This is a genomic window from uncultured Bacteroides sp. (assembly GCF_958445495.1).
Lineage (GTDB): Bacteria > Bacteroidota > Bacteroidia > Bacteroidales > Bacteroidaceae > Bacteroides.
Genome location: NZ_CAUCSQ010000013.1, coordinates 1 through 57,671 on the forward strand (window position 1 = coordinate 1; position 57,671 = coordinate 57,671).

At 44.2% G+C, this 57,671-nt stretch carries 35 protein-coding genes (1 of these 35 running past the window's edge); 22 read left to right on the top strand and 13 right to left on the bottom strand.

Going from position 1 to position 57,671, the window contains the following annotated elements; all coding sequences use genetic code 11:
• Positions 1–111: 111 nt before the first annotated feature.
• On the bottom strand, positions 112–1,332 hold the full coding sequence (locus tag Q5076_RS06310) for a pitrilysin family protein (RefSeq protein ID WP_303011787.1): 1,221 nt from the start codon (positions 1,330–1,332) through the stop codon (positions 112–114).
• A gap of 105 nt (positions 1,333–1,437) precedes the next feature.
• On the opposite strand from Q5076_RS06310, the gene Q5076_RS06315 reads away from it, so the two are divergent.
• From Q5076_RS06315 to Q5076_RS06330, 4 genes are all read left to right on the top strand, one after another.
• Positions 1,438–1,971: a TIGR00730 family Rossman fold protein gene (locus tag Q5076_RS06315; RefSeq protein ID WP_303011788.1), complete on the top strand. Its 534-nt coding sequence runs from the start codon at positions 1,438–1,440 to the stop codon at positions 1,969–1,971.
• Between the two features lie 6 nt (positions 1,972–1,977).
• The gene (locus Q5076_RS06320) at positions 1,978–2,583 is read left to right on the top strand and encodes an SIS domain-containing protein (protein ID WP_303011789.1); all 606 of its coding nucleotides are present in this window, start codon (positions 1,978–1,980) and stop codon (positions 2,581–2,583) included.
• Positions 2,571–3,491, top strand: coding sequence for a carbohydrate kinase (locus Q5076_RS06325; RefSeq protein WP_303011790.1), 921 nt, complete (start codon positions 2,571–2,573; stop codon positions 3,489–3,491). The genes Q5076_RS06320 and Q5076_RS06325 overlap by 13 nt, the downstream gene beginning before the upstream one ends.
• Before the next feature lie 152 nt (positions 3,492–3,643).
• The gene (locus Q5076_RS06330; protein ID WP_303011791.1) at positions 3,644–5,248 is read left to right on the top strand and encodes a DUF6377 domain-containing protein; all 1,605 of its coding nucleotides are present in this window, start codon (positions 3,644–3,646) and stop codon (positions 5,246–5,248) included.
• 25 nt (positions 5,249–5,273) lie between these two features.
• Here the strand turns inward: Q5076_RS06330 and Q5076_RS06335 are convergent, their stop codons facing one another.
• Positions 5,274–5,420, bottom strand: a complete 147-nt coding sequence (locus tag Q5076_RS06335; RefSeq protein WP_303011792.1) for a hypothetical protein — start codon at positions 5,418–5,420, stop codon at positions 5,274–5,276.
• 1,021 nt (positions 5,421–6,441) lie between these two features.
• On the opposite strand from Q5076_RS06335, the gene Q5076_RS06340 reads away from it, so the two are divergent.
• The 15 genes from Q5076_RS06340 (at position 6,442) to Q5076_RS06410 (ending at position 34,896) form a co-directional block, all read left to right on the top strand.
• The gene (locus Q5076_RS06340) at positions 6,442–7,605 is read left to right on the top strand and encodes a glycoside hydrolase family 76 protein (RefSeq protein WP_303011793.1); all 1,164 of its coding nucleotides are present in this window, start codon (positions 6,442–6,444) and stop codon (positions 7,603–7,605) included.
• Between the two features lie 35 nt (positions 7,606–7,640).
• Positions 7,641–9,110 carry a glycoside hydrolase family 125 protein gene (locus Q5076_RS06345; RefSeq protein ID WP_303011794.1) on the top strand — a complete coding sequence of 490 codons (1,470 nt, stop codon included), beginning with the start codon at positions 7,641–7,643 and terminating at the stop codon, positions 9,108–9,110.
• 163 nt (positions 9,111–9,273) lie between these two features.
• Positions 9,274–9,663 carry a tyrosine-protein phosphatase gene (locus Q5076_RS06350; RefSeq protein WP_303011795.1) on the top strand — a complete coding sequence of 130 codons (390 nt, stop codon included), beginning with the start codon at positions 9,274–9,276 and terminating at the stop codon, positions 9,661–9,663.
• 74 nt (positions 9,664–9,737) lie between these two features.
• On the top strand, positions 9,738–11,657 hold the full coding sequence (locus Q5076_RS06355) for a DEAD/DEAH box helicase (RefSeq protein WP_303011797.1): 1,920 nt from the start codon (positions 9,738–9,740) through the stop codon (positions 11,655–11,657).
• Positions 11,658–12,050: 393 nt separating this feature from the next.
• On the top strand, positions 12,051–13,250 hold the full coding sequence (locus Q5076_RS06360) for a glycoside hydrolase family 76 protein (RefSeq protein WP_303011798.1): 1,200 nt from the start codon (positions 12,051–12,053) through the stop codon (positions 13,248–13,250).
• Between the two features lie 413 nt (positions 13,251–13,663).
• The gene (locus tag Q5076_RS06365; RefSeq protein WP_303011799.1) at positions 13,664–15,283 is read left to right on the top strand and encodes a family 43 glycosylhydrolase; all 1,620 of its coding nucleotides are present in this window, start codon (positions 13,664–13,666) and stop codon (positions 15,281–15,283) included.
• A gap of 179 nt (positions 15,284–15,462) precedes the next feature.
• Positions 15,463–17,673, top strand: a complete 2,211-nt coding sequence (bglX, locus tag Q5076_RS06370; RefSeq protein WP_303011800.1) for a beta-glucosidase BglX — start codon at positions 15,463–15,465, stop codon at positions 17,671–17,673.
• 18 nt (positions 17,674–17,691) lie between these two features.
• Entirely contained in the window at positions 17,692–20,862 is a 3,171-nt protein-coding gene (locus tag Q5076_RS06375) for a TonB-dependent receptor (protein WP_303011801.1), read from the top strand.
• Between the two features lie 18 nt (positions 20,863–20,880).
• Complete coding sequence (locus tag Q5076_RS06380; RefSeq protein WP_303011803.1) at positions 20,881–22,824, top strand: RagB/SusD family nutrient uptake outer membrane protein; 1,944 nt, start codon at positions 20,881–20,883, stop codon at positions 22,822–22,824.
• 21 nt (positions 22,825–22,845) lie between these two features.
• Entirely contained in the window at positions 22,846–24,195 is a 1,350-nt protein-coding gene (locus tag Q5076_RS06385; RefSeq protein WP_303011805.1) for a DUF1735 domain-containing protein, read from the top strand.
• 82 nt (positions 24,196–24,277) lie between these two features.
• Positions 24,278–25,507, top strand: coding sequence for a glycoside hydrolase family 76 protein (locus tag Q5076_RS06390; RefSeq protein WP_303011807.1), 1,230 nt, complete (start codon positions 24,278–24,280; stop codon positions 25,505–25,507).
• 13 nt (positions 25,508–25,520) lie between these two features.
• The gene (locus Q5076_RS06395) at positions 25,521–27,053 is read left to right on the top strand and encodes a GDSL-type esterase/lipase family protein (protein WP_303011808.1); all 1,533 of its coding nucleotides are present in this window, start codon (positions 25,521–25,523) and stop codon (positions 27,051–27,053) included.
• A gap of 5 nt (positions 27,054–27,058) precedes the next feature.
• Positions 27,059–28,519, top strand: a complete 1,461-nt coding sequence (locus tag Q5076_RS06400; protein WP_303011809.1) for a glycoside hydrolase family 28 protein — start codon at positions 27,059–27,061, stop codon at positions 28,517–28,519.
• Between the two features lie 146 nt (positions 28,520–28,665).
• Positions 28,666–30,615, top strand: coding sequence for a glycoside hydrolase family 97 protein (locus Q5076_RS06405; RefSeq protein ID WP_303011810.1), 1,950 nt, complete (start codon positions 28,666–28,668; stop codon positions 30,613–30,615).
• A gap of 21 nt (positions 30,616–30,636) precedes the next feature.
• Positions 30,637–34,896 carry a glycoside hydrolase family 2 TIM barrel-domain containing protein gene (locus tag Q5076_RS06410; RefSeq protein ID WP_303011811.1) on the top strand — a complete coding sequence of 1,420 codons (4,260 nt, stop codon included), beginning with the start codon at positions 30,637–30,639 and terminating at the stop codon, positions 34,894–34,896.
• Positions 34,897–34,963: 67 nt separating this feature from the next.
• On the opposite strand, the gene Q5076_RS06415 is transcribed toward Q5076_RS06410, so the two are convergent.
• On the bottom strand, positions 34,964–35,221 hold the full coding sequence (locus tag Q5076_RS06415) for a hypothetical protein (RefSeq protein WP_303011813.1): 258 nt from the start codon (positions 35,219–35,221) through the stop codon (positions 34,964–34,966).
• A 54-nt stretch (positions 35,222–35,275) separates the two neighbouring features.
• Between Q5076_RS06415 and Q5076_RS06420 the strand changes: the two genes are divergently transcribed.
• Entirely contained in the window at positions 35,276–39,328 is a 4,053-nt protein-coding gene (locus tag Q5076_RS06420) for a two-component regulator propeller domain-containing protein (protein WP_303011814.1), read from the top strand.
• A 53-nt stretch (positions 39,329–39,381) separates the two neighbouring features.
• Here Q5076_RS06420 and Q5076_RS06425 read toward each other — a convergent pair whose 3' ends face one another.
• The 4 genes from Q5076_RS06425 to ruvB form a co-directional block, all read right to left on the bottom strand.
• On the bottom strand, positions 39,382–41,523 hold the full coding sequence (locus tag Q5076_RS06425; protein ID WP_303011815.1) for a S46 family peptidase: 2,142 nt from the start codon (positions 41,521–41,523) through the stop codon (positions 39,382–39,384).
• A gap of 18 nt (positions 41,524–41,541) precedes the next feature.
• Positions 41,542–42,897, bottom strand: coding sequence for a TIGR00341 family protein (locus Q5076_RS06430; RefSeq protein ID WP_303011816.1), 1,356 nt, complete (start codon positions 42,895–42,897; stop codon positions 41,542–41,544).
• A 2-nt stretch (positions 42,898–42,899) separates the two neighbouring features.
• Positions 42,900–44,396: a lipopolysaccharide biosynthesis protein gene (locus Q5076_RS06435; protein WP_303011817.1), complete on the bottom strand. Its 1,497-nt coding sequence runs from the start codon at positions 44,394–44,396 to the stop codon at positions 42,900–42,902.
• 152 nt (positions 44,397–44,548) lie between these two features.
• The gene (gene ruvB, locus Q5076_RS06440; protein ID WP_303011818.1) at positions 44,549–45,580 is read right to left on the bottom strand and encodes a Holliday junction branch migration DNA helicase RuvB; all 1,032 of its coding nucleotides are present in this window, start codon (positions 45,578–45,580) and stop codon (positions 44,549–44,551) included.
• 258 nt (positions 45,581–45,838) lie between these two features.
• Here ruvB and Q5076_RS06445 point away from each other — a divergent pair, with 258 nt between their 5' ends.
• Together Q5076_RS06445 and ybeY are read left to right on the top strand one after the other, a co-directional pair.
• On the top strand, positions 45,839–47,071 hold the full coding sequence (locus Q5076_RS06445) for a nucleoside recognition domain-containing protein (RefSeq protein WP_303011819.1): 1,233 nt from the start codon (positions 45,839–45,841) through the stop codon (positions 47,069–47,071).
• 16 nt (positions 47,072–47,087) lie between these two features.
• Positions 47,088–47,510 carry an rRNA maturation RNase YbeY gene (ybeY, locus tag Q5076_RS06450; RefSeq protein ID WP_303011821.1) on the top strand — a complete coding sequence of 141 codons (423 nt, stop codon included), beginning with the start codon at positions 47,088–47,090 and terminating at the stop codon, positions 47,508–47,510.
• 337 nt (positions 47,511–47,847) lie between these two features.
• Here ybeY and Q5076_RS06455 read toward each other — a convergent pair whose 3' ends face one another.
• The 6 genes in view from Q5076_RS06455 to Q5076_RS06480 are tightly spaced (at most 31 nt apart) and all read right to left on the bottom strand, a layout consistent with a single transcriptional unit that may run on beyond the window.
• Positions 47,848–50,454, bottom strand: coding sequence for a zinc-dependent metalloprotease (locus tag Q5076_RS06455; RefSeq protein ID WP_303011823.1), 2,607 nt, complete (start codon positions 50,452–50,454; stop codon positions 47,848–47,850).
• Positions 50,455–50,462: 8 nt separating this feature from the next.
• A complete protein-coding gene (locus tag Q5076_RS06460; RefSeq protein ID WP_303011825.1) occupies positions 50,463–53,096 on the bottom strand; it encodes a zinc-dependent metalloprotease in 2,634 nt (877 codons plus the stop codon).
• A 16-nt stretch (positions 53,097–53,112) separates the two neighbouring features.
• Complete coding sequence (locus tag Q5076_RS06465) at positions 53,113–54,771, bottom strand: PKD-like family lipoprotein (protein ID WP_303011827.1); 1,659 nt, start codon at positions 54,769–54,771, stop codon at positions 53,113–53,115.
• 24 nt (positions 54,772–54,795) lie between these two features.
• A complete protein-coding gene (locus tag Q5076_RS06470) occupies positions 54,796–55,479 on the bottom strand; it encodes a DUF4843 domain-containing protein (protein WP_303011829.1) in 684 nt (227 codons plus the stop codon).
• 23 nt (positions 55,480–55,502) lie between these two features.
• The gene (locus tag Q5076_RS06475) at positions 55,503–56,942 is read right to left on the bottom strand and encodes a RagB/SusD family nutrient uptake outer membrane protein (RefSeq protein WP_303011830.1); all 1,440 of its coding nucleotides are present in this window, start codon (positions 56,940–56,942) and stop codon (positions 55,503–55,505) included.
• Positions 56,943–56,973: 31 nt separating this feature from the next.
• Positions 56,974–57,671 carry the end of a SusC/RagA family TonB-linked outer membrane protein gene (locus Q5076_RS06480; RefSeq protein WP_303011831.1) on the bottom strand. It continues 2,662 nt past the right edge of the window, so only the last 698 of its 3,360 coding nucleotides appear in the window; the start codon falls outside the window, past its right edge; it ends in the stop codon at positions 56,974–56,976.

Sequence of the window (57,671 nt, forward strand, 5' to 3'; positions counted from 1 at the left end):
GGGAGTTTTCTGCCCGTCACCAACATACAATTTCTACTATTAGATTGTTATCACACACGTATCTGCTACAAAAATACGAATTCCGGCAATGAAAGCAAACCTGTCAATCAATTATTTGTAAATCAACGTAGATAAGTATTCCTCTGCAAACATCTCATTGGCAACCTCCAACAGTTGCTCTGCAGTCAGTGCTTCTATACGTTTAAAGACAAGCTCGGATGATTCATATTTATGATAATGTAGAAACGTTTTCGCCATTCCCAATGCATTATTCTCAAAATTATCAGATGCCACTCCAATTTGTCCGATTAATTGTTTCTTAGCTGCCGCTAACTGCGAAGAAGACATCTTCACATCCCGCATTCGTTTCAGTTCCTTGTAAGTCAGCCTCAAACAGGTATCCATATCTTCAGTATCCGTTCCGAAATAGATACAGAAGGCACCCGTGTCCGTGTAAGAAGTCAAATTGGATTCGACATTATAAACCAATCCTCTGCGCTCACGAAGGGCGACATTCAATTTGCTGTTCATCCCAGGTCCCCCAAGTATATTATTCAACAGATAAAGTGCGGTGCGTTTGTCGTCGTATGCATTATACCCGCGACTGCCAATCATTATATGCGCCTGATGCGTATCCTTAATGACAATCAGATGTTCGGGGACATAAAGAGGCGGTGGAGTACGGTGTCCCTCCACCTTCACAGCCGGAACATCCGACAGATACTTCTCCGCCAAACGGACAACCTTTTTGAAATCATATTGCCCTTGGACAAAGAAGACCATATTCTCCGGCTGGTAAAACCGACGGGTAAATGAAAGGACGTCCTCCGTACGAAAACCCCGAAGGAGCTCCGGCTTACCCAAGATGTTTCTTCCCAACGGATGATTGCGGAATATCATATCTTCAAAATCATCGAAAATCAGTTCGGAAGGATTGTCCTCATAAGATTGAATTTCGTCGATAATCACTTCCGTCTCCTTCTCAATTTCGTGTTGCGGAAAAGTAGAATGAAATACAATATCCCCCAAAAGTTCGAGCGCACGTTCTAAGTGCTCCCTCAGAAAAGCGGAATAGACAACAGTCTCTTCCTTATTGGTATAAGCATTTAAATCTCCGCCGACATTCTCCATCCGGTTGAGGATATGCCAAGCCTTCCGCTTTTCTGTTCCTTTAAAAATCAAATGTTCCACAAAATGCGCCATTCCCTGCTCATTCTCCTTTTCGTCACGTGTGCCGGCATCAATCGCAAACCCGCAATAAGCTACCTTTGAAAGAGTCGGCTCATGGATTATACGCAAACCATTTGATAATGTATATTCGTTACAATGCATTGTTTTCTACTTCCTTATTGAATTAATGCCGCAAAAATACAATAAAACTTATTGCTGTTTATAGAAAATTGCAGATATTTGTAGGGTATAACAGTTACAACGTATATGGAAAAGATAGGAATATTCTGTTCTGCCTCCGAAAACATTGACAAAATGTACTTCGAAAGTGCCCGCCGAATAGGAACATGGCTGGGGCAGACAGGCAAAACCCTGATATATGGAGGAGCCAGCCTAGGACTTATGGAATGTGTAGCACATGCCGTAAAAGAAAACGGGGGGAGAGTCATAGGAATCGTACCGGCTAAACTGGAAGAAAACGGCAAAGCAAGTACCTCGCTGGATGAAATAATCCATACCCGTAACTTAAGTGACCGTAAAGACATCATGACGGAAAAATCGGATATACTGGTGGCGTTGCCCGGTGGCATAGGTACGCTTGACGAAATTTTCCATGTAATAGCAGCCGCCTCCATCGGATACCATCATAAAAAAGTCATTTTCTATAACGAATACGGTTTTTACGACGGATTATTGGAAACACTCCGGACTCTGGAAGATAAAGGTTTTGCCAGACAGCCTTTCTCTACTTACTACGAAATAGCCGATACATTGGATGAACTAAAAGAAAAAATAAACTAATCATATATGACAGACTCCATCAAACAACTATTGCAACAGGAAGCACAAGCCGTACTCAACATCCCCGTAACGGATGCCTATGAAAAAGCCGTAAGTCTGATTGTAGAACAAGTACACCAGAAAAAAGGGAAACTGGTAACCTCCGGTATGGGAAAAGCCGGACAAATCGCCATGAATATCGCTACGACTTTCTGTTCCACCGGCATTCCGTCCGTTTTCTTGCATCCCAGTGAAGCGCAACACGGAGATTTGGGAATCCTGCAAAAGAATGATTTGCTGTTACTCATTTCCAACTCCGGTAAAACCAGGGAAATTGTCGAGTTGACCCGACTGGCCCATAATCTGGACCCGGAACTGAAATTTATTGTTATCACAGGAAATCCGGACAGCCCGCTGGCACATGAATCCGATGTCTGCCTGAGCACCGGCAAACCGGCGGAAGTCTGTGTGTTGGGCATGACTCCCACCACATCAACTACCGTAATGACTGTTATCGGAGATATCCTGGTAGTACAGACCATGAAACAGACCGGATTTACTATCGAAGAATACTCAAAACGCCATCACGGCGGTTATCTGGGTGAAAAATCAAGATCACTATGCGAAAAGTAATCGGAATCGGAGAAACCATCCTCGACATTATTTTTCGAGGTGACCAGCCTTCCGCAGCCGTACCGGGTGGCTCCGTATTCAACGGTATCGTATCCTTGGGGCGGATGGGGGTAAACGTCGGCTTCATCAGCGAGACAGGTAATGACCGCGTAGGTAGCATCATTTTGCAATTCATGCGTGAGAATAATATCCCGACCGACCACATCAACGTATTTCCCGATGGAAAATCGCCGGTATCACTTGCTTTCCTTGACGAGAAAAGCGACGCCGAATATATCTTTTATAAAGATTACCCCAAACAACGTCTGGACGTCCTGTTTCCGAAACTGGAAGAAGACGATATCGTCATGATAGGCTCATACTACGCTTTGAATCCGGTATTACGGGAGAAAATAACAGAACTTCTCGACTTGGCACGCGAAAAAAAAGCCATCATCTATTATGACCCCAATTTTCGTTCCTCACATAAAGACGAAGCGATGAAACTCGCCCCGATAATCATCGAGAATCTGGAATATGCAGATATTGTACGCGGCTCACAGGAAGACTTCCTATATATGTACGGCATCCAGGACGTAGACAAGATATACAAAGACAAAATCAAATTCTATTGTCCCCGTTTTATCTGTACGGCAGGAAGAGGCCAAATAGCGCTCCGCACGAACCAAATCAGCAAAGAATATCCGGTAGAGCCGTTGGAAGCAACCAGCACCATCGGAGCAGGCGACAACTTCAATGCAGGACTAATCTACGGATTACTTAAATACGATGTCAGGTATCGCGATTTAAATAATCTGGACGAGACAAACTGGGATAAAGTCATTCAATGCGGAAAAGACTTTGCAGCCGAGGTCTGCCGCAGTTTCAGCAATTCGGTTTCGGTGGAATTTGCACAAAAATACAAGTGATATTACAAATAAGGATTTGGATATAAGCAGTTCGTCCAGCGAAATCCCTATTCTCACAAAATCCATATTAAGTTAACCCGTCAACCTTAACTTAATATGGATTTCCTTATCTTTGCAAACAACCATATTCAATAAGCAATCTTACTTAAGATATGAAAAGATTTATTTTACCTCTATTGATAATCTTTATCTTCATCAGTTTACCTGCAAAAGCAAACGATGAAGTGAAAACATTATTAAAAGTATTAGATAAATCTCTGCAAAACAAAGCCAGTTATACCCAACAGAAGCAAAGACAGATAGACAGCCTGAAAATACGATTAAGGCAATCCAGGGATATTCGAAAGAAAGTCGGGATAGCGCAGTCTCTTTGTTTTGAATATTCATCTTTCCAAAAAGATTCCGCCTTAGCCTATGCCATTCACATGAACAGGTTCGCTCAAGAAAGCAATGACAAAGAACTTTTAATTGAAGCCAAACTGGATTATTCAAGAATATTATCTTCGATGGGCTTTTTCAAAGAAGCACTGGCGATTACCAATTCGATGCAACAAGAGCAACTATCTCCTAGGCTCAAAGCCGAATATCTTCTCGGACAAGTCACAATCTACAATCACCAGAAAGCTTTCGCCTCCAACGAGGACGATTCACAAGAAAATGATCTGATAGCGCAAATCTATCGCGATTCGCTGCTCCAGTGCAAAGAAATCCTGTCGAATGTACGAGCTTTTATGACCGCACCGACTCTTCTTTTCCATAAAAAGTATGATGATGCGATTCATATACTGGACAGCACTTATCAAAGTTATGTACCCTATTCAAGAAATGCCGGAATCATAGCATATTCTCTGGCATCTGCCTATCAAGGTAAAAATGACCGTGAGAATACAATTAAATATTTCGCAATATCCGCCATTTCTGATGTATTAAATGGAGCCAGGGAAAATCTCTCTTTAAAAATATTAGCCAAGCTGATTTTTGAGAGTGGGGACATAGACCGGGCATCTAAATATATGAAAAATGCAATGGAAGACGCTATCTTATGCAATGCGAGAATTAACACCATCGAAGCCTCAGATATGTATCTTTTCATAGATAAGGCATTTCAAGAAAAAGAAAGGCATAAATTTATCATTATAGTCAGTTTACTCACTTTACTATGTCTTGTCTGTATCTTATTATTCCTATTGTTCCTCCAATTGAAAAAACAGAAGAAAAAAGTAGAACAAGTAAATGAGAGTCTTTCTTTTCATTTGAAAGAGATAAAGGATATGAATTCCATATTGGCCGATAGCAGTAAGATAAAGGAGGAATACGTAGGGCTGTATATGGAACAATATACCAATTATATTACCCAAATAGATAATTTCAAGAAAAGAGCCCTTAAAATAGCCAAAGGGGAAGATATCAAGAAAGTAGTTTCTTTCCTCAACTCTTCACTTAATACGGAAGAAGACCTTGCCGAATTCTATCATAACTTCGACAAGACCATTCTTAATTTATTCCCAAACTTCGTAGAAGACTTTAACGCCCTCCTTCTACCCGAAAATGCAATCACTCCGGGAGTGGGGAAATTACTGACTCCGGAACTAAGAATTTTCGCACTCATCCGTTTGGGTATCACAGACAGCGTGAAGATTGCCCGTTTCCTGCAATATTCGATGTCAACTATTTATAATTACCGTTCGAAGATGCGTAATAAGGCCAACGGTGACCGTAATGATTTTGAGGAAAGAGTAGCACGCATCGGACAATAAAATCCTCGGTACACGCTTCTCTTCATCAAGGATTGACTTTGACAACCTGCTCCCATTCCAGTTTCGTCGGATAGCCCCAATCCGGTTTGGTGGAATCACAGAAATCACCGGCAGCCGCCATTCGGGTATAAAGTAACTTGGTACCGTCTATCTCATGCCCGACCACCTTCAAGGATTCGCCTTATCGACAGAATTTGAGGCAACAGATATGCCGGAAACCATTACGTCATAAATATAAAAATAGTCTGATTAGGCAAGATAGAAAAAGTTGGAAGTGTAAAAGATAACGGTATTTCCATTCTCCTTCTTCGGGAAGAAAAAAAAGCCTTTCTTAAAAAAGGAATATTTTATCAATGGGGGAGGCAATATATTGCCTCCCCCATTGACGAAGAGCAGAAAAACGCCGGTATTTACAAACACAAAGTTCCCTCATTCTATCATTTCAGCCATTTATCCTTTAAATTTCCACAAATTCCTTTTTACTGTTTACTATTTAACTCACTTTCTGCAGAAAACATATCTATTTCACCAATCCTCTCTTTCCATATTTACTGATGAACTAGAGAAAAAAACGATATGAATAAGCCCTTTATACGTTCCTCACCGGACAAGGGCAAGTTCCCCGGTGAGGAAGAAGGCCTTTCTCACCGAGGAACACCCCGTTGGTTTTAAACCAACATCTTCTTGTTCGACAGGAAAAGATACATATTATCGCTCATCTTATGCAATACCAGCCTACTTTCTGCATATTATTGCATAAATATATTCAGTTTGGTTTCTCGTTCATCAATTCTGAAACAGTTCTTTCTCCGGTCAATCTTAAAAACAGCACATCGGAGCGATGAAGAAATCCACTAAAAGAAATCGTGTTTACCCCTATTGAAAGTTTACCTCCAATCCCCTCATCTCTCAACCGATAAGTAAATTTTCATGAAAGGAAAGCAAGTATATCAATGCTGTTTTTCTACAATTATCAATAAACCTCCGCCGTTATATACCTGATTATAAACAAATTAAAAATCAAGGCTTTTACAAATTACTACGATATCATTCCAAACGTTACACAAAAAACTTACTTTTGTGAAATCAAAACGATAAAACTACATCATTCATGAAATACACATCTGCCAGAATATTACAATGGAAACAAATAAATATCCTTATGCAATAATCATTTATAAAAGAATAAAACCATGCATTACTTATTAGTGAACATTATTTGTGCATTAACTCTATCAAATGCCAACCCCAACGTAGAAAGAGCTCAACAGACCCTGGATGCTCTTTACCAAAACTATGCAGCGCCCAACACTTGTCTGCTACGTGAGAATTATCCTTTCGACCAAGACAATAAGGCAACTTATCTGGCATCAGAAGAACAGGCAAAAAGACGCAATGAATATTCCTACCTTTGGCCGTATTCGGGCACGTTCTCTGCGGTAAATGCATTGCTGGAGAGCACTGGAAACAAGAAGTATAAAAAACTTCTGGAAAACAAAGTACTGCCCGGATTAGAAGAGTATTTCGACACACGAAGGAAACCATTCGCTTACTCATCTTATATCAGCAGTCAACCTCTCTCCGATCGTTTTTATGATGACAACGTCTGGTTAGGTATCGATTTTACCGATTCTTATCGTATGACAGGAAAACAAGCTTATCTGGAGAAAGCTAAACTAATATGGAAGTTTATCCTTAGTGGTAAAGATGACGTACTTGGCGGAGGAATCTACTGGTGCGAACAAAAGAAGGAATCTAAAAATACTTGTTCTAATGCGCCGGGAGCCGTATTCGCTCTCAAGCTATTTCAGGCGACTCAAGACGATGCCTATTTAAAAGAAGGAAAAGAGTTATACGAATGGACTAAAAAGAACCTGGAAGACCCAAAAGATCATCTATACTTTGACAACATCTCACTCAACAAAAAAATCGGTCGTGCCAAATTTGCCTATAACAGCGGACAAATGATGCAGGCAGCCGCCCTACTCTATCAAATTACCAAACAGAAAAGTTATCTGGAAGATGCACAAAATATAGCAGAAGCGTGTCACAAGCACTTCTTCACTCAGTTCACCTCCCCAGACGGACAAACATTCCAATTACTGAAGAGAGGAAATATCTGGTTCACAGCCGTTATGCTCAGAGGCTTTATTGAACTTTATCAGATAGACCATAACAAGACTTATCTAACCGATTTCCAGAAAAGTCTTGATTACGCATGGCATCATGCCAGAGATGAACGGGGCCTGTTCCAGACAGATTGGAGCGGCACGGATAAAAACGAGAAAAAATGGCTCCTGACACAAGCTGCTTTCATAGAAATGTATGGAAGATTAGGCGGAATCGATTGGCAATAATCACTTTTAATAATCCTCTTAAAAACAATAGAGATATGAAGAACAGAAATATCGGAATATGTATCATCACGACCACCCTATTAATGGGAGGTCCTGCCAAAGCTACAGAACTTATCCTGGCCAAGGATCATACCAATGTGGTCAATCAAGCAGCCGAAATTGCCGCTTATAAGAGTAATCGTCCACCCGTAAACAAACGGCTTTTTACATCAAAAGCCGTGGAAGCGGAAATCATCAGGGTGAAAAAGCTACTTACTAATCAAAAGTTGGCATGGATGTTCGAGAATTGTTTTCCAAATACCCTTGAGACAACAGTCCATTACCGTACAACAGACGGTAAGCCTGATACTTTCGTCTACACAGGAGATATTCATGCCATGTGGTTGCGTGACTCCGGAGCACAGGTTTGGCCTTATATACAATTAACGAATAAAGACCCGGAATTGAAGAAAATGCTCGAAGGAGTGATACGCAGACAGTTTAAATGTATAAATATCGATCCATACGCCAATGCTTTCAATGACGGGGCTGTGGGAGGAGACTGGATGTCCGACCTGACCGATATGAAACCGGAACTGCACGAACGTAAATGGGAAATAGATTCTTTATGTTATCCATTACGTCTGGCCTATCAATATTGGAAAGAAACCGGTGATGCAAGCATCTTTGATGATGAATGGATACAGGCCATCACCAACATACTGGCAACTTTCAAGGAACAACAGCGCAAAGAGGGAGTGGGTCCCTACAAATTCCAGCGTAAGACGGAACGCGCACTCGACACATTAAACAATAACGGTCTGGGCGCTCCTGTAAATCCTGTCGGACTCATTGTTTCAGCCTTCCGTCCGTCTGACGATGCGACCACTTTACAGTTCCTCGTACCGTCTAATTTCTTCGCTGTTTCTTCTCTAAAGAAAGCTGCGGAAATTCTGAATGTCGTAAACAAAAACACCAGTCTGGCGAAACAGTGTACAGATTTGGCACAAGAAGTAGAAACCGCATTAAAAAAATATGCAACTTACAATCATCCTAAATATGGTACAATCTATGCTTTTGAAGTAGACGGATTCGGAAATCATCTCTTAATGGACGATGCCAACGTACCAAGCCTGCTGGCAATGCCTTATCTGGGGGATGTAGACGTTAACGATCCTATTTATCAAAACACACGTCGTTTTGTATGGAGCAAAGACAACCCCTACTTCTTCAAAGGAAAGGCAGGAGAAGGTATTGGAGGACCTCACATCGGTTATGATATGATATGGCCTATGAGTATCATGATGAAGGCATTCACCAGTCAGGACGACCAGGAAATCAAGTCTTGCATAAAAATGCTGATGGATACGGATGCAGGAACAGGATTCATGCACGAATCTTTCCATAAGGATGACCCTAAAAACTTCACACGCGCCTGGTTTGCATGGCAGAACACCTTATTTGGCGAGCTCATTTTAAAGTTGGTCAACGAAGGAAAAATAGATTTACTGAACAATATTCAATAAAGCAAACTTAGATTATTTCTCATTCAGGGCGCTCTTCTATAACGAAGAAGCGCCTTTTTTTAACACGTAAGTCACTATTGACTTTGGTTAATTACAGCCAAGGAATTACCACATCTTCGGGTAATTCTTATCTTTGCAGTACACGATTCAAGACAAAGAAACTATGTATAGAGACCGGTTAAGCCGGCTTACTGTTTTATTAGTGTCCCCGTCATGTTCTGGCACATCACCTGCCACATCTGTGGCAGGTGAAGAAAATAACGTAGGAAACCGTATTATCAGATGGGAAACAGCACCGATATTAAAAGGGCAGGTAAAGATATACACCTCTACTTCTTCCGAAGCTATTCCGGAAGATTCTAAATATGCATATAAGCTATCGGTCAATTCGCAAGAAGCCACTACAACCATCCACTCTGCAAAAGAAGACTTCCCGAACGCTGCTAAAGAACTAATCGAGGCTGAATACGGGAGTGTACAGACCTATCTGAAAAAAGGAATCGGACTTTCTGCAGAAGAAATTGAACTGTTACGTGGCATCCTACTTGAATAAATCGCAAATCGTAACTAGTAATTCGTAATTATTCTCTATCTTTGCAGCCGAAATAAAAGATATACAGATATTTAATGAAGACATTTGAAGAGCTTGGCGTTTCTCCGGAGATACGTAGAGCAATTGAAGAAATGGGATACGAGAATCCCATGCCGGTACAAGAGGAAGTGATTCCGTACCTTTTAGGAGAAAACAATGACGTGGTAGCTCTAGCGCAGACAGGAACGGGCAAAACAGCCGCATTCGGTTTGCCTCTACTCCAGCAGGTCAATGTAAAAAACAGAATCCCGCAATCGCTTATCCTCTGCCCCACCCGAGAGCTTTGCTTACAGATAGCCGGAGATTTGAACGACTATTCCAAATACATCGACGGATTGAAAGTACTGCCTGTATATGGCGGTTCCTCCATTGACAGCCAGATACGCAGTCTGAAACGCGGCGTACACATCATCGTGGCTACCCCCGGACGTTTGCTGGATTTGATGGAACGTAAAACCGTTTCGTTGTCTACCATCCGCAATGTAGTGATGGATGAAGCGGACGAAATGCTGAACATGGGATTTACGGACAGCATCAATGCCATTCTTGCCGATGTTCCCCAGGAACGCAACACACTGTTGTTTTCCGCAACAATGAGCCCGGAAATCTCGCGTATTTCAAAGAATTATCTGCGCAATGCAAGAGAAATCACTATCGGCCGTAAAAACGAAGGGACCAGTAACGTAAAACATGTGGTCTACACCGTACATGCCAAAGATAAGTATGAAGCGCTAAAACGCATTGTAGACTATTATCCGCAAATCTATGGCATTATTTTCTGCCGTACCCGTAAAGAAACGCAGGAAATTGCAGACAAGCTGATGCAGGAAGGATATAATGCAGATTCATTGCACGGCGAATTGTCGCAAGCACAACGTGATATCGTCATGCAAAAATTCCGTATCCGCAACCTCCAATTGCTTGTTGCTACCGATGTGGCCGCCCGCGGTCTGGATGTAGACGACCTGACCCATGTCATCAACTACGGGCTACCAGACGACACGGAAAGTTACACACACCGCAGCGGACGTACGGGACGTGCCGGAAAGACTGGAACGTCAATCGCTATTATCAACCTGCGTGAGAAAGGGAAAATGCGTGAGATAGAACGCATCATAGGCAAAAAGTTCATTCCCGGAGAGATACCGACATCAACAGACATTTGCCAGAAGCAATTACTGAAAGTGATTGACGAGCTTGAGAAAGTAAAAGTAAATGAAGAGGAAATTGCCGAATTCATGCCGGACATTTACCGCAAACTGGAATGGTTAAGCAAAGAAGACTTGATTAAGCGGATGGTTTCCCATGAATTCAATCGTTTTGCCGAATATTACCGTAACCGGGCAGAAATAGAGCAACCGACCGACAGCCGTGGCGAACGGACTGGACGGGGGGACCGTAAAGACGGCAGCTTCGAAAAAAGAAGCCGGAAAGCAGCTCCTGGATTTAATCGCTTGTTTATCAACCTGGGAAAAACGGACAACTTCTTTCCCAATGAACTTATCGGATTGCTAAACAACAATACAAAAGGACGTATCGAACTGGGACGTATTGACCTCATGCAGAACTTTTCTTTCTTCGAAGTGCCGGAAAAAGAAACCAGAAATGTAATAAAGGCATTATCCCGTACCCAATGGAACGGACGTAAAGTCGTAGTAGAAATATCCAGTGAAGAAAACGGGAAAGGACGTGAGAACGGTCCAAGTGAGCATAAAAGGAGTAAACAGTCTGGCAAAAGCGGGGAACGTCCCCCATACGAAAGTAAAGACAGGAACCCCAAAAGCTCCTCAGCAAAAAGTTCAAAAGGAGCCAAGAAAGAAAAACCGAGCCGTGCGGAAAGAGGATACTCCGATGCCCGCGGTCCAAAGAAAAAAGATGATTGGCAAGCATTCTTCAAAGACCAGGAGCCGGACTTCAGTGAAGAAGGATGGGCTCGCAGAAAACCAAAGAAGTAAAAAACATTTTTGTGCCAGGCAAGTAACAGTTTTTTAGAAAGATAATTTCAATATAGAAAAAAAGACCTGTCCAAAGTTCTCCCCCTTACTGCATTTACATGTGGTAAGGGGGAGAACTTTTAAACATACGTTTTTATGACATATTTATCCTTATTTATGCCACACTCCAATCGCCATACACTAATGTCATGAAATTATATGTCCTTTCTCAGTTCCACACATAACTTTGCACACATGAAACGTAATTCACTCATCCTTAACTAAAATTTCATAGGTAATAACAGTAGAAAGATTTTAAACAGGAAACAAAAACAGGTAGTTCTAAACAATAGTACTACCTGTTCTAAACAGATAATGAACATACAATATAGTTTATAATTTTAAATTAACGCCATGAGTTCAAAACAAATGCTTTTCAGTTTTCTTACGTGTATATTGACAACCGTAAGTTGTGACACCTCAAAACAAGTTGTAGTAGATAATGAGCCTGCCATAGTACGAGCTAAACAAACACTAGACTCCTTATACTCCAATTATTCTGTTCCCGGCACACAATTATTACGCGAGAATTACCCCTCCAACATAGCTGAATATACAGCAACCTATCTCGCTTCCGAGGAGCAAAAAAATATGCCTAATCAATATTCTTATCTATGGCCCTATTCCGGTACGTTTTCTGCTGTAAACGCTTTACTTAAAGCAACACAGGATACATTGTACCAATCACTCTTGAATAAAAAAGTACTGGTAGGATTAGAAGAATATTTCGATACACGAAGAACCCCCGAAGCTTATGCTTCATATATCAACACCGCACCGCAATCCGACCGTTTCTATGACGACAATATTTGGTTAGGCATTGACTTTACTGACGCATATCTGATGACGAAGGCCTCCAATTATCTACAGAAAGCGGAACTTATCTGGAAATTTATAGAAAGCGGCATTGATAATAAACTGGGCGGAGGAGTTTATTGGTGTGAACAAAAGAGAGCAACTAAAAATACCTGTTCAAATGCACCCGGTTCTGTTTTCGCCCTGAAACTTTTTCAAGCCACACAAAACAAATATTATCTGGAAAAAGGAGAACAATTATACAACTGGACTAAAACCCAACTACAAGACTCTACTGATTATCTGTATTTCGACAACATCGCCCTGGACGGGAAAATAGGTAAGGCCAAATTTGCCTATAATAGTGGACAAATGATGCAATCCGCTTCCCTACTTTATCAACTTACCGGGAAAAAAGAATATCTCACAGATGCTCAAAACATTGCCAAAGGATGTCATAATTACTTTTTCACAAATTATACTCCGGACCATGCAGATACATTCAAAATGATAAAAAAAGGAGATGTGTGGTTCACGGCTGTTATGCTAAGAGGTTTCATCGAACTTTACCAAATAGACCATGATAAGACCTATCTGGATTCTTTCACCAAAAGCCTTAACTATGCTTGGGAACATGCAAGAGACAAAAAGGGCCTATTCAATACAGATTTTACCGGAAATTCACAAGACAACAGAAAATGGTTGTTGACACAAGCTGCCATGGTGGAAATGTATGCCCGTCTCGCCGCTATCAAATAATAAATTTTCAACAATATACCGATATAAGAAAATATGAAAAAGAAAAAATATCTGTCTACACAATAGAACCAATAGTTGCAAAGGCACGATAACACCTCTAATGTAAGATAACGGCTCGGACAATCACATTTCATGGATGTCACCAATATCTTAAACATACACCGGAACGAGTTACATATTAAATCTTTCCATATAAAGAAGCCTGCCGATTTTATCCGTGCAAACCAATGCACGGATAAATATTCTCTTCAATGAGTTAATATTGAGACTAATAAACGAAAATAAAACCATCGAGCAATCTTTAAAACCAAATATATACTGAAATACCAATGAAAAAACTTATCTTTTTATTTATGCTAATAGCATCAGAAATACAGGCTCAACCGCACGAGAGAATAGTAATGTCAAACCCCTTGAATTTAAGTTATCGTTTTCAAACGGACGGTATCTGCCGCCGCGAGACTGCCGACCCTGTCATCGTTCTATTTAAAGACCGTTATTACTTGTTTGCCTCCCATTCTTCAGGATATTGGCATTCTCCGAATCTAAAAGATTGGACGTATGTAGCGACCAAAACATTAAAAGCTGTAGAAGCATGGGCACCCGCCTTATTAGTCTATAAGGATGCATTATATTACCTAGGTATGGGCGAAGAACGTATCTATAAAAGTACAAATCCTGAAGCCGACCAATGGGAAGAAGTAAAATTCGAATTGCAGGGACTCGGTGACCCCGCTTTCTTCCAAGATAACGACGGACGAGTATATCTCTATCACGGATGCTCAGACTGGGCCCCTATCAAAGGAGTTGAAGTAGACCCGGAAAACGGTTTTAAAAAGATAGGGGCGGAAGTTGATTTAATACCTCATTCATCTGAACGCTTAGGTTGGGAAGTGTTTGGAAATAAAAATGAACAACACGATAAAAAAGGATGGAATGAAGCCCCTTGTATTACCCGAGAAGGAGATTTTTACTACTTGATGTACGCCACACCCGGTACAGAGTTTACGAACTACTGTACTGGCATATATGTTTCCCAAAAACCGTTAGGCCCTTATACTTGTATGCCCGGCGCTCCTTTTGCCATAAAACCCGGAGGATTTATCAAAGGTGCAGGTCACGGACATCCATTTAAAGATCGCTATGGGAACGACTGGTATGTAGCCACAATCGTTGTTGCATCTAAAGAACATTATGAACGTCGTGTCGGCATCTTTCCCGCTTTTTATAAAGACGGTTATGCACATGCCATCACCGAATACATGGATTTCCCATTCATTCTCCCAAATGAAAAGGTCGATTTCAGCCAACATGATATTTCAGCAGGAATGAATCTACTTTCTTATAACAAACAGGTAAAAGCCTCCTCTTCATTAGATACCCACCAGGCAAAAATGGCGACAGATGAAGATATCAGGACATGGTGGTCAGCAGCATCCGGAAAGAAGGGTGAATGGCTACAGATGGATTTGGGTAAACCAATGGAACTCTCAGCCTTGCAAATCAGCTTTTCCGATGAAGGCTTCAAAACATACAGGCATGATAAAACCATACCGGTTTACCAATACATAGTAGAAGGTTCTTTGAATGGAATAGACTGGTATCCCCTGGCAAATCGTTCTGAAAACACTAAAGACCAAATATACGAGCTAATTACGTTAGATAAAAAAGTAAAAACTAGATTCGTACGAGTAAAAAATACAAAAGATTTTGCAGTGGGTTGTTTCTCCATAGCCGACATGCGTTTATTCGGGAAAGCAAAAGGAAAAGCCCCCAAACAAGTATCCGGATTCATCGGTGAACGCAATAAAGACAGAAGAAGAATAACCTTTACATGGAAAAAACAACCATCCGTCGAAGGATATGTCATTCGTTGGGGAACTTCTCCTAACCACATAGACAATGCCGTAATGGTGTATGACAACCAAGCCGAGTTCGGTTTTTTCGACCGCGACATGACTTATTATGCAACAATTGAAGCATTTAACGAATCAGGTAAAGGCGAATGCAGTAGCCCTATTGAAATAAAGTAAAACAAAAGAATCTCCTACAAAATTAAACCAATCAGGAAATATGATTTTGTGACATCATTATCCTGATTTATGCCGTGAAAGTCAATACATACACTTATGTCATAAATTCAGATATCATATACTAAACACACAACATATCTTTGCTCACAAGAAACCAATAACACATTAAAATAAGTATTATGAAAAAGATAACACATTGGATATGTATTTATATATTACTATCCTCACAAATTGTGCCCTCAGCCGCTCAAAATAATGAAAATCTTAGGAAAAGAAACAGCTTTATTTCCAATCTAATGAAAAAAATGACACTCGATGAGAAGATTGGACAATTATATCAATGCTCCGGCGGTGGAGATATTACAGGTCCTAATAAAGAAAAAATTCCCCGCATCGAACAAATATCACAAGGATACTTAGGATCAATGTTGAACATTCAAGGCATAGAAGAAATACGTAAATTCCAAAAAGCCGCCATGAAATCAAGATTGGGAATTCCTTTAATTTTCGGATTAGATGTCCTTCATGGTTATCATACAGGTTTTCCCATTCCCCTGGCGGAAGCTGCAAGTTTCGACCTCAAAACCATTGAAGAAGCATCACATTGCTCAGCAACAGAAGCAGCTTCCGAAGGTATCAACTGGACTTTCGCCCCAATGGTAGACATAAGTTGGGATGCCCGTTGGGGACGAGTGATGGAAGGGGCCGGTGAAGACCCATTCTACGGCGCATTAGTAGCCCAAGCCCGAGTACGAGGACTTCAAGGAGACGACTTGTCCGCAACCAACACTATTATGGCCTGCGTGAAACATTTTGCCGCTTACGGAGCACCAATAGCCGGTAAAGAATACAATAACGTAGATATGTCCATCAGTCATTTCGCCAATTTCTATATGCCACCCTACAAAGCAGCGGTAGAAGCAGGTGCGGCTACCGTAATGGCTGCCTTCAATGACTTCAATAACATTCCGTCTTCATGCAACAACTTTTTGCTACGTAAATTACTGAAAGAACAATGGAGATTTAAAGGATTTGTAGTATCAGACATGAATTCCGTACGTGAAATAATCAACCACCGGTATGCCGAAAATGAGAAAGATGCGGCTGCAAAAGCCATTAATGCCGGTATGGATATGGAAATGGTAAGTACTTGTTACCTAAAATATTTGAAAGAACTCATTAAAGAAAAGAAAGTAAAAGAAAGCACATTAGATGACGCTGTACGACGCATATTAGAAAAGAAATATGAACTAGGACTGTTTGATGATCCTTACAAATATTGTAATCCGGAAAGAGCCCGGCAAACACTCAACTCCCCTTCCATACGGGATGCAGCCCGCCGCATGGCAGAACGTTCTATTGTTTTATTAAAGAATGAAAGGAATTTACTGCCTCTATCCGAAGAAACCCGAAAAATAGCCTTAATAGGCGCATTAGCCAAATCCAAAAACGATATGCGCGGCGGTTGGTCTGGTGCCGATGAAAATAAGGTGGTAACCATATATGAAGCAATGAAAAACCGCGGATGTACAATTAACTATTGTGATGGTTACGATTTAGAAAGAAATCAAATCGTCAACTTAGAGCAGACATTGCTGGCAGCCCGTCAATCAGATGTCGTTATTGTAGCTATGGGAGAACGGGCAGGAGAAACCGGCGAGTTATCTTCCAAAGGAGACATTTCCATTCCTGCAGAACAACAAAAGTTAGTCAGCGAACTTATAAAAACCGGAAAACCGGTCATCGTACTGATGATGTGCGGCCGTCCTGTAATTTTTAACGAAGTACGTCGGGAAGCCCCTGCCATCCTATGCACATGGTGGTTGGGAAGTGAAGCCGGCAATGCTATCTGTAACGTATTATGGGGAGATTATAACCCTTCCGGCAAATTACCGATGACCTTTCCTCAACATAACGGGCAAGTCCCATTATATTATCAGTACAAGAGTACCGGGCGCCCTACAGCTTTAGGCGGATGGTGTTCCAAATACAAGGATATACCTACAGAACCGGCCTATCCGTTCGGATACGGTTTATCATATTCAACCTTCACCTATTCAAATCCTGAATTACTTCCGGGAAACAACAAGGAAATACACGCACGTGTAAACGTAACTGTAACAAATACGGGGAAATATACTGGTGAAGAAGTCGTCCAATTATACGTCCGTGACGAAGTCGCTTCAATTACCCGCCCCATTAAAGAGCTGAAAGGCTTTGAAAAAATAACATTAAAGGCAGGGGAAAGCAAAACAGTAACTTTCAACATAAAAGACCAACAATTAGGATTTTATGACAACAAAATGAATTTCATAGTTGAAAAAGGAGATTTCACCTTCATGATTGGTGGCAATAGCGAAGAACTAAAAGAAATCACATATAATTATTAATCATCCAAATCTAAGAGCATGGAAAATGATCGTTTATCCAACAAAGCAGGATGGCTTAAATATTCACTGCTTTGTCTATTAAGTTGTCCATTGTCTGTCATAACTGCCAACGAACTAAAGGGCACAGAGACACCACTGGCAATTACTAACCTGACAACCCGTGACATCCAAGTTCAGAACAATCTTCTGGAGATTCAACAGAACGGCAGAAAACGGACTCTTACAGGAACCGTGACAGATGAGACGGACGGTACTCCTATTGTCGGTGCCAACATTGTTATCAAAGACTCAAAAACCGGTGTAATTACCGATTTGGAAGGACGTTTCTCCATTCCCATCAATGAAAAAGGAGGAACGTTGGAAATCAGCTACATCGGCTACAAAAAACAAAGTGTCTATATCACCGACCAGGGTTTCATCAATGTAAAGCTGGTTCCGGACAATGAGATGTTGAGTGAAGTAGTCATTGTCGGAGCCGGTACGCAAAAGAAAATCTCCGTAACAGGAGCCATAACTTCTGTCAAAGGAACAACTTTAAAATCTCCAAGTTCTTCATTAACAAACAGCATTGCAGGAAAACTGGCAGGTGTTGTCTCCACTGCCAGTAGCGGTGAACCGGGTTCCACATCCTCCTTCTATATCCGTGGTATCGGCACATTCGGAGGAGTATCCACCCCTTTAATATTATTGGACGGTGTAGAAATTTCCTCAGGCGACCTGGATCGTATCCCGTCAGAATCCATTGAAAGCTTCTCAATATTAAAAGATGCATCTGCCACCGCCATTTATGGAGCACGCGGAGCAAACGGAGTCATGCTGGTAACCACTAAAGACGGCGAAGTCAACCAACGTGCCAAGATAAACGTTACAGTAGAAGCATCTTTACAGAAACCTATGAAATTCGTCGATTACGTAGACGGAGGCACTTGGATGGAAATATACAATGAAGCTGCAATAGCCCGTGACAAAGAGCCCCGTTATTCCCAGGAAGATATTGATATGACCCGCAGCCATAAATATCCCTATCGTTATCCCGATGTAAACTGGCAGGACATTATGTTCAAAAACCAGACATGGAATGAACGCGCCAACATCAATGTATCCGGCGGAGGTTCTAAAATAACCTATTATATGAGCATACAAGCCAATCATGACACTGGTATGCTAGATACCCCCAAAACATACTCATACGACAACAACATTGACCGTTGGAATTACATCTTCCAGAATAACCTGACATATAAGTTGACTTCCACAACTAAAATAGGCTTAAAAATGAACGCCCAAATCGGTAAATTGAAAGGCCCCGGCTATTCAACAACAGACTTATTCGGTGCAGCCCGTGACGTAGCTCCGATACTCTTTCCGGCAACTTTCCCCGCCCAGTCAGACGACACCCATATCCGGTTCGGTAGTGACATTCTTTCCGGTTCGGAACTATATACCAATCCTTACGCCAAAATGTTAAGTTCCTTCAAGGAAGAGAACTATAACACCCTAAACACAGTCATGAATATAGAACAAGGATTAGACTTCATCACCAAAGGTCTGAAATTTACAGCATTAGTCAATTTCAAGAACTGGTCCTCATCTAATTTCACCCGCAGCATTGCCCCTTATTATTACCGCATGATGAACAGTACATGGGACCCCGACAATCCGGACTCATACGAACTGGAACGTCTGGGAGACTCCGGTGACGACTATATCACAGAAAAAGACAACGGATACAGCTCCAACAGTACATTCTATTTCGATGCCCGTTTAGACTACAACCGTACTTTTGGGAGCCATTCCGTATCAGGAATGTTAATGTATATGCAACGCGAAAATCGTTCAAGTGTACGTCCCAACAGACTGCAAGGTTTATCTGGCCGTTTCACCTATGATTACCAGCACAAATACTTGGCAGAATTCAATTTCGGTTATAACGGAAGCGAGCGTTTGTTAAAAGAAGACCGTTTCGAATTCTTTCCTGCCATGTCTTTAGGTTGGGTGATCAGTGAAGAAAAGTTCTGGGAACCGATAAAGAAACATGTGAACTACTTAAAATTCCGCGGTTCTTATGGAATCGTAGGAAGTGACCAAATGGACGATGGTGCAGGACATTACCTATACGTCAGCCAAATCGGTCTTTCAGGCGGAGGTTACCATACCGGATTCGATGGAGAATTTAATCAGAATGGACCTTCATTCGGTTCATTCGGAGTAGAAGGCGCTTGCTGGGAACGTGTAAACAAACTAGACATAGGTATCGATATGGAACTATTCAACCAACTGAACATCACCTTTGATTATTTCTTTGACCACCGTCACAAGATACTTATGAAACGCGGTTCATGGCCTACCCTATTGGGCTACTTCGGAACAACCCCCTGGAGTAATATCGGTGAAGTAGACAATAAAGGTATAGAACTCAGTTTAAACTGGCACAAAGAAATCATCAAAGACTTAAATGTAGACCTACGTACCAATTTCACGTACAACAGAAATAAATACGTTTATTATGACGAACCTAATTACGAAGCCGTATGGAAGAAAAAAACCGGGCAACCTCTAAGCATATCATGGGGATATATTGCAGAAGGTTATTTCCAGAATCAAGAAGAAATTGACAACGGTCCGGATCAAAGCGGGTTAGGTAGCCAAGTGAAACCGGGCGATATCAAATATCGTGATGTGAACGGTGACGGTAAAATCAGTGACGATGATAAAGTGATGCTATCCTCTTTCGGCTCCATGCCACGTATCCAATACGGTTTAGGACTGAACCTGACATATAAGAAACTTGACTTCGGTGTATTTTTCAACGGTTCGGCCCAACGTAAAATCATGATTAACGACGCCATGACAGAATTCGGCGAAAGAAATAATAACGTCATGCAATGGATAGCCGACAGCCACTGGTCCATAGACAATCCAAACCCGGATGCAGTTTTTCCCAGGCTGGGATTAAGCAAGACAGACATTGAGAATAACAAACAAGCAAGCAGCCACTGGTTGCGTAACGGAAACTTCATCCGTTTCAAAACACTGGAAGTAGGTTACTCATTTCCCCATTGCCGTGTTTATTTCAGCGGAGACAATCTGGCGGTATGGAGTCCTTTCAAACTCTGGGATCCGGAACTCAGTTGGAATGCCTACCCGCTGCAACGCACTTTCAATTTCGGTGTACAATTAAATTTCTAACATGTAATATTTAACAATATGAAAAAACATACTATAAAAAAGATAGTATTACGTACTATTCTGCCTTTAGGCATATTCGCATCATGTGACTACTTAGATGTTGTTCCGCCCGAACAGCCGGAAACCAAAGATACAATGGTTGATGCTACAGATGCCGTCAACTTCATCAACTCCTGTTATATTGCAGTAGAATCTTGTGCTCCTTTCGTTTATACTACATACGAATGGTCTACCGACGAATCCGTAGACCCTCCCTTATGGAACGGAAACAATCAAAAAACAGCCTGGAATTTATGGTCTCCTACAGATGCCGGTGGTTATTGGGACGGTTATTATAACTATAACGGACATTGCCACATGTTTTTGAATATCCTGGCAGAGAACAATCCGCGTGGCGCAACAGAGGCGGACAAAGCACGTTGGAGGTCGGAAGCCGAATTCCTCAAAGCCTATTACCACTCCCGGCTACTAGCCATGTACGGTCCCATCCCCATCGTAGACCAACGCCTTCCTCAATCAACCATGCCGGAAGACATGCCTGGCCGTTCACATTATGACTATGTCGTAGACTATATCGTAAAAAAATTGGATGAAGCCACCCCCAACCTGCCGGCGACAGGTAACGCTGACGATTGGGGCCGTGCCACCTCTACAGCCGCCAAAGCTATCAAAGGACGTGTACTTCTCTACGCGGCATCCGATTTATGGAATGGGAAGTTCCCTTATCCCGATTGGAAAAACACAAATTATGAAACTCCCGGATACGGCAAGGAATTAGTCAGCCATACATATGACCCACAAAAATGGGAACGTGCCTTGGAGGCAAATTTAGACGCCTTGAAATATGCAGAAAATGAAGGCGGACGTTCATTGGTAGATATGGATAACCTCCCCCGTACCCTGGCAGATGTCCCCATTCCATATATTCCGGGCGTAGATACAAGTACGCCGGAAGGCCAAGAATTCGCCCAAAGAGTATTGATGCTACGCAGTATTATCAATTCCGACGAAAATGACGGAAACAAAGAAATCATTTGGGGAGTATTTATGCAAGGTGACAACGGTGACAGGCAATGGATAAATTTTGCAACATGGCCCAAACGCATATTGCAATATAACAACAACTGGATAGACGGCTGGTGCGCTATTTCACCAACCCTCTATACTTCAGAACACTACTATACGAAAAACGGGAAACTACCCGAAAAAGACTCGGAGTTTCCACAAAAAAACGAATGGCTTACTTCAGCCAACCTGAATGACCGCTCAGAAATCATTAAATTGAACGTAAACCGAGAACCGCGTTTCTATGCCAACCTATCATTTGACGGTGACGACTACTCACCAATCATGTGCGACGGTTCACCTTTACGCATCAATCTGCGGGATGCTAATAAGCAGGGATATAATTATGACCTCTTTTACAGAGATTATACAGTTACAGGATATTTCAGTAAGAAATATACCGCACCCGAAATCCGCATCTCTTCAGTCACAGGTAAAGATAACCGTAAGAATTATGCAAAACCGCTCTTCCGCCTAGCTGAACTTTATCTCAACGTGGCCGAGTGTTATGCAGCCTTAGGAGACAATAAGAACGCCATTAAATACCTGAATCCCATCCGTAAACGCGCCGGCATACCGGAACTCACCGAATCGGATGTAACAGGTGACATGTCCATGATGGATTGGGTACGTAATGAACGTTTCATCGAACTCTGGGGAGAAGGACACCGTTTCTATGACGTACGCCGTTGGATGATTGCACCTCAAGTATTGAGAGCCAGCGTACGGGAAGGGCTGAATGTGCAAGGTGCGGGAATGAACCCCACATTCAACGAACTGAACCAACGTACTGTCGTCAACCAGCAATTCCAATGGAGCAACCGTATGTACCTATGGCCCATCAAATCAGATGAGATTTACAATAATCCACAATTAGTGCAAGCCCCAGAATATTAATGCCAATTAAAGTAACAAAATATGAAAAAGATTGCATATTTATCATTATTGACGAGCTGCCTGATTAGTTTAGGCGCCTGTGAAGGTTCGGAATATGACCTTGAAAACCAGGTACCGGAGAAATTCCACAAAATACTATACCTAAGTATCAGCGGCAAACAAGAGGTAACCCTATATAATACAGACGAAGATAACACCTACTCATTCTCTGTTATCAAGGCAGGAAGTGACCCCACCCTAAATGCTACGGCCGACATTACCGTATTGACCCAAGAAGAAGTAGACCGGCAATATAGTGATTTAGAAGGCGTCAATTATAAAGTAATCGGTTCCAATGCCTATTCACTGGATAAGACCCAACTGAATTTCTCCGCAGAAGACGACTACCAACTAGTCAACTTGTTCTTGAAACCCAGGGAAGTCATGACTGCAATTGAAAGTAATCCCAGTGCCGTATGGGTACTTCCAATCTATATCAACAGCGAGAACGACTCTATTAACGTCAATAAAAATCAACTATTTTTACAACTGAAAGAAGTCGTCACACCTACTATCGGATTTGAAGATTCCTATGTAAATGTAAAAGCATACACATACGGGCTCGTCTCAACAATCTCCGAAAAAATCCCATTCAAGCTAGACACTAGCAACAAGTGGGATATAGAGTGTGGATTCGTAGTAGATAATGAGTACATTAGCCAATACAATAGTGCCAACGGAACTATCTTCCAGGAACTTCCGGAAAACTCCTATTCATTTGCAAATTCGATGACACTCCCTAATGGAACAACAGAAACAAATCTGGCAATTGAAGTAAAAGGAGAGCAACTGGAACCGGGTGATTATATGTTACCTATCCGAATCAATAACGTCTCACAATTTGAGATATCATCTACTAATGCCTTATATCCAATGGCTATCCGGATTATGGGAACATTATTGGACCGCACCGGCTGGACAGCAGAAGCGAATACAGTGGAAGAAACCGGTGAACTTGGACAAAATAGCGGACCTGCCGACCGAGTATTGGATGGTGATCTAAAAACATACTGGCATTCTATATGGAGTAACGGTCAATATCACGATCTACCCCACGAATTAATTATTGATGCTCAAAAAGAACACACATTCACCCAATTTGCTCTAGTACAGAGAGAAGGATCTAATTACGTAAAAGCAGGCAAATTCCTAATAAGTTCAGATAAAGAACACTGGGAAACGGTAGGAAGTTTCTCCCTGAAGCAAGAAAGTGGATCTCAAGTATTCGGCATTATCCCTACAAAAGGACGTTATTTTAAAGTTCTAATAACCGAAAGTTATAGTGGAACCAATTCAGCCTTAGCTGAAGTATATGCATATGGACTTAAATAATGTATAACCAATTTAAAGAAAGTGGGAGATTACAAGATTAGTTTTGTAATATCCCCTTTCTTTAATTAATCCGTTTTATAAAATGAAAAAACTAATAGGACTTTTTATTTGTTTATTTACGCTTTTACCGATTTCATGCAGCGGAGAAGATAACAAACCGATTGAACCACCAACAGACAATCCAGATCCCACCCCAAATCCGGACCCGACTCCGGAAGAAGACGATGAAATTCCACCATCCATCGCCGATAGCTCATTCTATTACTATAATAAAGCATTCTTACTTGAGAAAAACAATAGTAAAGACGGACTTACTTATTATCGAGAAAACCAGACTTCCAACCATTGGGCTTACTTCTGGAATCAAGCCCTGATTATACTAATGGTCGAAGACCGTTACGAATGCCGGAAAGATGAATCTTTAAAGCCGTTACTTACCAACCTACTGGATGCCTTCCGTCAACATGAGAAAAATCCCCAAACCAACGATATAATGGACTGGACCTGGAATGACTTCCAAGACGACTTACTATGGGCCGGACTTGCCTTCATACGAGGTTATCAAATCACAGGTAACGAACGATTCTTGGAACAAGCAAAGTGGGACTGGGAATTTCTCTACAACCGCGGATATGATACAGCACTTGGTGGTGGTCTTTGGTGGAGTATTGACAAAGCCGATAAGTCAGGATTAAGCAACAACCCAGCCATATCTATGGCTTGTTACCTTTATGAAGCGACTGGAAACCAAACATATCTGAATCAAGCAAAAGACATTTACAATTGGGTATATACTACACTACGTGAACCGAATGGAGCCGTTGACGAGAAAATCAGCAAAGACGGAGTAAGACCGCGTTCTTATAACGTCTATAACGTAGGAGCCTTTATCGAAGCAGCCAATGCATTATATCGTATAACTAAAAATGAAATCTATGCCCAACATGCTAAAGAATCCATTCAGTTTGTAATGAGAGATAAAGTAGATGAAAACGGAATAATGTCGAAGTGGCATCGCGATGGTACATGGCAATCAGAGTTTGCACGGGGTATGGGATTATTCGTGAAAGATAATAATTTATGGGATTACCAAGCAGACTATACCTCTGAGAGAAAACCAATCACCTACTATGAATGGATGCATAAGAATGCTATTGCTGCTTGGGAAACACGTGAACGAGTTAACAACATCACCTTTAATGAATGGGCGAAGCAAACGCCGTTAATACCGGAAACAGGAAAAACGTGGACAGCAATGGAAATGGTAAGTGCCGTAGTAATGACACAGGTAACCCCGGATGAAAAACCATAAAATAAAGGATGATATGACAAAAAGATGGAGTTTACTGCTTTACTTTGCATTTAGCATGCTCTCGACAGCATGCAGCAGTAACGAAGATACGCAAAAGCAAGAGCCATCCACCCCAGAAGTGGACGAAGTCGTAGCAAGAGCCCAACAACCGATCAAGATTGTTTGTGTAGGCAACAGCATCACAGAGGGATTTGGGAACACCTGCCAGGAAAAAGCCTGGCCGGGACAATTGGGTAAACTACTAGGAAGCGACTATACAGTCCTCAATTGCGGTGTGAGTGGTACAACGATGTTCAAAAATAGCGATGCCCCTTATTGGAATACCGACCGTTTTGTTAAAGCAAAAGAAGCGAATCCGCAAATCCTGATTATTGCTTTAGGAACAAACGATGCTGATCCCTGGCGTTGGAACCAGTTGAAAGAAGAGTTCAAGCCTAACTATCTGGATATGGTAGCAGAATTCAGACAAAATGGAAAAGATCCTATCATCTATGTCTGCCTGGCACCACCTTTGTTCGGACCGGATAAAGCTCCTCAAAACCAAATGGTCGAAACAGAACTCATCCCTCGTGTGAAAGAAATAGCCGGAGAAATCGGAGCGTATATTATCGACTTTCATCAACCATTGTTAGGTGCAAGTAAAGAATTCCCGGATAACGTACACCCGGATGATGCCGGCTCTGCTCTTATGGCACAAATTGCGTATAACAAGATAAAGGATGCGCAAGTCATTAAGCCAAACATTTCCGTAACCAAAGGTGAAATAATAAAAGAAAGCATAGCCGTAGTAGAAAAAGGAAGTACAGTCACTTTCAAACCGGAACCGGCAAAAGGTAATTGGAAATGGAACGGACCACAAGGGTTTACCTCCACCGACCGGATTATTAAACTGGAGAATGTACAACGCGGAGGTACATATACTGCCGTCTACACAGATATGACAGGCAACCGGAGCATTATTAACTTCCTAGTTTCCATCAAGGGCGAACAAGGTAGCACTATTACTCCCCAAGTGCAGGATATGCAGGGAAGATGGGCCAAAAGCAGCTTCATACGTGTTAATCCAGGGGGAAATGTAACTCTTGCACCAGAAGTAGAAAATGAAAAAGACGGTTCGTGGGCATGGACTGGTCCGGAAAACTTTTTTGCCGGCACACGAGAAGTCCGTTTACAAACTGTACTTCCTACACAAGCCGGCAAATATACTGCTACATATACGGACGATTATGGACGCCAAAGTTCTATAGACTTTACCATAGCAGTGGAGGGAACTACCATCTGTCCTGAATTGATATCTTATATTAATTACGGCGGATGGAAGAACGTTAGTGAAATGGAGGTAAAAGAGGGCGACAGTGTAACCTTCGGACCACATCCATCTAATGGTGACTGGCATTGGGAAGGTCCGGACGGTTTTACTTCCGACCGTCGCGAAGCTACCGTTTCCAACTTCAACAGCCAAAAGGCAGGTGAATACATCGGTACATTCACCAACGCTGCCGGATGTCGGGTGGAATTGAACATCACTTTGAAACTAAAGAAATAACAAAGATGAGAAACAACATACTGAATCTGCTTCCTTTTACAGGGAAGCAGATTTTTAGCAGACTGACTTTCACTTTTCTAATCGCTGCACAAAGTATAGCAGCACGCAATGTAGAAATTACTCAATTTGGTGCCGTAGGAGATGCGGCAACACTAAATACGAAAGCACTACAAATGGCTATCGACACCTGCGCCGAAACCGGAGGTGGCGAAGTGACAGTACCACCGGGAACGTATATTACAGGGACAATCTACCTACGCAGCAACGTAGAACTGCATCTTTGTCGTGGCTCCATTATCCGAGGTAGTTATCGCAATCCGGAAGACTACCCTACCCGCTCTCTCATTGTAGCAGATAGCATTGAGAATGCCGGAATCTCCGGACCGGGTATCATTGACGGCAATGCACGCCACCCCGAATTTCAAAAGAATTACCGTCTCAACGACGGTAAACGTCCTTACGCTATCTTCTACAAAGACTGCAAAAAGATGTCATTACGCGATGTGGAAGTACGCGATGCAGCAGGATGGACCATACGCTTGTTCCGTTGCGATGGGGTAATTATAGACGGTATCGCCATATTTTCCCTTTCCATGGGGAACAATGACGGTATCGATGTAGACGCACGGAATGTCAACATCACGAATTGCCGTATCGAATGCGACGATGACGGAATCTGCCTGAAAAGCGATGATCCCGACTTCATGGTAGAAAATATCACAGTAACAAACTGTATCATTGCCTCCAATTGCAACCCAATCAAATTCGGCACAGCCTCATGGGCAGGTTTTCGCAATATCACTTTCTCCAATTGTGTAATCCGCCCAACCACAGAGAGCAATATCTGGGACTGGTCTAAAGAATACCGCCATGTAGCTCCTAAAACCCATACCGGATTAGCTGGAATCGCCATCGAATCCGCAGACGGTGGTATCATAGAGCAAGTAGCTTTCAATAATATCAGCATGGAAGGCATTATCACACCGATTTTCATTTGCCTGAACCACCGTCGAATGAATCGGCACAGCGGCAAATCAGGAATTATCCGCAATCTGTTGTTCAGCAACATTACAGCAAAAGCCGAAGGCATTATTCCTACCCTGATTGCCGGTACACCCAATGGGCGTATCACCGGTATTACCCTGCGCGATATCACCGTAGAACATGCCGGCGGTGAAAAAGTCATGACTAAACCTGTTCCGGAAAATTTGAAAGGATATCCGGAAAACCGGATGTACGGCAGAGAAAATCCCGCCGGAGGACTTTATATCCGTCATGCAGACAACATTCTGATAGAAAACTTCCGTGTCCAACAACGTAACACAGACGAACGCCCATCTGTTTTTCTTGATGATGCAACCGATATACATATAGAAAAATTGCAATCAACAGGTTCTATAGCCAAGAAGATGATAGAACACTCCAAATGTAGCAACATAACTATAGACGGAAAAAAGATAGAATAAAACAATTCATATCCATGACATTTCTGTACAAGCCGACGACATCTTAAACAAAATAGATATTAATGTCATAAAATAACAATGAATAATTATTCCTATATGCTACTTTTGTAACAACAGAAGAAAGAAATACCTTCAAAACCATTATCATGAACAAGCATTTAATTCTAACTCTAATGTTCTGCGCATCTCTGTACAGTTATGGGCAAAAACAACACCTGTTGTCATCTCCCGACGGAAACATACAGGTTTCAATAAACCTCTCCGATAAAATCTATTACGATATAGTTTGTCAGAAAGACACCTTATTGAAACAATGTAACCTCCACATGCAATTGGGAAACCAGGAAATCGGGAACTATCCCCGGCTGATAAAGGCAAGCCGGAAAAGCGTCGATGAACCGTTGAAGCCTGTCATTGCACTGAAATACTCAACTGTGCCCAATAAATACAACCGGCTCCTGCTGAAATTCAAAGGAGAATATTCGGTAGAATTCCGCGCATTTGATGACGGTATCGCCTATCGTTTCATTACTGACAAAGAAGGAACTGTCGAAGTAACCGATGAAATCTTCCAGGTAAACTTCCCCGACAACTATCGGCTGCACATGCAACAACCGGGAGGATTCAAAACCGCTTACGAGGAAGAATACCACCATGTGCAAAGCCGGGAATGGAAACCGTCCGACCGGATGGCACTTCTTCCCCTACTGGTTGACACACGCAAAAACTATAAAATTCTAATCAGTGAATCGGCACTGACTGACTACCCGGCACTCTTTCTGAAAAGCAACGGCCGGAACGGAATGTCCTCCGTGTTCCCTAAAGTTCCCCTTGAATTCGGAGAAGACGGAGACCGCAGCCTCAAAATCCTGAAAGAAGCTGATTATATAGCCAAAACCGACGGACAACGCAGCTTCCCCTGGCGTTATTTCGTCATCACCCAAAACGATGGGCAATTGATAGAAAATACCATGACCTGCAGACTGGCGGAAAAGAATGTGTTGGAAGACACCTCCTGGATTAAACCCGGGCTAGCCAGTTGGGAATGGTGGAATGGCGCCACTCCCTATGGGCAAGACGTAGACTTTGTCGCAGGCTGCAACCTGGACACTTATAAATACTTCATCGACTTCGCCGCCCGTTACGGAATACCCTACATCGTAATGGACGAAGGATGGGCACAATCCACAAGAGATCCCTACACCCCTAATCCGAAAGTAGACTTACACGAACTGATTCGTTACGGCAAAGAAAAGAATGTCGGTATCGTACTCTGGCTCACATGGCTGGCGGTAGAGAAAAACTTCGGACTGTTCGAAACATTCGAGAAATGGGGAGTAAAAGGCATAAAAATCGACTTCATGGACAGAAGCGACCAATGGATGGTGAATTACTACGAAAGAGTTGCCGAAGAAGCAGCCAAACATCATCTGTTCGTCGACTTTCACGGTTCCTTCAAACCGGCCGGACTGGAATATAAGTACCCGAATGTGCTCTCTTATGAAGGTGTAAGGGGGATGGAGCAAATGGGAGGATGCCGTCCTGACAATAGTGTCTATTTCCCTTTTATAAGAAATGCAGTGGGACCGATGGATTATACACCGGGCGCCATGCTCAGCATGCAGCCGGAAATATACCGCTCCGAACGTCCCAACTCTGCCAGCATAGGCACACGGGCTTATCAAATGGCACTGTTCATCATCTTCGAAAGCGGAATCCAGATGATGGCAGACAACCCGACACTTTATTACCGTAACGACGAATGTACCCGCTTTATCACCCAAGTGCCGCAAACGTGGGACGAAACCTTCGCTCTAGCAGCAAAGGTGGGAGAATACGCCATTGTAGCCAAACGCAAAGGCAACAAATGGTTCATCGGAGGCATGACGAACAACCGGGAACAACAAAGAACATTCGAACTGGATACAGACTTCCTGAAAGAAGGACAAACATATCGCATGACCTCCTTCGAAGACGGGAAAAATGCAAACCGCCAAGCGATGGACTACCGGAAGAACCAACGCATCCTTCGAAAAGGAGACAAGATAGCTGTTCGCTTGGTACGTAACGGCGGCTTCGCAGCCATCATTGAATAACTTAATAACCAATATTCGTTTATGAAAAAAGAAACAATCTCCGGTGCACTGATTGCACTTCTACTCACCCCCTTAACCGTCGTCCACGCACAAAACGACGGACGCCCCGAATGGGACAATGAATACATCTCAGGAGTTAATAAAGAAGAAGCCTGCCAGGTCGCCATTCCCTTTGCCGACGAACAGCAAGCCGTCACGTCCGTAACCGAAGAGTCACCCTACTACATGACACTGAACGGCACTTGGAAATTCCATTGGGTAGCCGACCCCAAAGACAGGCCGCAGGAGTTTTATCAACCCGATTATGATGTAAGCCAATGGGACAATATCAAAGTACCCGCAACCTGGCAAATCGAAGCTGTACGCAACAACAAGAACTGGGACAAGCCGTTATACTGTAATACCATCTATCCCTTCTGTGACTGGAGGCACGTACAATGGCCGAACGTCATTCAACCCCGCCCGACGGACTACACCTTCGCATCCATGCCCAATCCGGTAGGCAGCTACCGAAGAGATTTCACCTTACCCGACTCCTGGAAAGGGAGAGACATCTTCATCCGCTTCAACGGAGTGGAAGCAGGTTTCTACATTTGGGTAAACGGCCGGAAAGTAGGCTACTCGGAAGACAGCTACCTGCCTGCCGAGTTCAACCTGACCCCCTATCTGAAAACAGGTAAAAACGTATTAGCAGTTGAAGTGTACCGGTTTACGGACGGCAGTTATCTGGAATGCCAGGACTTTTGGCGTTTCAGCGGCATTTTCAGAGACGTATTCCTATGGTCTGCCCCCCAAACGCAAATCAGGGACTTTTTCTTCCGTACAGACTTGGACAAAGCCTATAAAAACGCTATCGTATCCCTGGACATACAAATAACCGGGAAAAAAGGCAAGAACGAAATTCTCGCAAAGATAACCACTCCGGACGGTGAAGAGATTGCCACCCAATCCATGCAGGCGAAAACGGGCATGAACCAGATGCGATTTGAAGTGTCCGACCCGCTCAAATGGACGGCAGAAACTCCTAACCTATACAACCTGACTCTCTTGTTAAAACAAAAAGGCAAAATCACGGATATCCGCAATGTCAAAGTCGGTTTCCGCAAGATTGAACTCACCAAAGACGGGCAAATGCTGATTAACGGAAAATCCACCTTATTCAAAGGAGTGGACAGGCACGACAATAGCCCCCTCAACGGACGAACCGTCTCGAAGGAGGAAATGGAGAAAGACGTGCAACTGATGAAATCATTGAACATAAACGCCGTACGTACCTCACACTATCCTAATAACCCTTATTTCTACGATTTATGCGACAGGTACGGCCTCTACGTGATGGCGGAAGCCAACGTGGAATGCCACGGACTGATGGAGCTCTCCAGCGAGCCCTCCTGGAAGAAAGCCTTCACTGAACGCAATGAAAACCAAGTAAAAAGATACAGGAACCATGCTTCCATCGTCATGTGGTCGATGGGGAACGAGTCAGGAAACGGAATCAATTTCCAGTCAGCCGTAGCTGCGGTCAAAGCCCTGGACAACACACGTCCTACACACTATGAAGGGAACAGTTCCTTCTGTGATGTAACCAGTACCATGTACTCCGACGTACAATGGCTGGAAGGTGTAGGAAAAGAACGTCTTGAGAAAGCGCAAAAAGGCGAAACCGTGAAACCTCACGTGGTTTGCGAATACGCCCATGCCATGGGAAACGCTATCGGTAACTTCAAAGAATACTGGGAAACATACGAACGTTACCCGGCACTCCTCGGCGGCTTCATCTGGGACTGGATAGACCAAGGTATTCAAATGCCTACTCCTGACGGCAAAGGTTATTACATGGCCGTGGGAGGAGACTTCGGTGATAAGCCGAATGACGGTAACTTCTGTACGAACGGGGTTATCTTTGCGGACCGCACGCTCTCTGCCAAATCTTACGAAGTGAAGAAAATACACCAACCCATCAGCGTTACAGCCGAAGGGAACGGAAAATACAGGCTAACCAATAAAAGATTTCATACAGACCTGAGCGACCTCTATGGAAGATATGAAATCAGGGAAGACGGGAAAGTTATCTTGTCCGGAAACCTGGAAGAACTGAATTTAGACGCACAGGAAAGCAAGACAATCACAATTTCCGATGTACAAGTGAAAAAAATTCCGGGAGCCGAATATTTCATTAATTTTAGCTTCCGCCAGAAAAACGATACGGAATGGGAAAAGGCAGGCTACGAAGTGGCATCAGAACAAATCAAACTCTCTGAAAGCGAGAAACCCGTATTTAAAGCAGGGCAAGGAACAATCAGCCTCGCCGAGTCCGGAGACTGTTACATCGTGAAAGGCCGGAACTTTGAAGCCGCCTTCTCACAAAAGACAGGAACCCTCTCCGCATATACTCTCAACGGAGTATCCCTAATCAGCAAAGGACCGGAGCTCAATGTCTTTCGGGCTCCCACCGACAACGACCGGCAAATAGACGGAGACTGGCAGCGCAAAGGATTGTGTAACATGACTCCCGAAACAGGTAAATGGGAAGTGAAACAGGAAAACGGAAAAGTAATCCTGCAAATCAGAAATACGTACAGAAGCAAGATAGGCTTTAACTTCGAGACGGAAATGGAATATTCCATAGCTCCGGACGGTTCGATTCTGGTGAACAGCACTATTGTCCCGGCAGTAAACGGAGAAATCATCCCGCGCGTAGGTTACCGTATGGAGCTGCCGGAAGGTTTCGAACGTATGCGTTGGTACGGCCGCGGACCATTGGAGAACTATATAGACCGTAAAGACGCCACTTATGTAGGCGTATATGAATCTCGAGTTTCCGACCAATGGGTCAATTACATCAAACCGCAGGAGATGGGCAACCATGAAGATGTACGCTGGATCTCAATCACCAACTCCGACGGTATGGGATTCGTATTCGTAGCCGGAGACAAGATGTCAGCTTCCGCCCTACACGTAAGAGCACAAGATATGGTAGACTCTACCGACTTGAGAAAATTGGTTCACAAATACGAGATACCGATGCGAAAAGAAACGGTTCTCTGCCTCGATGCCAAACACCGCCCTCTGGGTAACGGCAGTTGTGGCCCCGGTCCGATGAGGAAATACGAACTTCTCTCCCAGCCCACCGTATTCAGTTTCATCATGATGCCGCTGGAAAGAAGCTACCGGGAGGAAGAACTGGTGGAGAAAGCGCGCGTACAAATGCCGGTATGCATGCCCGTCCTGATAGAAAGGGACAACAACGGATACCTGCAATTAAAGACCGGCACACCGGGAGCCACCATCCATTACAGCCTGAACGGCGGGGAATTCAAGATATACTCGACTCCCATCGAATTCATCTCCGGCGGAAAAGTACAGGCATATGCAACCTCGGAAAAACTGGGAAAGAGCCTGACAACATCTGTCGAACTACCTATATATGTAGACCGTTCCGCATGGAAGATAATATCCGTGAGTAGTGAAAACAACGGCGAAGAGGCGCGTAATGCCATCGACGGCGACCCGACTACCATCTGGCACAGCCGCTGGTCCTCGCCGGTAGCCAAACACCCGCATGAAATCATCGTGGACATGGCTTCCCTGCTCGAAGTGGACAAATTCCTCTATACCCCGCGGAACTCAGGCAACGGACGTATCAAAGATTATGAGCTTTATTTCAGCAAAAACGGAAAGAACTGGGAAGGTAAAGTAAAAGGTGCTTTTGCCAACTCATCGTCCGCCCAAACGGTGACATTGAAAGAACCGATTACAGCCCGCTATTTCAAACTCATAGCTCTATCGGAAATCAACGGCAGGGACTGGGCTTCGGCAGCCGAACTAAACGTCAGCATTACCAGAAACCTATCAGGCGCATCCGAAGGAAGACAACGTGTCATCTATGTGGACAGTGATGCGGACAGTAGCATGAAACTAGCTGCCGATGGCAATGCCAATACTTACTGGCGCACCGTACACAACCAATATTACCTCGCACCCTATCCGCATGAAATACAACTGTCGCTCGCTAAGGAGACCAAGGTAAAAGGGATTAAATACACACCGCGGCAGGATTCCGCTGAAGGACGAATAGCAAAATACGAAATTTACCTTAGCTGTGACGGGAAAGAATGGGGCAAAGCAGTCGCTTCGGGAACCTTCCGGGACTCCCAGGAAACGCAGGTCGTGGAATTCCCCTCACAACAGGCACGTTATGTGAAACTCCAGGCATTATCTGCTGCAGATGGTGGTAAACAGGCTGCTGTAGCAGAATTGGAAATCCTGACAGCCGAATAACCTTGCGGCAAAAAGCCCAAACAGTCCAAGAAGAAAAGACGAGACAGACTTGCGGACAACCTACAAACTAGGCGCATGACAATCCCCTTGTTTTAAGTCCCTGCACCGTTGGTGAACCGGGATTTAAAACAAGGGGATTCATCTTGAAAAAATGACCGGCAGGCCAAGTTCCCCGTATCTTTCCACCTTCCACCACAAACTCCGTTACTTTTCTTTCCGGTAATCTGTAGATGGCTTTTTCCATACCGAAGAAAGATGCCCACGGTTGTTGCAGAGAGTAAAATATCGGAAAAATGTAATCTATTTTTTCTTCTTTTCCTGCCATATCCCGATTATTCAGTATATTTGCATTACCCAATTAATCTGAATAAATAGATATATGAAAAGCAAATACGCCATTTCCAGACTCTTAGGAATCATCAGTATCCTAAGTTGCCTTCCGTATATGACCCATGCATACAGTTTACGGCAATTCTCCAACAAAGACGGATTATCCAACAGTGCCATCTTGTCTTTATACCAGGATAACCGGGGAGTCATTTGGATTGGTTCATGCGACGGCCTCCATACGTATGACGGTAACAGTATCCAAATATACAGTCCGTCCAGCTCTCCCAAGACGCTGCTCTCCGGAAACCTTATCAACAATGTCACGGAAACCGGAAAAAATATACTTTGGGTACAAACTAATTATGGGTTAGACCGGCTAGATATAAAAGAGCAAACCTCTCGGAGCTTTGCTGAGTTCAAAGATAACAGGTTCATGGCCAAAAGCAAAGACAACGTTCTTTTCACGTTAAAAGACGACGGTTATTTCTATTATTACCACCAAGAAAAAGGAATGTTCCAGAAACTGGAAATCCCGCAACCCGCATTTGAACACATATTATCCATCGCCATCGACGAGAATGACATGTTGTGGGTCTTCACTTCCAACAATGACAACCGCTGTTACCGGATAAACAAGACTAGAGACGGATTGTCCCTATCTCCGAAAAACCTCTTCAAACACAGTGAAAAGCTACGATGGGTCTTTCCCGAAGAGCGATTGGTCTACTTTATCGACGAGAGCTACTCATTGTATGAATACGACTTTAACAACCAGCAGCAATACTTCATCACAGACCTCAAAGCGGAAATTGAAGAGCGCGGGGAAGTGTCTTCCATCATCAAACAACAGAACGATTATTACATCGGTTTCAAAAGCAGCGGCCTGATTGTGCTGAAATACATGCCTGACCAGAAAATCAAATACCGGATACAGCCTACCGAAATCCATTCTGGCATTTTCTGCCTGATGAAAGACAAATACCAGGACATTGTCTGGATAGGGACCGACGGTCAAGGAGTATATATGTATTTCAACGACGCTTTTTCTATCAGCAACACTTTACTGGATACTCCCGTGTACCAGATTAATAATCCCGTACGCGCCCTCTATTATGACAATGAACAAACCTTGTGGATAGGGACCAAAGGAGGAGGCATGCTGCGGTTCAAGGAGTATTCCGCAGAAACCGGTACATCGGTCTCTTTCGAACACATCTCCACCGCTAACAGTGCTCTGACCGACAACGCGGTTTATTGCTTTACGCCCGGTTCGATGAGCAAGCTATGGATAGGTACGGAAAACGGTATCAACTATTACTCGTACAAAAGCAGGCAGCTAAAAACATTCACGGTAACGGCGGACGGTAGGAAAGTGAAATACGTACATTCCATCCATGAGCCGAACGATACGACCTTATGGATATCTACCGTAGGTGAAGGCATCGTGAAAGTGATATTGCACCCAAACACCGCTTTTCCAACGGTGAAATCGGCAACCAGAATTGTTTTGGATGACGGACGCCTGGCTTCCAACTACTTCTTTACTTCTTTTCAAGAAAACGACTCCCTGTTATGGTTCGGCAACCGCGGATATGGGGCATACCAGCTCAATATCGAAACCGGTAAATTTACTCCCTACAAGTTCGACAGCATTGTAAACAGCCGGACTGCCAACGATATTTTCGCCATCTACAAAAACAAAGACGGATATTGGTTTGCCACCAGTTCGGGACTGCTTCATTTCGCCCAGAACACCTCGTCTTATCATAACAAGATAGACCTGCTTTCAAAAAACACCGCACACGGCATTCTGGAAGACCAGCAGAACAACATTTGGATTAGCACCAACCAGGGACTAGTGAGGTTCAACCCCCAAACTCGTACCGGCCAGACATACAACAGAAAAAACGGGTTGGAGGTCACCGAGTTCAGCGATGGAGCTTTCTACAAGGACGTGCCGACCGGGACTTTGTTTTTCGGCGGTACGAACGGGTTTGTCGCTATCAGACCCAATGCCTGCAGCATAACCGACTACATGCCTCAAATAAGCATAAAAGGGCTGTCTGTTTTCGGAAAAGAATGTAACATCCATGACTTTCTGCATGAAAAAGAAGAGAAAACAGTCCTCCGACTGGATTATAGCCAGAATTTCTTTCACATCGACTTTATGGCAGTGGATTATATAAACGGAAACAATTATTCCTATTATTACAAACTGGACGAGGTGAGCAGCCAATGGATAGAGAATGGGGCATCTCCCAGTGCTGTATTCTCTAACCTTTCACCGGGACAATACACGTTATCGGTAAAATACAGGAACAACATCAACGGAAAAGAATGTGCCCCCCAGTCGTTTTTTATTCAGATTACCCCTCCCTGGTATGCGAGTGACTGGGCGTATGTCACCTATTTTATCCTGCTCGCCGGTTTCTGTATCCTAGCGGTCTGCCAAATCATCCGGAAATATCGCCGTAAACAGGCCCGCATTATCGAAAAGATGAACCGGGAAAAGAAAGAAGAAATCTATGAGTCCAAACTGCGTTTCTTCACTAATATCACACACGAGTTCTGCACACCATTGACCCTGATTTATGGTCCGTGTGAGAAAATACTCACCTATCCGCAATCCGACCCGTACATCTGCAAATACGGAAAAATGATACAGCAGAACGCCGAGAAACTGAACGCATTAATCCTGGAGCTACTCGAATTCCGCAGGCTGGAAACCGGGAACAAAACACTCTCTGTCCAAAGGCAACCCGTATCGGACAAACTCCGGAACATAGCGGAGTCTTTCAGCGAACTGGCTGAAAACAAGAAACTGGATTACAGGTTGGACATCCAACCAGACATTGAATGGAACACGGACACTGGTTGTTTCAACAAGATAGTCAACAATCTGATATCCAACGCATTCAAATATACTCCGGAAAAAGGTGAAATCATTGTCGAGCTAAAGGCTGAAGACGGGCAATTAGTCCTCCGGATATCCAACTCCGGAAAAGGTATAGCAAAAGAGAATTTGGACAAGGTATTCGACCGTTACAAGATTTTGGACTCTGTGGAACTGAACGGGAAAGGTTCCCGGAACGGGCTCGGACTGGCTATATGCAAAAGTATGGTGACCCTGCTGAACGGTCGGATTGACATTGAAAGTATCCCTGATAAACTTACTACGTTTACCGTTAGCCTGCCGGAATTACCGCCGTCAGAACAGGAAAAGCCCCAAGAGGCGTACTCTACCGGGGAACTGGCATCTGACACGGAGCCTGTCAAGCTGGAAAAGACCGTTACAGATTTTGACCCCTCCAGACAGACAGTCATGATTATCGACGACGATCCATCCATGCTTTGGTTTGTCTCGGAAATTTTCGTCGACAAGTATAACGTATGTTCTTTCAGTCATGCCAAAGACGCTTTGGACAGCCTGGAAATAAGGCAACCGGACTTGATTATCTCGGATGTGATGATGCCTGACATCGACGGGCTTTCTTTCACTCACTGCATCAAGCAGAACAAACTGTGGAGCCATATACCGTTAATCCTGTTATCCGCCCTGCATCATGAGGACGAGCAGGTGAAAGGACTTGATTCGGGAGCCGACGCTTATATCACCAAGCCTTTTAATGTAAAGTACCTGGAAAAGATTGTTTACCGGCTGATAAAGCGGAAATCCGAATTGAAAGAGTACTATAATTCCGTATTCAGTGCCTTCCAGATAGATAACGGAAACCTCGTACATAAAGAAGACCACGATTTCCTGAACAAGGTCATGAAAATCATTGATGCCAACATCGAAAATCCGGACCTTTCCGTAGAGCTACTGAGCAATGAATTGGGATACAGCACCCGCCAGTTCTACCGGAAGCTGAAACCGATAACGGAAAAGTCGCCGACGGACATTATCAGGGAATACCGCTTGACGGTAGCTGAACGTCTATTGTTGATAAAGAACCTCACCATTGAAGAAATCATGGATAAAACAGGATTCACTAACCGAGGAACATTTTATAAGCTATTCTCCTCACGGTTTGGTATGCCGCCGCGCCAATACAGAGAACAGCAAAAGGAAAATGTCGTGAAAGGCTCTCACAAACCGTAAAGGTGTGTCTCCGCATGTTTTTTCTGTTCCCCCGCTTGCCCGGGAGATTCATCTTACCGGACGATTTTCAATTCCCGTACAAGATGGTCCGCCTTGCCGTATTTCTCCATGATAAAGAGCATATAGCGTACATCCACGCCGATACAGCGCTGCAAGTCCGGTTCAAATACGATATCGCTGCTCATCGCCTCCCAGTTGCCGTCGAAAGCCAGCCCCAGCAACTCGCCTTCGGCATTGAACATGGCGCTACCGGAATTACCTCCCGTAATGTCATTATTGGAGATGAAGCAAACATTCATACCTCCCTGTTCATTGGCATATCTCCCGAAATCACCGGAAGAGAGCAACCTTAACAACTCCGGCTGAACAGCAAAGTCAATCTCTCCTTCATGTTCTTTCACTTTCTCGAAAATACCCTTCACCGTCGTATAATAATCATAGGCAGCCCCGTCAAAAGGGGTATAACCACCAACAGTCCCAAAACTCAGCCTCATCGTTGAATTAGCGTCCGGGTAGAAATTTCGGTCGGCATACATGCGGCGCATGGCGGCATTGAACATCCGTTCACCCCGCTCTATCTGTTCGGAAGCCTCGGAAATACCTTGGTTCATCTCATAGTATTTTACAATCAAGTCCAGGCTCAGGGAAACCGCCGGATCATCTATCAAGTTATAGGTGGTATCCCGCTCCAAAAAACGTTTCAGGCCTTTGGGAGAGGTAATGTCGGAAGAGGCGTACAATGAGTCTACATAAGTCCGGATATTCCCACCGTAAAGCGTATCTATCTTTTCATACATGGCGGGTAAATATTTCCTGTCCACTTTAGACCGGTATTCCTTGAGCATGGCGGCAAAAACTTCCTTATCAATGGAGAGGTCGAGATTTTCATATTTCTCCAGCAGTTTCTTCATGCGAGAGACAACCTGTTTCTCTTCCGCCTCAAAGTCGAAATTCAGAATTTCAAGCGCGAGCTGCACCAATTCCGGGCCATTGATAAACGACTCGCCGAAATATGCCAACGCCCGGTTGGTCTCACGGCGGTTGCCATAACCCAATTCCAAGGAGGAAAACAGGCGAATCAGTTTCTCCCTCTCTTCCGGACGGGATTGAATCCAGTCACGCAGCACGGTCTCGGCCGCCCGCTTCTTTTCCAATACTTTCAAGTGCCTGATGGCTTTGTTCGTCCCGATGCTGTTTTTCCAGTAATTGGAACTTTCATCATATTTCGATGCGTATTTGATACGGATGTCCGGACGGCGGTCCATCTCCCGCTTCCAAATTGCCTGTTTCACTCCCCGCACGTCAATCATAGCCTGGTTTATTCCATTCATCATCTCTTCGATACCGTATGAAGAGAGATAGCGTTCCGTGCTTCCCGGATAACCGAGGGTCATGCAGAAGGAACCCTCCTCATATCCGCCCAAAGAAATCGGAGCGACATATTCGGGACGGTACGGAACATTCTCCGGAGAATAATCCGCCGGGTTGTTACGGGTATCGGCATAAATGCGGAATACGCTGAAATCACCGGTATGGCGCGGCCACATCCAGTTATCCGTGTCCCACCCGAACTTACCGACAGAAGAGGGAGGGGCAAAAACCAGGCGGACGTCATTATAGTCACGGTAGACTGAAAGCCAGAACTCATTTCCCGCATAATAGGCATCAACAATCCCAGTGAGCGTAGAATCTTTCTCCGATACTTCCATACCAATGGCATTCATTACAGAATCGACTGCCGCTTGGCGTTCGGATTCGGTCTTGGCATGCCTAGCGACGGACAATACCCGTTTGGTTACATTTTCCGTGCGAAGCAAGAAACGGACATACAATTCAGGATTCGGCAATTCTTCTTCAAGGCTGCGAGCCACGAAACCGTCTTTCAGATAATCGTGTTCTACGGAAGAGTGCTGCTGGATGCTACTGAAACCGCAATGATGATTGGTGAACACCAAACCGTCTTCCGACACCACCACGCCCGAACAAAAGCCCCCAAAGCTGACTACGGCATCCGCAAGGGAGGGCTTTCTCGGATTATATATTTTATTTACGGGCATCTGCAGTCCGAGTTCTCTCATTACACGGTCTGTCTGTTTATCCTTCCGGAGATTTCCCAATAACCACATTCCCTCGTCTGCCCAAACGGAGGACAGACAAAGGAAAAGGGTAATCATTGCGGTTAGTCTGAATTTCATGTCTTTATTTTTAATTCTTTATTCTGTAATCAGCCTTAACTTCTTCGTTCCCACCCGTGCTTTCAGCCATTCGCCGACTTTCTCTTTCTCAACAGTCGTCGGGGGTTTAGCAAACTTCAAGACGGCCAGTGTCACCGTATCTGTTTTCATCGAATCGACCCGTACTTCAAGCGAATGAGCGATAGAAAGCGTAGTGACGGAAGGATAGAGCACCTTTAGTTCGGGAACCAACGTACTGCTCATCTCATCATAAATCTTATATTGCTTAAGGGTCTCCTCCAATTGCGAAATCCTCACTTTCTGCTCCTGTAATCGTTGCTCGCTGTTTTTATAAAAGTCTTCCATCACCATGGCGCGTATGGAAGAGACGTCTACCGCTTCGTTGTTCATGCCTTGCAACACCACCAGTTTCGTATCTTCCAGCTTATATTCTTTCAGCTTGCTGCGGGCGATGGAAATCGAAGCGTCCGGCACTTCCGGCCCTATCAGTACCACGCGGACTTCCTTATGTTCATAATCTACTTTCTTGTCAAGTACCTGCGTGTTTTCGAAGGCTAGTTGCTCATTGATAAAACGATTGGCAGCCGCTTCATAAAAAGTGCCTTTAATAATACCGAATGTCAGGTAAACTGCCGGACACATCGTCAAGACCACAATCAGGATGATATATTTGCGTACCGTCTTCTCACGGGTTTTATCCACAAACTCTTTCCGCTGGAAATGCATAACCCGGACACCGATAAAAGTAGCCAGGCTGATAAACACCGAATTGATGAAATAAAGATAGAAAGCGCCCAGGAAATAAATGAGATTGCCCGATGCCAGCCCGTATCCCGCCGTGCAAAGCGGAGGCATCAACGCGGTAGCGATAGCGACTCCCGGAATCACATTTCCCTTTTCTTTCGTCGAAAGCGCCACGACACCTGCTAAGCCGCCGAAAAGGGCGATGAAGACGTCATAGATGGTAGGCGAAGTACGCGCCAGCAATTCGGACTGCGAACCGGCAATGGGGGCGAGCAAGAAGAAGACCGTTGCTGTTGTCACACTGAAAGCGGTCGTTATGAAGAAACTCTTTAAAGAGCGTTTCATCAGCTCGAAATCGTTCAACCCGACGGAAAGCCCGACGCCCATGATAGGCCCCATCAGCGGTGAAATCAGCATGGCGCCGATAATCACAGCGGTAGAGTTCACATTCAGTCCGAGCGACGCCATGAATATGGCAAAGATAAGAATCCACAGGTTAGCTCCTTTAAACTCGACTCCTTTACGGATGGAATCGACTGTCTCCATTTCATTGTCCTTATCTTTCTTCAAATCCAGGTACTCGCTCAGAAAGGATTTGACGGCAAACTTATTACGGTCATCTGTTTTCATAGTTATTTATTTTTTATCAATCGGTTAATAACAGGTATCTGTTCCAGCGGCAAATCTTTCTTAACGATATATGCGAGGAACAACAGCAAAAGCAAAGTACGGAAAGCCAGACGGAGCACAAGGTTCGGAATCGGGACTTGCTCTCCAAGCAGGTATAACGCCGCAGCAAGCAGAATGTAAATTCCGAGGTTCTTCAAGTCATACCGTATCGGATATTTTTTCTGCCCCATCCAGTAAGACAACAACACAATCACGCCGTATCCGGCAACGGAGGCCCATGCGGAAGCGACATATCCATAAACCGGCACAAACAAAATGTTCATCGTCACGATAACGACACAGCCTATCAGCGAGAAGTAGGCTCCCCACTGCGTTTCGTCCGTCAGCTTATACCAGAAAGAAAGGTTGAAGTAAATCCCCTTGCATATTTCCGCAAGCATCACGATAGCTACCACTCCCAAGCCTTCCCAATATCCTCTCGCTACCAGATAACGTAACAAATCGAGGTAGAACATCACGGCGAGAAAAGCCAGCAACGAGAAAATAAGAAAGTATTTCATAGCTGCCGCATACATCTTGCGGTTGTCTCCTTCGTTGCTCTTTCCGAAGACAAACGGCTCGTAAGCATAGCGGAAAGCCTGTGTAAATAGTGCCATCACCATCGCAATCTTACTGGTGGCAGCATAAATTCCCAGCTGTACGAGCCCTTCCTGGCGGTCTGCGAACAGAAAGGGATAAATCATTTTATCCACCGTCTGGTTCAGAATGCCGACCAGCCCAAGTATCAGTATCGGGAAAGAATACACGACCATCCGTTTCAGCAACGCCTTATCCAACTTGTAGGCGAAACCTCTCAACTCCGGAATGAAAAAGAACATCTGCACAGCCGAGACAATCAGATTGCTGACGAAGATGTAACCGACTAGGTAGTCTGGCTCATAGAACCACGAGACAGTTTCCGGGGCACGGACGTTCAGCCATGGGCATACCAACAGAAAGAATACATTCAGGCCAATACCGCCGACAATGGAAAACAATTTGATAGCCGCAAACTTAATCGGACGTTTCTTATATCGCAAATAGGCGAAAGGAATACACTGGAAAGAGTCTAAGGCTACGACAACCGCCATCATCGCAATGAACTCCGGATGACTGCCATAATCCAGCAGGTCGGCAACGGGCTGTAGGAAAAGCAGGCAGAGCAGGACGAACACCAACGAGACTCCTCCCACCGAAAGCAGGGAATTGGCATATACCTTCATCGGTTCTTCTCCCGATTTATTCACAAAACGGAAAAATCCGGTCTCCATACCGAACGTCAGCAGCACTAGCATCAAGGCTGTGTACGCATAGACATTCGACACCACTCCATACCCTCCGGTAGAAGCCGGCAGAACTGCCGTATACAGCGGGACCAACATATAATTGAGGAACCGGCCGATAATGCTGCTCAATCCGTAAATCGCCGTATCTTTTACTAATGATTTTAATCCAGACATGTTTGTTTCAGTAATTATTATTCGTGCCGGGCCGACGTTTCTTCTGCTGCTGAACCTCCTCCGGAGGATATGAAAATACGCCATTGCGTCATCATCCTATTCTGTTTCATCACGTTCTTCACTTGCATTTCACATGGTCGACATAGCCCTTATCAGTCATTGAACAGCGTCTTCTGGCTGTTATAAAGGCTTTTTCCCAGATGCTTATAAGCGAGCTCGGTCACTTCACGCCCACGGGGAGTACGCTTCATGAACCCTTCTTTTATCAAGAAAGGCTCGTAAACTTCCTCGATGGTTCCCGCATCTTCCCCTAAAGCGGTGGCAATGGTGGTGATACCCACCGGTCCTCCTTTGAACTTGTCTATAATCGTGCAAAGTATCTTATTGTCTATCTCATCCAAGCCGTACTTGTCAATATTCAACGCTTCCAAGGCGAACCGGGCTATTTCCGTATCAATGGAACCGGAACCTTTCACCTGTGCGAAATCACGCACCCGGCGGAGCAATGCATTGGCGATACGGGGCGTTCCACGGCTCCTGGAGGCAATCTCCGAAGCGGCATGTACCGAACAGGGCACATCCAATATGGAAGCGGAACGGCGGATGATGCTGCTCAGGATATCGTCATCATAGTACTCCAGATGAAGATTAATGCCGAAACGCGCACGGAGAGGTGCTGTCAACAACCCACTGCGTGTCGTCGCACCGACCAAGGTGAACGGGTTTAAATCAATCTGGATACTACGCGCCGAAGGTCCTTTATCAATCATGATGTCAATGCGATAATCCTCCATGGCAGAATATAGGTATTCCTCTACCACGGGTGACAGGCGATGGATTTCATCGATAAAGAGCACATCATTCGGTTCAAGGCTGGTTAACACTCCCGCCAAATCTCCCGGCTTGTCGAGTACCGGACCTGAAGTCACTTTAAAGCCGACTCCCAATTCATTGGCGATGATATTCGAAAGAGTTGTTTTCCCCAGCCCGGGAGGGCCATGCAGCAGGACATGATCGAGCGCCTCACCGCGCAAGCGTGCCGCTTTCACAAAGATGCGGAGATTTTCCACTACTTTGTCCTGTCCGCTGAAATCTTCAAAACTCAGCGGACGAAGAGCATTCTCGAAGTCCCGTTCCTTTGAAGTAAGTTGGTGTTCACGTATGTTAAAATCTTCCTGTTCCATTTATTTCTTGAAAGTAGGAGACAAAGATAGAGAAATCCATTCATTTTCGATACAGAAATACAAATAAAAACTCCGGATACATTCTAAACGTGAATGTCCGAAGGGCTGACGACATACCGGCACAGTCCGTCCGTCGGGCACACAAAGAGACTGTCATACCCGCTGCCGGCATGCAACCTTTCAGCCTGTTATTAGTTTATTTGAAACGTAATAACTACCTTTGCATCTTTATATACACGTACATACACGCTATCGACTATGGTTCTGAATTACATTTGGATAGGATTTTTCATCATTGCTTTCATCATCGCTCTCATAAAAGTAATTTTTCTGGGAGATACGGAAATATTCACGACTATCATAAACTCCACATTCGACTCTTCGAAAACCGCTTTCGAGATATCTCTCGGATTGACAGGAGTACTGGCACTCTGGCTGGGCATCATGAAAATCGGAGAGAACAGCGGACTGATTCACGCTCTGGCACATTTTCTCAGCCCGGTGCTCTGCCGGCTATTTCCGGACATTCCCAAAGGGCATCCGGTATTAGGCTCCATCTTCATGAATATGTCCGCCAACATGCTCGGCTTGGACAATGCCGCTACCCCACTGGGACTGAAAGCCATGAAAGAGTTGCAGGAACTGAACCCGAAAAAAGACACCGCTTCCAACCCGATGATTATGTTTCTGGTGATTAACACTTCCGGTCTCATCATCATTCCGGTTAGTATCATGGTCTATCGCGCACAGATGGGAGCCGCACAACCCACAGATGTATTTATCCCTATCCTGATAAGTACTTTCATTTCAACGCTCGCCGGGGTAACGGCAGTCAGCATTACCCAAAGAATTAATCTGCTCAACAAGCCCATCCTTCTCCTGACAGGAGCCGTCTGCCTCTTTTTTTCCGCTCTGATTTATCTGTTCCTGAATGTCTCACGCGAACAGATGGGCACATATTCCACGCTAGCGGCCAACATTCTTCTATATAGTGTTATTATTCTGTTTATCCTGACGGGTGTCAGAAAAAAAATCAACGTATATGATTCTTTTGTGGAAGGAGCTAAGGAAGGGTTTACGACAGCTATCCGAATCATCCCCTATCTGGTTGCTTTCCTAGTGGGAATCGCCGTATTCCGTACTTCGGGAGCAATGGATTTCCTAGTGGGAGGCATCGGTTATATCGTAGGTTTATGTGGAATTGACACGAGTTTTGTAGGGGCATTACCTACCGCACTGATGAAATCACTCAGTGGAAGCGGCGCAAATGGGCTGATGATTGACGCAATGAAAGAGATGGGGCCGGATTCGTTCGTAGGGCGTATGAGTTGTGTCGTACGCGGAGCTTCGGACACGACATTTTACATCTTGGCCGTTTATTTCGGTAGTGTGGGAATCACCAAGACCCGCAATGCGGTCACCTGTGGTCTGATTGCCGATTTTTCCGGTATCATCGCCGCAATCTTAATCAGTTATTTATTTTTCTACTAAATCATATCATTCAATTATGGCTGTAACTTATCAAACGGAAGACGTCAGGATGCCTGATATTAAAAAACGAGAGACTACGGAATGGATAAAGGCCGTGGCCGCTTTCTATGGGAAAAGGCTCGGTGAGATAGCCTATATCTTCTGCTCGGACAAAAAGATACTGGAGGTAAACCGCCAATACCTGCAACACGACTATTACACGGATATCATTACTTTCGACTATTGTGAGGGCGAGCGCCTCTCAGGCGACCTGTTCATCAGCCTGGATACGGTACGTACCAATGCGGAACAATTCGGTACGTCATACAACGAAGAGCTGCACCGGGTAATCATCCACGGAATCCTCCATCTTTGCGGTATCAACGACAAGGGGCCGGGAGAACGGGAGATTATGGAAGCTGCGGAAAACAAGGCGCTGGCTATGCGGGCACATCTTTAAAACGTATCAATTCTCCTGCCGGTTAAAACCGAAGGAACTTACCAGGGTCTACAGAATCCGACGTGTTCCCCGGTAGGTTTCCTTGAAGGAAACGCCCTGCTTATTTCAGGTTCTTTATCTTACGGGGGAATCTAAACTGAAACGCAATCCCCCGCTCAGGAAACCACTTTTCGAGAACTCTGGGTAACCACCTGCGGACATATCTTTCTCCCACAGGTAAAAAACAAGAGGGACCTCATCTGCTACAAAAAACAGACGGGGTTATCTCATTTTTTATCTTGAGACAACCCCGTTACCACTCTGAATGCAGAGCTAATTATCAAAGAGAGAGAATTTATTATTTTATCTCAATCGCTTTATTGATACGGTATATCAAAAGCTCATAGTGTGAACGATCGGTTTCCGGAGCAGCCGAAACGGCTTTTTCCAGCAATTCTTTCGTACGCATCAACAAATCAAAGTAGTATGCCGCCACTTTAGTCTGGTTCGTATAAATAGGCGGTATGGCCGAAAAGCCTGCTACGTCTTCAGGCGACTGCAACAAATGCATATATTGCTCCGCACTCCCGCCTTCACGCAAGGCTTTCAGGCTGATTTCCGGCTTTCCGGAAGATACGAACGAAGTTCTAGAGGGCTTAAAACTACCGATGGGCGCAGTGGCTGTCGATGTGGAAATTATACTTTCCAGGAAGGCGGTCTGCAGCGCTTTTTCCAGATTTTTCAACGGGCGGTGTTTCAAGGTCCCTTCCCAAACGATATTGTAAACATCATCCAGGTATTCGGAAGCCGTGTAGGCGGTCTCTGGGAAACGTTCCGTACATACCTCGATATAGGGCAGGCGATTGAAAATACCTTTAAAGATGTCCATACGCATCATATCGGCTTTTTTATCCGCAATGGCGAATTCGGAAGCACGGGCGGCGGCATCTATCCAATCCAGTTCTTTTGCCAGGTCCAGGACTTTGTCCAAAGCAGCTTTTTGCGTCTCACGGTCTACCATTGAGTAACTGGGAAGCACGTCCTTCTCGCGGATATCGTTCAGATAAATCCCACCGATGTATGAAAGGACAGAATACACCCGGCTGTTCAGCTTCTCGCAAAGGGCTGAGTAGACCCGCCTGCGCATGGACATGTCTCTGTCTCCTTCGGCAAACCAAGCATAGTAATTCTCGCACCCTTTACGTATGTTGGGAAGCATGTAATCGAATGATTTCAAATGGTTGTTTCCTAACCCTCCGCGACTGTTACGCGGATCGGAATCAAACCGGGACTGGCTGCGCACATACGCATAAAAAGGGTCGCCCGCATGTTCCCGTATCCAGCCATCCAGCGTCTTCTTCTCTTCCTGCAAGGAGGATGCATAGACCGGACGGTACAAATATTTGATAACCAACTCGTCATACGGACCTGGGTTCGTATTTACCAGGCAAACTCCTTTCCGGACATCTTCCGCACTCGCTACATCATTGATTACGACTCCCCCCATTACCGAAGAGGCGAGCCCGTACTTCCGTGTAAAGCTCGCGGAACGCAGAGAATCGACCGGATAAGCGACAGAAGCTCCCCAGTTCACGGTCAATCCCAGCCCTGTCCCCACGGCTTGGGCGATGGCGGCCTGAATCAACTCTCCTTGTACCTCCTGCGGGAAAACGGTTGTCCGGACACGGGGATCGGACGCCACAGTAGACGCGATACGGTCGGCATACTGCACACTAATCATATTGGCGTTCACAAGAATAGAAGCATTCAGGATTTCACCCGTGCGGGCATCCGTATGTATAGTTGTCTGTGCGGAATTCATCCACGATGCCGAATAACGGATAGTCATACAGTCAAGACTATGGGCATTGAACAATGTGTCATTCTTCGGAAATTCTTTCACACAAATGACATCCTTAAAACCTATTTTCTCAAAAGCGTTATTCCAAGATTCCGCACCGGCTTTAATATACGGATGCCATTTGGCAGGCATCAAGCTGTCAATGTAAAAGACTAACTGTTTTTTCGGTTTCACCAGCTCACCGCGACGGTAGGCAGACGAATCTGACGGCTCAATCCGCCAGCGTTTCGCATACCGTATTTCTCTGACTTCCTGTCCGGCTCCTGAAAAATCGCTTTTCAACTGTGTCGCCATTCCAAGCCGAGAATCTGCCAGACGAGGTTTCATCGGTTCTTCCGGCAACAGATAAAGCATCTTATTCACCACGGCGGTCAAAGGCACGTTTTCATACATGCTGTAAGTTCCCATCAAGGTGTGGTCGACCGTATAAGCAAGTTCCTCGCGCACAGTCACGTAATCTGCCGAAGCGGACACGCCTAGAATGGCAGACTTGTCTGATTGCAGGGAATGCTCGCGCGAGACAAACCCGTAATAGCCATTGGCAGAGTTCGAGGGGAAAGGTTTGGTAAATGCAGAACCTTCAAGGAACAGTCCTTTCATATTCACCACGACCGCCGAACTATCCGGGGTACACGCCAGCACTTTAAAACTCTTAAAGATACCCGGATTGTGTGCATTGTCCAATGCTCGGGCAATAGAAGCGTCACCGCCCGTATTGACCGGCTTGCTCAACAACGGCATGCGCGCAACGACCGTGGAGTCAATCATCTCGAAACGCAGACGTACGTCCGTACCTCCTAACTGTCCCGGAGCACCTTCTCCCCCGTCACTCGTATTCTCGATGGAAGAAGTGAACAGCAGTTCGCGCCCCAACATAGTAACCGGAAACTCAACGTATATCTTGTCTTCCACTTTATGGATGGTCATTAAGCCGCGGGCTGTCTGCACTTTTTTATTCTTGAATAACTTCTGGTAAGGAGTCAGCGTCTCTTTTTTCTCTTCTTTCTTCTTCTTTTTAAAAGGCCAGATTGCATTTCCGTCCTGTGGTAGGCAACAGGTAAAAAGAAGTAATAAACAAAGTATCTTACTATATCTATTTCTCATACTTCCCATTATTTTAGCGCCTGGTCAATTTTATACAACAATAAGCGGTAATGCCGTTGCGTATCCGCCGAACCGGTAGAGGCGCTTGCGGCTACCAGACTACGTATTTTCTTCAATTCGCCGAAATAGACATGTTCCATCGGTTCCAAAGGAGCCTTCAACTCAACATCGTCTTCAAAACCGCTGATTTCTTCCAAACGGGCAGCTTGCATCTCAGCGGGCTTATTATTAAAGCATCCCATAAATTCTTCCGGGACAATACCGAAACGCTCACGGGAAGCCGCTTTCAACCACTCCGGCACTTCAAGAGCAGCATACATGTCCGCAATGCCTTTGCTAGTCGCATTTTTTGCAACGCCTGCCACGGAGCCTTCAATCAATTTTGTCAGATAGTTCATCTGTAGACGCATTTCCGTATCTGTCAATGTCTTGCCGGCACGTGTAGATGCCCAAACAAAACGTTCGATATCCGCCAGGTATTCTTTTTGGGTATAAGGAGCTGACACCGCTTTATCCGAACAGATAGAAACGGCACCGCAACGGGACAGTATTCCGTCTATAATCGCATTTTCCATCTGCATGGCAACCGAAGTGCGTATGGGGAACTCTTTCAGTGTCTCGCGGGCATCCAGCCAAGAAAGGTCTTTCAGCTCATTCAACAGGAAATTCAAGGCTTTCTTCTGCTGCGCCTTCGGTACGGTCTTGTAGCTCAGGCGCTGGTCGCCGTCATAACGTTCATTCAGATAGATACCTCCGATATCTGCCAGTACAAAACTTAAATAACGGACATATCCGTAGACTATCTCGTCATACAAGGCAGTACGGAATTCAAAATCCTTGTCTTTATCCGCTACCCATTCATTCATGTGTTTCAAAATGTATTGCAGGTTGCGCCGCCCGTATTCCGAGGCTTTCACCGGGTCATCTCCCAAATCTTCTTCTACGGAACTCGGGTCGAAACGGCGTTTGAATTGTTGTTTGCCGTAACGGTATTTGGGATCACCCGATTTCTCGCTAATCCATTTGTCCAGTATCGGTATCTCCTCTTCGGCGGTCTTTGCTTCGAATATGGGAGTGTACAGCCAAGCAATGGCATAATAATCATAGGCCCCCAGTTCCGGAGGGGTGAGGCGCACGCCTTTTTCCTTGTCACCCGGCTGGGCAACATAGTTATTGCGTGCATAATCCATGATGGAATAAGTAGTCCCATACTTTTGAGTGAATTCCGGGTCGCGCAAGGAATCCACCGGAATGGAGGAAGAACCCGCCATGTTATGCATCAGCGACAAGGTATGCCCTACTTCATGAGAGAGCACGTAGGCTATACAGTCGCCTAGCAAGTCTTCACGCAATACGACGTCACGCACTTCTTTATCGGCGGGGGCAGTCTGCAAGAAACGCCAATACTGAACTAACTGCACGATATTGTGATAGACCGTTACCGATGCATTGATGATTTCTCCCGACCGGGGGTCAATCCAGGAGGGCCCCATCGCATTAGCTACCGTGGAAGGAGCGTAACGGATGCAGGAATATTTGATATTCTCCGGGTCAAAATCCGGGTCGTCTCTCGGGAAATCTTTCGCTATAATCGCATTCTTGAAGCCTATTTTCTCGAATGCCTTTTGCCAGACTTCCACCCCTTTATGGATATATTTGTTCCATCCCAGCGGGAAGGCATCGTCAATATAAAAAACAATGGGTTTCTTCGGTTCTACCAGCTCCCCGCGCAAGTAGGCGGCAGAGTCCGAAGGCTCCAGGTTCCACCGATGGGCGATATGGCGGGTACGTAATCCACGGCCTTCGGAGGCAAACTCAACAACAGAGTGTTCGAAGATTCCGATGCGGGGATCTGCATAACGGGGACGCATCGGCTTTTCCGGCAACAAAATGAAGCTACGGTTCATCACCGCACTGAACGGCATCTTTTTTATCGCATAATTTCCCTTCATACCCACACTGACGTTATATGTCAGCAGGGAACGTACGCTTACATTGTCTTCAAACCCTTTCACACTCTGGATAAAGGAGCTCTCTTTCATGAAGTCCTTGCTTATATCCGCTCCCATCATCTCTATCAACGAGTAGGGAGAGAAAGGGGAAATCATTTTCTTGTCGCTCAACAGGTAGTCCGTCATATCGAACACAACGGCTGTACTGTCATTATTGTACGCCTTAATCTCGAAAGTTTCCGCAATAGCCGGCATGGTGCTGCTCCGCAAACGTTTCCGAATCTCCCGATCTTCCGAAAACTGCCCGGCCTGTACACGACGTAATGTGACGGTCGAATCACGTTGTACAAAACGAATCAGAAAGGGATCACCGGACTTCTCACCGACACATCCGAACTGGTTGTCCGTGGTCTCCGAAATAGTAGAACCCAACAGGATGTCCCGGTTCAATATCTTGAGCGGTAACTCAAAATAGACTTTGTTATCAAACTTATGAAGAGTGATGAAGCCTTTGGCTGTTGTGACTTTCTTGTCTTTAAACAGCTTGTCATACTTGGTTTCTTTCTTCTCTTTTTTCTTTGCCGTAGCCTCAGTAGAAGCCTTTTTCTTGTTTTTCTTCTTAGCCGCAGCAGGATTGCCGACTGCTCCGCATAGTACGACCAGAAGAAGTAAATAGATTTTTTTTCTCATTCTGTAGATTATATAATTACTGGGTAACCCAACTTGCTGCTTGTTTCCACTTAAATATGGATTCTATAATTTTTCCCAAACCATCTTGTTTGAACGCAATTTTATCTTCCGAATCTCCCGTATTCATTATGTCACTTATCACAGTGGAACTAAAATCCAGTACATAGAATTCTCCATTCTCCAACCCGACTCCGGCACGTCCGAAATTTTGCGTATTATCTACATCTAAGCTCGTAATGGGTGAATTGAATTCATGGTATTTATACAGCCGGTTGCCTTCATTTCCTTTAAAATAATAGAAATAAAGCACATCGTCGCGAGTCACCAGCAAATAGGGCCTATCATCCTGCGAATAGAATAACGCATATTTGTTACCGGCATCGGAATTAACGACAGAAGCCAGTTCTGTCGCTTCTGTCTGAGAGTTCATTGTGGCATCCACCGAATTACCTCCCCCAAAACTATATACGGTAAAATCCTGAATATAAATCCGGCTATCTTTTTCAATGACGGATTTATAGTTTAACCCCGACCAGCTATTATCTTTATAGGCATCCAGGTACAAGACCGTATATCCGGACATATCATCCAGTTTTCCCCATTCCTGATTAGGCGTATTGATAACAGTCGGTACAATCAACTGGCCTGAATATTTCTTATAATAGTTCCCTGATGAAGAGAAAGTATAGGACCAATAATCACAAAGATGGAAATAGCGCTGCGAGTTTTTATCATAAAGCAACGTGCCTCCCTGATCACAGAATCTCGGCGCTCTCACAATCATAGTTCCATCTACCGGTTGCTGTTCATAGGAAAGGGGTAATTCATCCAAGAAATAGCTGGTATTAAACAGCTTATAGGATTCTTTTACGCGGGTGTACATTTTTCCATCCGTGCCGATTGCCAATGAGAGGTATAACATGTCATACACACGTTGAGGTTCAAATCCCTGTGGATACCCGCCATTGATAAACATAGCCGGCAGGTTTCCTTCTATCTGGTAGGTACTGCCCGAAATATCGACTGTGCCTTGTCCTCCCTGTTGCACCAGCCAAAGCCAGCTAGTCAGATCTTCCGGTTGGTCTTCCGTATATAAGGAAACAAAATGCTGGCTGACAGACACTGGTTTTCCACCCAAAGAGGTGCCGCCATTGGAAATGCCATAAACATCTTTAGTAACTACACAGTCATATACTTCCTCTTCTTTTCCGTCTTCCCCTTGTACGGTTTTCGTTGTCGGCCTCAGAAAGGTCAGCATGGATGTGCCGTCTTCCTTTTCCGACAACACCAGCCAGCCGCTATTTACATAGGGAGAGGTAACCGTAATCATTCCGGAACCGAAATAAGAAACTCCCGTTTGGGGGTCCATCACTGTTAACCGCAAGTCCATGTACTTTCCTTCTTCGTCCACCGTCCAGTTTAAATTACGTTCCGTTGAAATTTCACGCCTATCCAACGACCAGGAGTAAGTCAGATGGCTCGTTTCTTCTCCCGCGGAAAATGATAACTTGGGTTCAATCTTCAATATATCCCCCAACGAATATTCGCTTGTCTCCAATGGAATCTCAATTGTAACATCGTTCATCTGCCGGTACTCGTAATTTCCTTTATCTTCATAGCACGAAGACAAAAGACAAGCAGATACGGCCACGATGACAAAACATATCCTTCTCATATCTATTCTTTTCTTATCAATTGATTAATAAATAGGCACTGTCATTTTAGTACCGTTTTCTTCTGTCAGATTATATTTTTCAATGGCTTCTTTCAAACGTAAGGCGCAACGGCGTTTCTGCGCAGAATTTAACTCTCCGAAATTGAGAGCTTCTTCTCCACCGTATTGGATAAGCGCTTCATATTTTTTACGTGAATATGTGCCCAAATATACTTTTTCCGTATCTTTATCCCACCACAACGGTTTACTTTCCACATTGTTAAACACGATTTTTATTGTCTCATACTGTTTAAGACTACCTGCAAAATATTCATTCGGGTCTATTTTCAGCAACAATTCTACGTCTTCTTTTAACGCATCTGTCTTTTTCAGCTTCAATTCAAAAATATCTTCCGCCGCATTCGCCTTAAACATCGGATTTTCCGGCAACTCATAGTTCTCTGCAAGAGCTGTCGTTTTTTCCGCTACTACTGTTATTTTGTAAGGTACGGGAACGTCAAAGGGGTCTCCCACCAACCCCAGAGCGATTTTAACGGTCAGTTCGTCATCTAGGGGATAATTGTTAAAAGAGAGATTGACCGATTCGTCCTCGCTATCCATCAACTCGCTGAAATACAAATATTGTTCTCCGTGATAGGGTTGTATCTCGTCTTCCGCACAAGAAAACAGGCATAATACAAACAGAGGTAATAAAATATATGGTTTCATACTTACTCTATATATATTGATTTTTAAATATCTTCATTATCCGGACGGTCAAAGACAAATTTGATGTCTTTCTCATCTTTGTTAAAATATTTCTTCATATTCAAACGCTTATACAAGAAATAGAGCTGTCCTTCAGCCATCTGCTCTTTGCGCACTTCTTTCACCAGTTCCGTATAAAAGCCGTCCAATGAGGAAATAGTCGGCAAATTCAACATAATTCCTCTTGAACTGCGCACTACATCCAAGGCTTTTCTCGCTTCTTCGAAGTTATTGTTGCGTGCATAGTATTCACCGGTCATGTAGTATATTTCACTTAACCGTAACATAGGAATCATATCATATCCTGTACTGCCTTCTTCTATCAGGTATTTCTTGGAATACTGAGCGCCGCTGACAGTTCCTAACAGAGAGGTGCTCCCGCGTTCGTCATCTGCATCTCCATAAATATCCGAACCGGAAAACAAGAATAAATTGTCGCTGCTCGAATTCGTGAAAGGTTTGTATTCATCCAACAGTGTGGTTCGGGAAAGAGCAAAAAGCAGGTTCTGGCTGTCTTTCATATCTTCATCCAGTTCTCCGGAATTTACAAAACCAAAATAAGCTTCGTCATTATACGAGGCTTTTATCACTTCTTCCGCTTTGTCGAAAGCTGCCTTATAATCTTTTTTCCACATATACACTCGTGCCATTAAAGCCGTAATGGCATAATAATTCAGACGATAGCCTCGAAAAGCATAAAATACGTCTTCTGGCAGTTCGTCCGTGGTTCCTTTACCGAGCATACGAAGCTTGGAAAGCAACCATTCCGGATGTTGCTCTACATCGCACGTAGCCACCAGTTTTCTGGCTTCTGTCAGGTCGGTTTCTATTTTTTCCAGAATTTCCGCATTCGTATAGTAAGTGGTGCTAATCACCGGATAGGCATCTACATACGGGATGTATGCCTTACCGTCATCCGTTTCCATAGAAGGGGCAAACATACGTAAGATATCAAAATGAACCAACGCACGCAAAGCCAGGGCTTCTCCCCAAATCATATTTTTCTCCATTTCCAAACCTTCAAAGATTTCCGAATCAGCATTGCTGACATTATAAATCAGGTTGTTGCAACTGGCAATAACATTATACCCATTGGTCCATAAATTGGAAATTATGGATTTTACATCTGTATCGTCATATTGGAACTGGGCCGCTTTGTAATAGGAGGAAGTAGTCTTCAGGTTATCAAGTATATATTGATGTCCCAACACTTCTATAAACCCATAACTCAAATTACTGCCGTAAAGAGAGGTTTCTGCCAGTTTCAGATAAATGCCATTCAGCGCATTGCGATACCCGCTCCCTTCACTGAACAAGTCTTCTTCATTCACCTCATTGCTGGGAGCTACATCCAGCCAACTGCAACTACTCATCAACAATATGGCCAGAAACGGAACACAGTATATTTTTCTTATAATTTTCATTTGTATATTAAGCTTTTAGCAGTTTCATGTATTATAAACTCATTTTTACCGATAAGGAAAAGGTGCGAGAATAGGGATAATCCAGACCGCGCTCCGCACGTACTGTAGACGCCCGGAACAAATCATTGCCTGACAACTCAAAACGTAACATGCCTAAACGGTACTTTTTCAGCCATTCCGTATTGACGTCATATCCTATCGTAAGCGAGTTGAACGTCAACACATTATAATCTTGGATAAAACGGCTTGTAGGACGAGTTGTAGCAACCATATCAGTCTGTAACTTGGCATATGGGGTACGGTCGCCTATCTGCTGCCAACGTCCGGTCAACACACGCCGGTCTACATTTTCCGAAGAAATACGCGCATTCTCAACTTTGCTCACCAATGTAGAGTTATAACGCTGTCCTCCAAATTCGTACATAAAAGTGGAGAATAGCGTAAAGTTTTTCCAACGTAAATTCAATCCGAACGTTCCTTGTGCTTTCGGTTCTTCATTTCCAATTACAACCTGGTCTGCCGAACTCCAATCATAGGTGAGAGAACCGTCTCTCTTGATAAAGATTTCACGCCCGTCCGCCGGATTTATCCCTAAAGAACGTACTCCGAAAATGGAAGTCAAGGAGCCTCCTTCTACATATTGCAAGTGGGTATCCGCATATTTTTCATCGGCTTTATTATACGCCTCGTCATAATCGTCATATTTTGCCAGAACCTTGTTATTATAAT

Bases quoted from the DNA above. Each gene is read 5' to 3' on its own strand.
- Q5076_RS06470 (WP_303011829.1), bottom strand. From the start codon at position 55,479: ATGAAACCATATATTTTATTACCTCTGTTTGTATTATGCCTGTTTTCT.
- ybeY (WP_303011821.1), top strand. From the start codon at position 47,088: ATGGCTGTAACTTATCAAACGGAAGACGTCAGGATGCCTGATATTAAA.
- Q5076_RS06475 (WP_303011830.1), bottom strand. From the start codon at position 56,942: ATGAAAATTATAAGAAAAATATACTGTGTTCCGTTTCTGGCCATATTG.
- Q5076_RS06465 (WP_303011827.1), bottom strand. From the start codon at position 54,771: ATGAGAAGGATATGTTTTGTCATCGTGGCCGTATCTGCTTGTCTTTTG.
- Q5076_RS06350 (WP_303011795.1), top strand. From the start codon at position 9,274: ATGTATAGAGACCGGTTAAGCCGGCTTACTGTTTTATTAGTGTCCCCG.
- Q5076_RS06345 (WP_303011794.1), top strand. From the start codon at position 7,641: ATGAAGAACAGAAATATCGGAATATGTATCATCACGACCACCCTATTA.
- Q5076_RS06415 (WP_303011813.1), bottom strand. From the start codon at position 35,221: ATGGCAGGAAAAGAAGAAAAAATAGATTACATTTTTCCGATATTTTAC.
- Q5076_RS06340 (WP_303011793.1), top strand. From the start codon at position 6,442: ATGCATTACTTATTAGTGAACATTATTTGTGCATTAACTCTATCAAAT.
- Q5076_RS06380 (WP_303011803.1), top strand. From the start codon at position 20,881: ATGAAAAAACATACTATAAAAAAGATAGTATTACGTACTATTCTGCCT.
- Q5076_RS06445 (WP_303011819.1), top strand. From the start codon at position 45,839: ATGGTTCTGAATTACATTTGGATAGGATTTTTCATCATTGCTTTCATC.
- Q5076_RS06400 (WP_303011809.1), top strand. From the start codon at position 27,059: ATGAGAAACAACATACTGAATCTGCTTCCTTTTACAGGGAAGCAGATT.
- Q5076_RS06460 (WP_303011825.1), bottom strand. From the start codon at position 53,096: ATGAGAAAAAAAATCTATTTACTTCTTCTGGTCGTACTATGCGGAGCA.
- Q5076_RS06315 (WP_303011788.1), top strand. From the start codon at position 1,438: ATGGAAAAGATAGGAATATTCTGTTCTGCCTCCGAAAACATTGACAAA.
- Q5076_RS06435 (WP_303011817.1), bottom strand. From the start codon at position 44,396: ATGTCTGGATTAAAATCATTAGTAAAAGATACGGCGATTTACGGATTG.
- Q5076_RS06320 (WP_303011789.1), top strand. From the start codon at position 1,978: ATGACAGACTCCATCAAACAACTATTGCAACAGGAAGCACAAGCCGTA.
- Q5076_RS06355 (WP_303011797.1), top strand. From the start codon at position 9,738: ATGAAGACATTTGAAGAGCTTGGCGTTTCTCCGGAGATACGTAGAGCA.
- Q5076_RS06325 (WP_303011790.1), top strand. From the start codon at position 2,571: ATGCGAAAAGTAATCGGAATCGGAGAAACCATCCTCGACATTATTTTT.
- bglX (WP_303011800.1), top strand. From the start codon at position 15,463: ATGAAAAAGATAACACATTGGATATGTATTTATATATTACTATCCTCA.
- Q5076_RS06310 (WP_303011787.1), bottom strand. From the start codon at position 1,332: ATGCATTGTAACGAATATACATTATCAAATGGTTTGCGTATAATCCAT.
- Q5076_RS06430 (WP_303011816.1), bottom strand. From the start codon at position 42,897: ATGAAAACAGATGACCGTAATAAGTTTGCCGTCAAATCCTTTCTGAGC.
- Q5076_RS06420 (WP_303011814.1), top strand. From the start codon at position 35,276: ATGAAAAGCAAATACGCCATTTCCAGACTCTTAGGAATCATCAGTATC.
- Q5076_RS06410 (WP_303011811.1), top strand. From the start codon at position 30,637: ATGAAAAAAGAAACAATCTCCGGTGCACTGATTGCACTTCTACTCACC.
- Q5076_RS06360 (WP_303011798.1), top strand. From the start codon at position 12,051: ATGAGTTCAAAACAAATGCTTTTCAGTTTTCTTACGTGTATATTGACA.
- Q5076_RS06455 (WP_303011823.1), bottom strand. From the start codon at position 50,454: ATGAGAAATAGATATAGTAAGATACTTTGTTTATTACTTCTTTTTACC.
- Q5076_RS06425 (WP_303011815.1), bottom strand. From the start codon at position 41,523: ATGAAATTCAGACTAACCGCAATGATTACCCTTTTCCTTTGTCTGTCC.
- Q5076_RS06390 (WP_303011807.1), top strand. From the start codon at position 24,278: ATGAAAAAACTAATAGGACTTTTTATTTGTTTATTTACGCTTTTACCG.
- Q5076_RS06375 (WP_303011801.1), top strand. From the start codon at position 17,692: ATGGAAAATGATCGTTTATCCAACAAAGCAGGATGGCTTAAATATTCA.
- Q5076_RS06405 (WP_303011810.1), top strand. From the start codon at position 28,666: ATGAACAAGCATTTAATTCTAACTCTAATGTTCTGCGCATCTCTGTAC.
- Q5076_RS06330 (WP_303011791.1), top strand. From the start codon at position 3,644: ATGAAAAGATTTATTTTACCTCTATTGATAATCTTTATCTTCATCAGT.
- ruvB (WP_303011818.1), bottom strand. From the start codon at position 45,580: ATGGAACAGGAAGATTTTAACATACGTGAACACCAACTTACTTCAAAG.
- Q5076_RS06395 (WP_303011808.1), top strand. From the start codon at position 25,521: ATGACAAAAAGATGGAGTTTACTGCTTTACTTTGCATTTAGCATGCTC.
- Q5076_RS06385 (WP_303011805.1), top strand. From the start codon at position 22,846: ATGAAAAAGATTGCATATTTATCATTATTGACGAGCTGCCTGATTAGT.